At 44.8% G+C, this 57,671-nt stretch carries 53 protein-coding genes and 1 rRNA gene (1 of these 54 running past the window's edge); 35 read left to right on the top strand and 19 right to left on the bottom strand.

The features are described from left to right. The 3 genes from L5M18_RS11060 to pepQ form a co-directional block, all read right to left on the bottom strand. A protein-coding gene (locus L5M18_RS11060) for a TrkH family potassium uptake protein (RefSeq protein WP_105250821.1) crosses the window boundary here: on the bottom strand, positions 1-421 show its 5' end (the start). Its footprint begins 1,037 nt before the window's first position; 421 of the gene's 1,458 nt are visible here — the first part of the coding sequence; it begins with the start codon at positions 419-421; its stop codon lies beyond the left edge, outside the window. Positions 422-498: 77 nt separating this feature from the next. Continuing rightward, the gene (locus L5M18_RS11055; RefSeq protein ID WP_263164804.1) at positions 499-1,113 is read right to left on the bottom strand and encodes a YigZ family protein; all 615 of its coding nucleotides are present in this window, start codon (positions 1,111-1,113) and stop codon (positions 499-501) included. Positions 1,114-1,140: 27 nt separating this feature from the next. Beyond that, complete coding sequence (gene pepQ / locus L5M18_RS11050) at positions 1,141-2,463, bottom strand: Xaa-Pro dipeptidase (RefSeq protein WP_131524504.1); 1,323 nt, start codon at positions 2,461-2,463, stop codon at positions 1,141-1,143. A 490-nt stretch (positions 2,464-2,953) separates the two neighbouring features. Between pepQ and fadB the strand changes: the two genes are divergently transcribed. The 6 genes from fadB (at position 2,954) to L5M18_RS11020 (ending at position 12,047) form a co-directional block, all read left to right on the top strand. After that, positions 2,954-5,104 carry a fatty acid oxidation complex subunit alpha FadB gene (gene fadB / locus L5M18_RS11045; RefSeq protein ID WP_263196939.1) on the top strand — a complete coding sequence of 717 codons (2,151 nt, stop codon included), beginning with the start codon at positions 2,954-2,956 and terminating at the stop codon, positions 5,102-5,104. Positions 5,105-5,126: 22 nt separating this feature from the next. Next, a complete protein-coding gene (gene fadA / locus L5M18_RS11040; protein WP_014609502.1) occupies positions 5,127-6,290 on the top strand; it encodes an acetyl-CoA C-acyltransferase FadA in 1,164 nt (387 codons plus the stop codon). A gap of 243 nt (positions 6,291-6,533) precedes the next feature. Further along, on the top strand, positions 6,534-7,700 hold the full coding sequence (locus tag L5M18_RS11035; RefSeq protein WP_131524506.1) for a diguanylate cyclase domain-containing protein: 1,167 nt from the start codon (positions 6,534-6,536) through the stop codon (positions 7,698-7,700). Between the two features lie 175 nt (positions 7,701-7,875). Next, positions 7,876-8,121, top strand: a complete 246-nt coding sequence (gene tusA / locus L5M18_RS11030; protein WP_105250817.1) for a sulfurtransferase TusA — start codon at positions 7,876-7,878, stop codon at positions 8,119-8,121. Positions 8,122-8,168: 47 nt separating this feature from the next. Next, on the top strand, positions 8,169-8,615 hold the full coding sequence (locus tag L5M18_RS11025) for an MOSC domain-containing protein (RefSeq protein WP_263164807.1): 447 nt from the start codon (positions 8,169-8,171) through the stop codon (positions 8,613-8,615). A gap of 243 nt (positions 8,616-8,858) precedes the next feature. Then, a complete protein-coding gene (locus L5M18_RS11020; RefSeq protein ID WP_263164808.1) occupies positions 8,859-12,047 on the top strand; it encodes an amidohydrolase family protein in 3,189 nt (1,062 codons plus the stop codon). A gap of 170 nt (positions 12,048-12,217) precedes the next feature. Here the strand turns inward: L5M18_RS11020 and L5M18_RS11015 are convergent, their stop codons facing one another. Beyond that, a complete protein-coding gene (locus L5M18_RS11015; protein ID WP_263164809.1) occupies positions 12,218-12,808 on the bottom strand; it encodes a DNA-3-methyladenine glycosylase I in 591 nt (196 codons plus the stop codon). 117 nt (positions 12,809-12,925) lie between these two features. On the opposite strand from L5M18_RS11015, the gene glyQ reads away from it, so the two are divergent. Beyond that, a complete protein-coding gene (glyQ, locus tag L5M18_RS11010) occupies positions 12,926-13,831 on the top strand; it encodes a glycine--tRNA ligase subunit alpha (RefSeq protein ID WP_219235734.1) in 906 nt (301 codons plus the stop codon). A 10-nt stretch (positions 13,832-13,841) separates the two neighbouring features. Next, a complete protein-coding gene (gene glyS / locus L5M18_RS11005; protein ID WP_263196937.1) occupies positions 13,842-15,911 on the top strand; it encodes a glycine--tRNA ligase subunit beta in 2,070 nt (689 codons plus the stop codon). Positions 15,912-16,012: 101 nt separating this feature from the next. Here the strand turns inward: glyS and L5M18_RS11000 are convergent, their stop codons facing one another. Continuing rightward, on the bottom strand, positions 16,013-17,053 hold the full coding sequence (locus L5M18_RS11000) for an HDOD domain-containing protein (RefSeq protein ID WP_263148668.1): 1,041 nt from the start codon (positions 17,051-17,053) through the stop codon (positions 16,013-16,015). A 333-nt stretch (positions 17,054-17,386) separates the two neighbouring features. Here L5M18_RS11000 and L5M18_RS10995 point away from each other — a divergent pair, with 333 nt between their 5' ends. Further along, positions 17,387-18,307 (top strand): biotin-dependent carboxyltransferase family protein, encoded by a 921-nt coding sequence (locus L5M18_RS10995; protein WP_263164813.1) that lies wholly within the window; start codon positions 17,387-17,389, stop codon positions 18,305-18,307. Positions 18,308-18,400: 93 nt separating this feature from the next. Here the strand turns inward: L5M18_RS10995 and L5M18_RS10990 are convergent, their stop codons facing one another. Genes L5M18_RS10990 through L5M18_RS10975 form a run of 4 tightly spaced genes read right to left on the bottom strand, consistent with a single transcriptional unit; the run spans position 18,401 to position 20,649 of the window. Continuing rightward, the gene (locus tag L5M18_RS10990) at positions 18,401-18,736 is read right to left on the bottom strand and encodes a c-type cytochrome (RefSeq protein ID WP_263164815.1); all 336 of its coding nucleotides are present in this window, start codon (positions 18,734-18,736) and stop codon (positions 18,401-18,403) included. After that, entirely contained in the window at positions 18,733-19,116 is a 384-nt protein-coding gene (locus L5M18_RS10985) for a cytochrome C (protein WP_263148671.1), read from the bottom strand. Before L5M18_RS10985 ends, L5M18_RS10990 begins: the two co-directional genes overlap by 4 nt. Next, complete coding sequence (locus L5M18_RS10980) at positions 19,116-20,342, bottom strand: sulfite oxidase (protein WP_263196936.1); 1,227 nt, start codon at positions 20,340-20,342, stop codon at positions 19,116-19,118. Before L5M18_RS10980 ends, L5M18_RS10985 begins: the two co-directional genes overlap by 1 nt. Position 20,343: 1 nt before the next feature. Beyond that, positions 20,344-20,649, bottom strand: a complete 306-nt coding sequence (locus tag L5M18_RS10975) for a c-type cytochrome (RefSeq protein WP_263196934.1) — start codon at positions 20,647-20,649, stop codon at positions 20,344-20,346. Between the two features lie 236 nt (positions 20,650-20,885). On the opposite strand from L5M18_RS10975, the gene L5M18_RS10970 reads away from it, so the two are divergent. Continuing rightward, the gene (locus L5M18_RS10970; RefSeq protein ID WP_105250806.1) at positions 20,886-21,548 is read left to right on the top strand and encodes a glutathione S-transferase family protein; all 663 of its coding nucleotides are present in this window, start codon (positions 20,886-20,888) and stop codon (positions 21,546-21,548) included. Positions 21,549-21,658: 110 nt separating this feature from the next. On the opposite strand, the gene gyrB is transcribed toward L5M18_RS10970, so the two are convergent. The 5 genes from gyrB to dnaA are packed head-to-tail and all read right to left on the bottom strand — an operon-like array spanning position 21,659 to position 27,885. Further along, positions 21,659-24,076: a DNA topoisomerase (ATP-hydrolyzing) subunit B gene (gyrB, locus tag L5M18_RS10965; protein ID WP_105250805.1), complete on the bottom strand. Its 2,418-nt coding sequence runs from the start codon at positions 24,074-24,076 to the stop codon at positions 21,659-21,661. Between the two features lie 16 nt (positions 24,077-24,092). Then, positions 24,093-25,175, bottom strand: a complete 1,083-nt coding sequence (gene recF, locus L5M18_RS10960; RefSeq protein ID WP_219255772.1) for a DNA replication/repair protein RecF — start codon at positions 25,173-25,175, stop codon at positions 24,093-24,095. After that, positions 25,172-25,402, bottom strand: coding sequence for a hypothetical protein (locus tag L5M18_RS10955; protein WP_147250508.1), 231 nt, complete (start codon positions 25,400-25,402; stop codon positions 25,172-25,174). Before L5M18_RS10955 ends, recF begins: the two co-directional genes overlap by 4 nt. Beyond that, entirely contained in the window at positions 25,377-26,477 is a 1,101-nt protein-coding gene (gene dnaN / locus L5M18_RS10950; RefSeq protein WP_105250803.1) for a DNA polymerase III subunit beta, read from the bottom strand. The genes L5M18_RS10955 and dnaN overlap by 26 nt, the downstream gene beginning before the upstream one ends. 19 nt (positions 26,478-26,496) lie before the next feature. Beyond that, entirely contained in the window at positions 26,497-27,885 is a 1,389-nt protein-coding gene (gene dnaA / locus L5M18_RS10945) for a chromosomal replication initiator protein DnaA (protein ID WP_006083826.1), read from the bottom strand. 445 nt (positions 27,886-28,330) lie between these two features. On the opposite strand from dnaA, the gene rpmH reads away from it, so the two are divergent. From rpmH to mnmE, 5 genes are all read left to right on the top strand, one after another. Next, positions 28,331-28,468 (top strand): 50S ribosomal protein L34, encoded by a 138-nt coding sequence (gene rpmH, locus L5M18_RS10940; RefSeq protein ID WP_006083827.1) that lies wholly within the window; start codon positions 28,331-28,333, stop codon positions 28,466-28,468. A gap of 15 nt (positions 28,469-28,483) precedes the next feature. Beyond that, positions 28,484-28,840 carry a ribonuclease P protein component gene (gene rnpA / locus L5M18_RS10935; protein ID WP_105250802.1) on the top strand — a complete coding sequence of 119 codons (357 nt, stop codon included), beginning with the start codon at positions 28,484-28,486 and terminating at the stop codon, positions 28,838-28,840. Beyond that, positions 28,807-29,061: a membrane protein insertion efficiency factor YidD gene (gene yidD / locus L5M18_RS10930; RefSeq protein WP_006083829.1), complete on the top strand. Its 255-nt coding sequence runs from the start codon at positions 28,807-28,809 to the stop codon at positions 29,059-29,061. The genes rnpA and yidD overlap by 34 nt, the downstream gene beginning before the upstream one ends. Before the next feature lie 3 nt (positions 29,062-29,064). Then, complete coding sequence (gene yidC, locus L5M18_RS10925; protein ID WP_105250801.1) at positions 29,065-30,693, top strand: membrane protein insertase YidC; 1,629 nt, start codon at positions 29,065-29,067, stop codon at positions 30,691-30,693. Between the two features lie 106 nt (positions 30,694-30,799). Beyond that, positions 30,800-32,161 carry a tRNA uridine-5-carboxymethylaminomethyl(34) synthesis GTPase MnmE gene (mnmE, locus tag L5M18_RS10920; protein WP_263164821.1) on the top strand — a complete coding sequence of 454 codons (1,362 nt, stop codon included), beginning with the start codon at positions 30,800-30,802 and terminating at the stop codon, positions 32,159-32,161. Between the two features lie 90 nt (positions 32,162-32,251). Here the strand turns inward: mnmE and L5M18_RS10915 are convergent, their stop codons facing one another. Then, positions 32,252-33,805, bottom strand: a complete 1,554-nt coding sequence (locus L5M18_RS10915) for an oligopeptide:H+ symporter (RefSeq protein WP_263164823.1) — start codon at positions 33,803-33,805, stop codon at positions 32,252-32,254. A 250-nt stretch (positions 33,806-34,055) separates the two neighbouring features. Between L5M18_RS10915 and mioC the strand changes: the two genes are divergently transcribed. The 14 genes from mioC (at position 34,056) to L5M18_RS10845 (ending at position 46,461) form a co-directional block, all read left to right on the top strand. Further along, positions 34,056-34,496 carry an FMN-binding protein MioC gene (mioC, locus tag L5M18_RS10910; RefSeq protein WP_263196933.1) on the top strand — a complete coding sequence of 147 codons (441 nt, stop codon included), beginning with the start codon at positions 34,056-34,058 and terminating at the stop codon, positions 34,494-34,496. A 439-nt stretch (positions 34,497-34,935) separates the two neighbouring features. Further along, positions 34,936-36,825, top strand: coding sequence for a tRNA uridine-5-carboxymethylaminomethyl(34) synthesis enzyme MnmG (mnmG, locus tag L5M18_RS10905; protein ID WP_113941417.1), 1,890 nt, complete (start codon positions 34,936-34,938; stop codon positions 36,823-36,825). Between the two features lie 117 nt (positions 36,826-36,942). Next, on the top strand, positions 36,943-37,563 hold the full coding sequence (gene rsmG / locus L5M18_RS10900) for a 16S rRNA (guanine(527)-N(7))-methyltransferase RsmG (protein ID WP_263174232.1): 621 nt from the start codon (positions 36,943-36,945) through the stop codon (positions 37,561-37,563). Between the two features lie 73 nt (positions 37,564-37,636). Further along, on the top strand, positions 37,637-38,425 hold the full coding sequence (locus L5M18_RS10895; protein ID WP_105250796.1) for a ParA family protein: 789 nt from the start codon (positions 37,637-37,639) through the stop codon (positions 38,423-38,425). A gap of 9 nt (positions 38,426-38,434) precedes the next feature. Then, complete coding sequence (locus L5M18_RS10890) at positions 38,435-39,313, top strand: ParB/RepB/Spo0J family partition protein (RefSeq protein ID WP_131524523.1); 879 nt, start codon at positions 38,435-38,437, stop codon at positions 39,311-39,313. Positions 39,314-39,538: 225 nt separating this feature from the next. Next, positions 39,539-39,922 (top strand): ATP synthase subunit I, encoded by a 384-nt coding sequence (locus tag L5M18_RS10885; RefSeq protein ID WP_105250794.1) that lies wholly within the window; start codon positions 39,539-39,541, stop codon positions 39,920-39,922. Positions 39,923-39,934: 12 nt separating this feature from the next. Further along, positions 39,935-40,729 carry a F0F1 ATP synthase subunit A gene (gene atpB / locus L5M18_RS10880; protein ID WP_107950087.1) on the top strand — a complete coding sequence of 265 codons (795 nt, stop codon included), beginning with the start codon at positions 39,935-39,937 and terminating at the stop codon, positions 40,727-40,729. A gap of 64 nt (positions 40,730-40,793) precedes the next feature. After that, positions 40,794-41,045: a F0F1 ATP synthase subunit C gene (gene atpE, locus L5M18_RS10875; RefSeq protein ID WP_006083840.1), complete on the top strand. Its 252-nt coding sequence runs from the start codon at positions 40,794-40,796 to the stop codon at positions 41,043-41,045. A gap of 37 nt (positions 41,046-41,082) precedes the next feature. Beyond that, positions 41,083-41,553 (top strand): F0F1 ATP synthase subunit B, encoded by a 471-nt coding sequence (gene atpF / locus L5M18_RS10870; protein ID WP_006083841.1) that lies wholly within the window; start codon positions 41,083-41,085, stop codon positions 41,551-41,553. 15 nt (positions 41,554-41,568) lie between these two features. Then, positions 41,569-42,102: a F0F1 ATP synthase subunit delta gene (gene atpH, locus L5M18_RS10865; RefSeq protein ID WP_263196932.1), complete on the top strand. Its 534-nt coding sequence runs from the start codon at positions 41,569-41,571 to the stop codon at positions 42,100-42,102. Positions 42,103-42,116: 14 nt separating this feature from the next. Beyond that, on the top strand, positions 42,117-43,658 hold the full coding sequence (atpA, locus tag L5M18_RS10860) for a F0F1 ATP synthase subunit alpha (RefSeq protein ID WP_105250792.1): 1,542 nt from the start codon (positions 42,117-42,119) through the stop codon (positions 43,656-43,658). A gap of 50 nt (positions 43,659-43,708) precedes the next feature. Next, positions 43,709-44,569 (top strand): F0F1 ATP synthase subunit gamma, encoded by an 861-nt coding sequence (atpG, locus tag L5M18_RS10855; protein WP_006084762.1) that lies wholly within the window; start codon positions 43,709-43,711, stop codon positions 44,567-44,569. A gap of 35 nt (positions 44,570-44,604) precedes the next feature. Then, positions 44,605-45,996 carry a F0F1 ATP synthase subunit beta gene (gene atpD / locus L5M18_RS10850; protein WP_105250791.1) on the top strand — a complete coding sequence of 464 codons (1,392 nt, stop codon included), beginning with the start codon at positions 44,605-44,607 and terminating at the stop codon, positions 45,994-45,996. 36 nt (positions 45,997-46,032) lie between these two features. After that, on the top strand, positions 46,033-46,461 hold the full coding sequence (locus tag L5M18_RS10845) for a F0F1 ATP synthase subunit epsilon (protein ID WP_105250790.1): 429 nt from the start codon (positions 46,033-46,035) through the stop codon (positions 46,459-46,461). A gap of 48 nt (positions 46,462-46,509) precedes the next feature. Here the strand turns inward: L5M18_RS10845 and L5M18_RS10840 are convergent, their stop codons facing one another. Then, complete coding sequence (locus tag L5M18_RS10840) at positions 46,510-46,719, bottom strand: hypothetical protein (RefSeq protein ID WP_263164836.1); 210 nt, start codon at positions 46,717-46,719, stop codon at positions 46,510-46,512. A gap of 203 nt (positions 46,720-46,922) precedes the next feature. Between L5M18_RS10840 and glmU the strand changes: the two genes are divergently transcribed. From glmU to glmS, 4 genes are all read left to right on the top strand, one after another. Then, the gene (gene glmU, locus L5M18_RS10835; protein ID WP_263196930.1) at positions 46,923-48,287 is read left to right on the top strand and encodes a bifunctional UDP-N-acetylglucosamine diphosphorylase/glucosamine-1-phosphate N-acetyltransferase GlmU; all 1,365 of its coding nucleotides are present in this window, start codon (positions 46,923-46,925) and stop codon (positions 48,285-48,287) included. A gap of 276 nt (positions 48,288-48,563) precedes the next feature. Continuing rightward, positions 48,564-50,684: a TonB-dependent receptor gene (locus L5M18_RS10830; RefSeq protein WP_263196929.1), complete on the top strand. Its 2,121-nt coding sequence runs from the start codon at positions 48,564-48,566 to the stop codon at positions 50,682-50,684. 201 nt (positions 50,685-50,885) lie between these two features. Further along, on the top strand, positions 50,886-51,656 hold the full coding sequence (locus L5M18_RS10825; RefSeq protein ID WP_011791272.1) for a DeoR/GlpR family DNA-binding transcription regulator: 771 nt from the start codon (positions 50,886-50,888) through the stop codon (positions 51,654-51,656). A 44-nt stretch (positions 51,657-51,700) separates the two neighbouring features. Then, on the top strand, positions 51,701-53,530 hold the full coding sequence (gene glmS / locus L5M18_RS10820; protein WP_105250786.1) for a glutamine--fructose-6-phosphate transaminase (isomerizing): 1,830 nt from the start codon (positions 51,701-51,703) through the stop codon (positions 53,528-53,530). Between the two features lie 108 nt (positions 53,531-53,638). On the opposite strand, the gene L5M18_RS10815 is transcribed toward glmS, so the two are convergent. From L5M18_RS10815 to L5M18_RS10805, 3 genes are all read right to left on the bottom strand, one after another. After that, complete coding sequence (locus L5M18_RS10815) at positions 53,639-53,842, bottom strand: DUF2061 domain-containing protein (RefSeq protein ID WP_006079349.1); 204 nt, start codon at positions 53,840-53,842, stop codon at positions 53,639-53,641. A gap of 183 nt (positions 53,843-54,025) precedes the next feature. Beyond that, positions 54,026-54,931 carry a 1,4-dihydroxy-2-naphthoyl-CoA synthase gene (locus L5M18_RS10810; protein ID WP_198573704.1) on the bottom strand — a complete coding sequence of 302 codons (906 nt, stop codon included), beginning with the start codon at positions 54,929-54,931 and terminating at the stop codon, positions 54,026-54,028. A gap of 124 nt (positions 54,932-55,055) precedes the next feature. Next, positions 55,056-55,406, bottom strand: a complete 351-nt coding sequence (locus tag L5M18_RS10805; RefSeq protein WP_263196925.1) for a hypothetical protein — start codon at positions 55,404-55,406, stop codon at positions 55,056-55,058. Positions 55,407-55,497: 91 nt separating this feature from the next. Between L5M18_RS10805 and ccoG the strand changes: the two genes are divergently transcribed. Both ccoG and L5M18_RS10795 read left to right on the top strand, forming a co-directional pair. Next, positions 55,498-56,925, top strand: coding sequence for a cytochrome c oxidase accessory protein CcoG (ccoG, locus tag L5M18_RS10800; RefSeq protein ID WP_263180487.1), 1,428 nt, complete (start codon positions 55,498-55,500; stop codon positions 56,923-56,925). Positions 56,926-57,523: 598 nt separating this feature from the next. Continuing rightward, positions 57,524-57,671: ribosomal RNA gene (locus L5M18_RS10795) — 16S ribosomal RNA — on the top strand; the annotation flags it as partial.

Raw genomic sequence — 57,671 nt, 5'->3', positions numbered from 1 at the left:
CCATGCCGCCAAGCCATTGCAGCATATGGCGGTAAAACAAAATGGCCTTAGGTAAAAAATCGAGCCCGACAATGACAGTGGCTCCGGTGGTGGTTAACGCAGAAAAAGATTCAAAGAAGCTGTCTGTCCAGCTTAAGTCTGGCTGACTCGAAAAGATAAACGGCAAGGCACCAATAGAACCCAGTACAGTCCAGAACAGCACGACAATCAGGAAGCCCTCTCGCGTACGCAATTCTTCTTTGCAGTGGCGGTTCGGATACCAGAGCCAAAAACCAATAAATAGGCTAACAAAAAATGCCTGCATAAACGCCGTGCCGCCGCCATCGTTATACCAAACAGCGATCAGTGCTGGTGGCAGCATAGTGATTGAAAATAAACCAATCAGCAGGCCTATGATTCTAATTATGGTTTTATATTGCATTACGCGAGTTCAATTATTCCATTGGCTGTAAAGGTATTTTCAGCATTTGGGCTATTTTGGCATAATTTACGCAGGCATCACAGATCAAACTCGGGCCTCAAACTTCCTTGACTCAGTGTCGCCAGCGACTCACAAAGCCATACCTGTTGCTCTCGCCCTATCTCAAACACAATATCGACCGCTGCGGCAAATTGCTTATCGATGATCACGGCATCCACTTGCTGTAATAGATGCTCGACATCGCGCAGCTGCGCATAATCACAATGCAACTTGGCGGGATACCGTAACTGTTTGAGTCGCGTCGGTAATTGAATCAAGCCTTGCCTTAAGCCCGACGTATAAGCCCGAACGAGTCCACCTACGCCTAACTTAGTACCGCCATAGTAACGCACGACAACGGCGCCAACTTCGCCAATATGTGCCCCTTGCAACACAGCTAACATAGGGCGACCTGCACTGCCAGCAGGCTCACCGTCATCACTCGAACCAATCAAGACGCTATCATCCGGTGCGCCAGCAACAAAAGCTGAGCAATAGTGGCTTGCGCCGGGATAGTCACGCTTGATGTCAGTAAGTACTAACTTTAATTTATCGACACTATCGCAATGAAAGAGAAAAGAGATAAAGCGACTATGCTTTATCTCTTCTTCAATGACGATTTCATCACAGGGAACGTTATAACTTTCGAGCACGAATTCGCCCTAATCTATTTTCAAACATCAATCGGCTAAGCCGAGCTCACGGGTCATATTCTCGTTTCTATCTTGATGCACTATGACGTTATCTTCGATACGAATACCGCCAAAAGGCCTTAACTCATCAATCGTTTGCCAGTTAATCTGTTGGCCACGACTATCTTGTTTAAGCTCATTGAGCAAAGTATCTATGATGTATAATCCAGGTTCCATGGTCAGCACTTGGTTTGGCGCTAAAATGCGGGTGCAACGTAGGAATGGATGGGCCTCGGGTGCCGCGATATGGGTACCGCGCTCATCGTGGGAGAAGCCACCCACATCATGTACTTGTAAACCTAACATGTGGCCTAAACCATGGGGGAAGAAAGCACTGGTAATGCCTTGATCAACCAAACCTTGGGCATCACCCGTGGCTAAATCAAAATCCAATAGCATTTGCGCGACTTTAGCGTGAGTCGCTAAGTGTAAATCAGGATAACGAACGCCAGGGCGCATCATGTCGATAAGCTCCAGCTGCGCCTTATTCATCGCAGCGATCAACTCATCGAAACGATTCTTCTCAAATGCATAGGTTCTAGTGATATCAGACGCATAGCCAAAGTAACTCGCGCCCGCATCAATAAGAAAAGACAAACGTTTCGCAGGGCTTTGATGCTCAAGCGCGGTGTAATGCAAAATCGCCGCATTTTGATTAAGAGCGATAATATTGCCGTAGGGCACTTCATTTTCGCTCTGGCCCACGGCAGATAAATAATGCTGTTGGATCTCGAACTCACTCGCACCGTTATAAAACGCATTTTTAGCAGCCAAATGTCCCTGCACCGCAATTTGGTTGGCGCGGCGCATACATTCCAGCTCATATTCAGTTTTAGTGGTTCTGTGGTAATGCAAATAGCTCATCACAGCATCAGGATTGCGACTGGTAAAACCCAGCACTTCGGCTACATCTAAATGCTCGCCCAAATAAGCCCAATTAACAGTGTCTTTGGGCAACAGTTCAGCGACCTTATCGGCCTTAGTTAACAGCTTAATATCAAAATGCTCGGTCCAGAACATATCCGGCACATCGGATACTTTGTGCCAAAAATCCACAGGACGATAAAAAATCAGCTGCGGCTTATCGCGACCATTGACGACTAACCAGCAATTCGGATTATCCAACACTGGCAACCATGCCTTGAAGTGCGGGTTTGCTTTAAAGGGATAATTGATATCATCCAAAAACATCCGATGCGGCTGACCCGAATGGATCACTAAACCAGACAAGGCTTCTCGAGACAAAATCTCTGCGACTCGGCGGTTTAACTCGGCAATATGGGCACGATAGTGATGAGCCAACTGATCCATTTGTCATCTCCTGCAATGAATAAAAGTTAATATTATGAGCCAAATTTGCCCACATAATCTTAATCTGATTATGAACAACAGATTCAATCAAAACGTTAAACTGTCACTCAATCTAAAATACATGGCTGCTCAATAAAGAACATTAAAGCGATAACATCATGATTATTTTTAATAATTCTATTCAACCCTAGCATGGCTGCAGCGTTTAAACGTCTAAGGAAAACAGCCACAAAGACCTATTTATTCGCAAAGTGATTTAACGCACCCTAGGTGTTCTACACTCTGTGCAGTGTATCACAAAGGTGAAAAATCACTCTAGCCGACAAGAAATTAAACAGTCGTTTAAATTGGGTGTTGTAATTTATCGAATTTCGAAGCACACTGGCATACAACTGGTCAAATGATGGCCGAAGCTGCTGTGAGATAGAGAGTCGTACTAGCACCAACACATAATGGTGGGTATCACTTTTAAGCCAAAAGGAAGCAAGCAATGATCTACCAAAGTCCTACAATTCAAGTTGAGTTACTCGAGGATAATATTGCCAAGCTGTGCTTTAACGCACCCGGTTCGGTGAACAAATTCGACAGAGAAACCCTCGCTTCGCTCGATGCCGCATTAGACAGCATCAAGCAAAATTCCAATATCAAAGCGTTAGTGCTGACCTCAAGTAAAGATACCTTTATTGTGGGTGCCGACATTACCGAATTTTTAGGCCTATTCGCACAAGATGACGCCGTACTGCTCTCTTGGGTTGAACAAGCCAACGCTGTCTTCAACAAACTCGAAGACTTACCTTTCCCAACAGCATCTGCAATCAAAGGCTTTGCCTTAGGTGGCGGCTGTGAAACCATTCTGGCAACGGATTTTCGTATCGCAGATACCACAGCCAAAATCGGTTTACCTGAAACTAAACTCGGCATCATCCCAGGCTTTGGCGGCACAGTTCGTCTGCCACGTGTGATTGGTGCAGATAACGCACTTGAATGGATCACCACAGGTAACGACCAACGCGCTGAAGATGCACTGAAAGTCGGTGCTGTGGATGCTGTGGTTGCGCCAGAAGCATTAGAAGCGGCTGCGATTCAAATGCTCAAAGATGCTGTTGCTGAAAAGTTGGATTGGCAAGCGCGTCGTAACCGCAAGCTGTCTGCACTAACACTGCCAAAACTTGAAGCTATGATGTCATTCACCACAGCCAAAGGCATGGTGTTTGCGGTTGCGGGTAAACACTACCCTGCACCAATGGCCGCAGTAAGCGTGATTGAGCAAGCATCGACTAAAGGCCGCACCGAAGCACTGCAAATCGAGCATCAAGCCTTTATCAAACTGGCTAAAACTGACGTTGCTAAAGCGCTTATCGGTATCTTCCTTAATGATCAATTCGTTAAAGGCAAAGCGAAAAAAGCGGGTAAATTAGCCAAAGAAGTGAAAAACGCTGCCGTATTAGGTGCTGGCATTATGGGCGGCGGTATCGCCTACCAAAGCGCCAGCAAAGGCACACCGATTGTCATGAAAGACATTGCCCAGCCAGCATTAGATTTAGGCCTCAATGAAGCCGCCAAACTGCTGTCTGCCCAAGTTGCTCGTGGTCGTTCAACGCCAGAAAAAATGGCCAAAGTGCTGAACAACATCACGCCTTCATTAGATTATGCTGCGATCAAACACAGTGATGTCGTCGTTGAAGCCGTTGTTGAACATCCAAAAATTAAAGCACAGGTTTTAGCCGAAGTTGAAGGCTATGTGAGTGAAGATGCAATTATCGCGTCAAACACCTCAACGATTTCAATCAACTTGCTCGCTAAGAGCATGAAGAAACCTGAGCGTTTCTGCGGTATGCATTTCTTCAACCCAGTGCACAAAATGCCGTTGGTCGAAGTTATCCGTGGTGAGCACAGCTCTGAAGAAACCATCGCCTCTGTTGTGGCTTACGCCAGCAAAATGGGCAAGACCCCAATCGTGGTTAACGATTGCCCAGGCTTCTTCGTTAACCGCGTACTCTTCCCTTACTTTGCAGGCTTTAACGGCTTACTTGCCGAAGGTGGCGACTTTGCTGCAATCGACAAAGTGATGGAAAAACAATTCGGTTGGCCAATGGGCCCTGCTTACCTGCTCGACGTAGTGGGTTTAGACACAGGTCATCACGCCCAAGCCGTTATGGCTGAAGGTTTCCCTGATCGAATGGGTAAATCAGGCACTGATGCGATTGATGTGATGTTTGAGAACAAGCGCCTTGGCCAGAAAAATGGCAAAGGTTTCTATGTCTATTCAGTCGATAGCCGTGGCAAACCGAAGAAAGATGTCGATCCTACGAGCTACGGCCTATTGAAAGCTGCCTTTGGCGACTTAAAAGCCTTTGAAGCCGATGACATTATTGCCCGTACTATGATCCCTATGATCATCGAAACCGTGCGCTGTTTAGAAGAAGGTATTGTCGCATCACCTGCCGAAGCGGATATGGGCCTGGTTTATGGCTTAGGTTTCCCACCATTCAGAGGCGGCGTGTTCCGTTACTTGGATACCATGGGTGTCGCAAACTTTGTGGCCTTAGCAGACAAATATGCTCACTTGGGCGGTCTGTATCAAGTCACAGATGCGATGCGTACATTAGCAGCCAATAACGGTAGCTACTACCAAGCCTAATTAGCGGGAAAGGAATTTAATCATGAAACAAGCTGTTATCGTAGACTGCATCCGTACTCCGATGGGCCGCTCAAAGGCTGGCGTATTTCGTAATGTACGTGCAGAAACTCTGTCTGCCGAATTGATGAAAGGTCTGTTGCTGCGTAATCCGCAACTCGACCCAAACCTAATTGAAGACGTGATTTGGGGTTGTGTGCAACAAACCCTAGAGCAAGGCTTCAACATTGCCCGTAATGCTTCACTATTAGCCGGCATTCCAAAGACCGCTGGCGCTGTGACGGTTAACCGCCTATGTGGTTCGTCAATGGATGCTATCCATCAAGCTGCGCGGGCGATTATGACTGGCATGGGCGACACCTTTATTATTGGTGGCGTAGAACACATGGGCCACGTGCCGATGAGCCATGGTGTCGACTTCCACCCTGGTCTTGCTAACAACGTGGCAAAAGCCTCTGGCATGATGGGGTTAACTGCTGAAATGCTGGGTAAACTGCACGGTATTACCCGTGAACAGCAAGATGCTTTTGCAGTACGTTCTCATCAACGTGCTTATGCTGCGACGATTGAAGGCCGTTTTGCCAAGGAAATCTATGGCATTGAAGGTCACGATGCTAACGGTGCCTTAATTAAAGTACTGCAAGACGAAGTGATCCGCCCAGAAACCACAATGGAATCTCTGGCTGCACTGCGTCCCGTATTTGATCCAGTAAACGGTACTGTCACTGCGGGTACTTCTTCTGCACTGTCTGATGGCGCTTCAGCCATGTTGATCATGGAAGAATCTAAAGCGCGCGCACTTGGCTTACCAATTCGTGCACGCATTCGCTCTATGGCGGTTGCGGGTTGTGATGCGGCTATCATGGGTTACGGCCCAGTGCCAGCCACGCAAAAAGCGCTGGCTCGTGCTGGTATCACAGTTGCCGATTTAGATGTGATTGAACTGAACGAAGCGTTTGCAGCTCAGTCTTTACCTTGTGTAAAAGATTTAGGCTTAGCGGATGTGGTTGACGACAAAATCAACCTCAACGGCGGCGCGATTGCACTAGGTCACCCACTGGGTTGTTCAGGTGCACGTATCTCTACGACGCTGATCAACTTGATGGAAGACAAAGACGCGACCTTAGGTTTAGCGACCATGTGTATAGGTTTAGGCCAAGGTATCGCCACCGTGTTCGAACGCGTTTAATTCGTTAATCAAATAATCATCAAAGCCGGAACTTGTTCCGGCTTTTTTATGCCAAATCTTCTGCCATCGTAAATATTAATATTTCTCATTTTTTCTGCTGTTCATTTGAAAATCAGTCCGTTATCGACTTAACTACAAGGGCATTACTGGCTATTGTGGACGACAACAGGCAAGCAATCATCAGCCAAATCTAGGCATTGTAGTGCAAGGATGCAATTCGTTGTTTTACCAGAGGAATGCCAGATGCTACAAACGGAACAGACCCTTTTCGAACAAATGCGGATCACTGAGCTGGAGATCGAGTCTCGTAAGGCGCTCTTCTCTTTTACAGGGGCAGACGTAAAGGCCCTGCAATCCTTTAAGCCCATCATTGAAGAAAACATCGATAAAATTGTCGATGACTTTTACGGCTTACAAACCAGTGTGTCAGAAATTGCGCTCTTGATTGGAGACTCAGACACCCTTGCCCGCCTACGTACCGCACAGAGAAGATATGTGCTTGATTTATTTAATGGTGTTTATGATCTTGAGTACGTAAACAATCGCCTGCGGATTGGTTTAGTCCATAAACGTATAGGTGTTGAGCCCAAACTTTACCTGTCTGCAGTACACACACTCAAGGAGTTGATCTATGCAGTGATCAACAGTTCAGTACAAGATGTACGTCAAGCCGAACGTATTCGAGCCGCAATTGATAAACTCGTGCTGTTTGATGTCACACTAGTATTCGATACTTATATTCGCAGCTTAGTCTCCGAGATTGAGAACGCTAAGGATAAAGCCGAAAAATATGCCCAAAGCATGGAAAGCAAAGTCAAAGAGCGAACACAGCAGTTAGAAGAACTCTCGCAAACCGATCCCTTAACAGGTTTACTCAACGTAAGGCACTTACAAGAAACCGCAACTCGCATACTCAGAGCAGCCCAAAGACGCGCCGAGCCCGTATGTGTCATCTACTTAGATGTAGATGATTTTAAATTATTTAATGACACTCAAGGCCATAGATCAGGTGATGAAGTACTTTGTGCCGTCGCAAAAGCGATTAAAGAAACCACTCGTGCTGAAGATCATTGCTTTCGATATGGTGGAGATGAATTCTGTATCATCATGCCTAACTGTCGTGAGGAACAAGCTCGAGAGAATTTCATAACTCGGTTTAATCAAAAAATAAAACTCAGTCTAAACAATATTTCCTTAAGCTTTGGCATTACAGATACTGGCCCCTATGAATATGAAGAAGCCAATAGCTTAATTCATAAAGCCGATCAAAAAATGTATAGCTACAAACGGGCGTCCAAATTGCAGCAACAAACTATGGCAGCTGCAAATGATTTAGCACCAGAGAATAGTACAGCTGTTATCCATCCAATCTCTCAATCTCAAAGCGCTGCAGATAAAGCCGTTGAGTAATGTTAATTACCATAAGCCATAAGTTTGTTCCACGTGGAACATTTTATCTCTAGCCTTGCTAACGACAAAAAGCACACCAATCAAACCACATCACAAATTGCGACCGCCAACTTGGTTTATCATGGGGGCTGGAGTAACATTAGCTAATTCTGCTTAACCGTTCAGTAGAGGTAATATGAACGACGCTTTCTCAACCGCACAGCATAGACTCGATGCACTTGGCTTACGTTGCCCTGAACCTGTAATGATGGTGCGTAAAACGGTAAGACAAATGGCTGCAGGCGAGACACTGCTGATCATTGCCGATGACCCTGCAACGACACGCGATATTCCAAGCTTCTGTGAGTTTATGGATCACACGCTTATCGCCAGCGAAACGGCTCAGACGCCATACCAATATTTGATCAAAAAAGGACTTTAAGTCGTATCGTTTTAGCGACTTAATCATTAAAAAGGATGTGAGGAACTATGCCAAAACTGCTGGCAATTGCCTATAAAACTGTAAAGCGCGGCCCAATGAATGAGGTTCTCTGTGCCAATGTCACCCAGTTAAATGGTGTAGAGAAAGATGTATTTGGTCGTCCTGGCAAACGCCAAGTCACTGTGCTTTCCAAACTACAATGGCAACAAGCCTGTCGTGCTATTGAGGCAGAATTGCCTTGGACGACTCGCAGAGTAAATCTGCTCGTTGATGGTCTGGTATTTAGCAGTGCAGATGTTGGTAAACATTTACAAATTGGTGAGTTACTACTTGAAATTACAGGTGAGACCGATCCCTGTAAAAAAATGGAAATTGCACATGTCGGTTTAGAAGCCGCACTCACCCCAGATTGGCGAGGAGGTGTTACATGCAGGGTATTAAATGATGCCATGATCCACCTAGGTGATGAGATAGCAATTTTCTTTCCTCGCTAATCCAATCACTTATCTCAGCTAGTTATCCATATTCCTCTATAAATAGAACCAAATAACTTGGTTCTATTTCTGTTGTCCCAATCCTAATATAAATATCAGCTTTCTAGCTCGAACATCAATTGAAACAGTATTTACGTTTTCCTTCCTATCTATTTATGCGATAACTACACCAAGTATTAACAAAACTTTATCTTGTGATTAATACCGCTCATGTAGCCCATAAGAACGATAACAGGAAGTGACATGTTGAACTCTAAACTTACCCCGCTTTATATTGCCCTCACTCTTGGGATGAATACCCTTGCAGTTAACGCCACAGAAACGAAAGAATCGACTTGGAATGTTAACGCTCCAGCGAATGCTCCCTTAGTGCAAGTCAAAGTTGATGTTAATGAAGGCACTTGGATGAACTTAAGTGTCAGTCCAGATGGCAAGTATATCGTCTTCGACTTACTCGGTGACATCTACCAAATTCCAGTAACAGGCGGTGAAGCTAAGCCATTAGCCCAAGGCATAGCTTGGCAGATGCAGCCCGTCTATAGCCCTGATGGCAAGCACATTGCTTTTACGTCCGATGGTGATGGTGGTGATAACATTTGGATTATGGATGCTGATGGCAACAACCCAAGAACAGTCACCCAAGAAACCTTCAGGCTACTAAACAGTCCAGCTTGGAGCCCAGACTCCCAGTATTTGGTTGCCCGTAAGCACTTTACCGCCAGTCGTAGTTTGGGTGCGGGCGAAGTGTGGCTATACCACGTTGCGGGTGGTGAAGGCGTCAAACTAACCGAACGTCCTAATGATGAGAAAGATTTAGGTGAACCCGCGTATTCACCCGATGGTCGCTATATCTACTTTAGTCAGGATGACACGCCGGGTAAAACATTCCATTACTCAAAGGATTCGGTCAACGGTATCTACAAAATAAAACGCTACGATACTCAAACTGGTGAGATTGAGGTATTAATCGAAGGCACGGGTGGAGCGATTCGGCCAACGCCGAGCCCAGACGGTACTAAGCTCGCCTATATTAAGCGCGATGATTTCCAGTCATCACTCTACCTACTCGACCTTAAGTCGGGAGAAACAACTAAGCTGTTTGGCGAACTTGACCGTGATATGCAGGAGACTTGGGCCATTCATGGCGTCTATCCAACAATGGCATGGACACAAGATAACAAGGATATTTTCTTCTGGGCTAAGGGAAAAATTAATCGTCTGAATGTTGCCAATAAAACACTCACAGATATCCCCTTTAGTGTAAAAACTGAGTTAGCCGTACAGCCCTCGGTGCGCTTTAAGCAAGATATCGATAAAGACGTTTTCGATGTAAAAATGCTACGTATGGCGCAGGTCTCACCGGATGGTAGCAAAGTCGCCTTCGAAGCACTGGGTAAAATTTGGTTAAAATCCTTACCCGATGGCAGAATGTCACGCTTGACTGAGCTAGACAAAAATATTGCAGAACTTTATCCCCAATGGTCGCGCGATGGTAAAAATATTGTTTTCACCACTTGGAATGACCAAGACCAAGGCACAGTGCAAGTGATCAGCGCCAAAGGTAGCAAACCTAAGCAGCTAACATCTGAGCCAGGAAAGTATGTCGAACCCACCTTTTCACCCAATGGTGAACTCGTAGTGTATCGTAAAACTCAAGGCGGTAACCTCACACCAAGAACTTGGTCGCAGGAACCTGGGCTATATAAAGTCGATATTAAAGGTAAACAAAATAGCAAGATCAGTGCCGATGGCTATCAAGCTCAATTCGGTGCTAATGCCGATCGCGTCTTTTTTATGAATAGCAGCGAAGATGAAACGCCGCAGTTATCATCCATCAACTTAGACGGCTTCGATAAACGGGTTCATTACAGCAGCAAACATGCAACTGAATTTAGGGTTTCACCCGATGGTGAGCAACTCGCCTTTGCTGAACGATTCAAGGTTTGGGTAACACCTTTTGCTAAACACAGCGAGACAGTTGAGATTGGCCCCAATGCCAGCAATCTACCCGTAAGCCAATTGAGTGCCCGTGCGGGTGAAAGTATCAGTTGGAACAGTAAAAGCGACCAACTATATTGGACTCTTGGCCCCGAGTTGTACCAAGCCAAGGTTGACACTCAATATCGCAACAAAGATGAAAAGGCACAACCAAGCATTATCGATTTAGGCTTTACCGAAAAGGCCGATGTTCCACGTGGAACAATCGCGTTTGTCGGTGGTAAAGTGATTACGATGGAAAATGACCAAGTGATTGATAATGGTGTGGTCATAGTCAAAGACAATCATATTGTCGCCGTAGGCGATGCCAATGTTGCGATTCCTAAGGATGCGCAGATCATCGACATCAAAGGCAAATCCATTATGCCAGGACTATTCGATGCCCACGCCCATGGACCGCAAGCGGATGATGAAATCGTGCCACAACAGAACTGGGCGCTCTACTCTGGATTATCTTTAGGCGTGACTACGATTCACGATCCATCGAATGACACCACAGAAATCTTTGCCGCATCTGAGCAACAAAAAGCAGGTAATATTGTTGGCCCACGAATATTCTCCACCGGCACCATACTTTATGGTGCCAATGCGCCTGGCTACACATCGCACATAGACTCACTAGATGATGCCAAATTCCATCTTGAACGCCTGAAAAAAGTTGGAGCCTTTAGCGTAAAAAGCTATAACCAACCGCGCCGCAATCAGAGACAGCAAGTCATAGCCGCAGCACGTGAACTCGAAATGATGGTCGTGCCTGAAGGTGGCAGCTTGCTGCAACATAATTTAAGCATGGTCGCCGATGGACATACTACGATTGAGCACTCACTCCCCGTTGGTTCAATCTATAACGATATCAAACAGTTTTGGAGCCAGACTCAAGTTGGTTACACGCCAACCTTAGTGGTTGCCTATGGTGGTATTTCTGGTGAAAACTACTGGTATGATAAAACCGATGTGTGGGCACATCCACGCCTATCCATGTATGTGCCAGCCGATATTTTACAAGCAAGATCAATGCGACGCCCCCATGCACCAGAGAGCCACTACAATCATTTCAATGTTGCTAAGGTTGCTAACGAGCTCAATAAGTTAGGGGTTCACCCAAATATTGGCGCCCACGGTCAACGTGAAGGTTTAGCGGCACATTGGGAAATGTGGATGTTTGCCCAAGGCGGCATGAGCAATATGGAAGTGTTGAAAACGGCCACCATTAATCCAGCGACGACCTTTAGCATGGAGCAGCAACTCGGTTCTATCAAAGAAGGTAAGCTCGCAGACTTGATCGTTATTGATGGTGATCCATTAGCCGACATTCGCGTCACCGACAGAGTCACTCATACTATGGTCAATGGTAAGTTATTTGATGCAGAGACTATGAAGGAACTTAATGGGGATAAAGAACAGCGTAAGCCGTTTTTCTTTGAGAAACTCTAAGGGCAACTTTCAAGTCTAGGAGAATAGCTTTCCTGTTGAGACCGTTTAAGTTTAACAAGATGAGTTCCAGCGAAGCTCAAAAAGCATGTTCCACGTGGAACATGCTTTTTTGTATTTGGATACTCTACAAGAGTTTTCTTTAATATCAGTCAGCCCAACGATTAATGATTCTAGTGGCTATGCTCAGCACAGGAATCGACACAGGCCTGATAAGCAACACACTCGACAAGATGATCGTTCACCATACCCACCGCCTGCATAAAGGCATAACAAATGGTTGGGCCGACAAAATTGAATCCGAGTTTCTTCAACGCTTTTGACATGGCTTCAGATTCTGGTGTTTGTGCCGAAACCTGCGACATTGCCCTAATCTGATTAACTATGGGTTTACCGCCCACAAAACTCCATAAAAATGCAGAGAAATCCTTCCCATCGGCAGTATAGGCTAAATAACCTTTGGCATTCTTGATGATAGAATTCACCTTCAAGCGGTTGCGCACTATACCGGGATTCAACATGAGCTCCTCCACTTTCGCCTCATCAAAAGTCGCAATAATCTCAGGTTCAAAATTAGCAAAGGCCTGTTCATAATTTTGTTGCTTCTTCAGGATAGTTATCCAAGATAATCCGGCCTGTTGACCATCTAAACACAACTTAGCAAACAGCTCCTTTGGATCATAAACAGGTCGCCCCCACACTTTGTCGTGATACTCACGATACAAGGGATCATCACTTACCCAGCCACAGCGGATCTCTTCCATGGTATATAACCTTATTGTTTTAATTAAGAAGGTAAAAAATAACCTACATAAGCAGATATCTACAAGGTATAATCGAACCCATTTTCTATTCAGGCTGACGGCAGTAGACAAGTAGACATGACGACAAAACACGACGTAAAAACATTTCAGGGTTTCATTCTCACCCTGCAGGAATATTGGGCACAGCAAGGCTGTGCAATTGTTCAACCTTTAGATATGGAAGTCGGCGCGGGTACATTCCACCCACAAACTTTCCTACGTTCTTTAGGGCCTGAACCTATGAGCAGTGCCTATGTGCAGCCATCGCGCCGCCCTACGGATGGTCGTTACGGTGAAAACCCTAACCGTCTGCAGCACTACTACCAATTCCAAGTCGTGTTGAAGCCTTCTCCTGACAATATTCAAGAGCTGTATTTAGGCTCACTGCAAGCACTGGGTATTGATACTCAAATCCACGATATCCGCTTTGTGGAAGATAACTGGGAATCACCAACACTAGGTGCTTGGGGCTTAGGCTGGGAAGTTTGGCTTAATGGTATGGAAGTGACTCAGTTTACGTACTTCCAACAGGTTGGCGGCATCGAATGCAGCCCAGTCACAGGTGAAATCACCTATGGCCTAGAGCGTCTGGCCATGTATATCCAAGGCGTAGATAGTGTTTATGATCTCGTATGGACCGATGGTCCACTGGGCCGCATCACCTATGGTGATGTGTTCCATCAAAATGAAGTCGAGCAATCGACCTATAACTTCGAGCACGCCGATGTGGACTTTATGTTCACCCTGTTCGATCAGTGCGAAAAAATGTGTCAGCATTTATTGTCGCTAGAAAAACCTTTACCTCTGCCCGCATACGAGCAAGTGATGAAAGCCTCACACGCCTTCAACCTGCTCGATGCCCGCCATGCCATTTCAGTTACCGAGCGCCAACGCTACATCTTACGCGTTCGTACTATGGCGAAAGCGGTCGCTGAATCTTATTATCAGGCACGCGAAGCGCTTGGCTTCCCAATGTGTAAGTAGAGGTAAAAACATGAATTTTGAAAACTTACTCATAGAGTTAGGCACGGAAGAATTACCACCTAAGTCACTACGTAAACTGGCTGAATCCTTTTTAGCTAACTTTACTGAAGAACTCACCAAAGCCGATTTAGCGTTCAGCTCAGCCGTTTGGTACGCAGCGCCACGTCGTCTGGCAATTAACGTCACTGAACTTGCCCTTGCACAAGCTGACAAAGTGGTTGAAAAACGCGGCCCCGCCGTGAGTTCAGCATTTGATGCTGAAGGCAAACCGACGAAAGCCGCTGAAGGTTGGGCACGTGGTAATGGTATTACTGTTGAACAAGCCGAACGTTTAGTTACAGATAAAGGCGAATGGTTAGTCCATAACGCCAAAGTTGAAGGCGTCGAAACCAAAAGTTTGATCGCTGCTATGGCTCAACGTGCACTCGATAAATTGCCCATTCCTAAGCCAATGCGCTGGGGCAATAATAAAACCCAATTTATTCGCCCTGTGCACACCGCGACTATGTTGTTAGGCAGTGAGTTGATTGAAGGTGAATTGCTGGGTATCAAATCGGCACGCACTGTTCGCGGTCACCGCTTTATGGGACTCAAGCAGTTTGAATTAGCCCATGCAGATCACTACCTTGCCGACCTAAAAGAAAAAGGCAAAGTCATCGCCGATTACGAAAGCCGTAAAGCGTTAATTAAAGCCGATGCCGAAAAAGCTGCCGCTAAGATTGGTGGCACAGCCGATATCGAAGATAGCCTGCTTGAAGAGGTCACCTCTTTGGTTGAATGGCCTGTGGTATTGACCGCTAGCTTCGAAGAAAAATTCTTAAGTGTACCGTCTGAAGCTTTGGTCTATACCATGAAAGGCGACCAAAAATACTTCCCAGTCTTTGATAATGCAGGCAAGTTACTGCCAAACTTTATCTTTGTGGCCAATATAGAATCTAAAGATCCCGCGCAAATTATCTCAGGTAACGAGAAAGTCGTTCGCCCACGTCTTGCCGACGCCGAGTTCTTTTTTAATACCGATAAAAAACACACGCTGGAATCGCGTTTACCTAGCCTAGAAACCGTCCTGTTCCAACAGCAGCTCGGTACCTTAAAAGACAAAGTGAATCGTATTTCTGCCCTAGCCGCCTTTATTGCCGGACAAACTGGCGCGAATGCGGTTGATGCAGCCCGTGCAGGTTTGTTATCTAAAACCGATTTGATGACCAATATGGTGATGGAGTTTACCGACACTCAAGGCACTATGGGCATGCACTACGCCCGCCTCGATGGTGAAACCGAAGCCGTTGCGGTTGCAATGGAAGAGCAATACAAGCCTAAGTTCTCTGGCGATACAGTGCCTAGTGCTGGCGTATCTTGCGCAGTCGCATTAGCAGATAAGCTCGATACTTTAGTCGGTATCTTTGGTATTGGCCAAGCACCAAAAGGCGCAGCCGATCCCTTTGCCCTACGCCGTGCCGCCATTGGTGTGCTGCGTATTATCGTAGAGAACAAACTGCCACTGGACTTAGTAACGCTGATTGCTAAAGCTCAGGAGCTCCACGGTACTAACTTAAGCAACGCCAATGCAAGCGACGAAGTGTTAGAGTTCTTAATGGCTCGCTTCCGCGCTTGGTATCAAGATAAAGGCATTGGTGTTGATGTGATCTTAGCCGTGCTAGCACGTCGCCCAACACGCCCAGCTGATTTTGATAGTCGTATCAATGCGGTATCACACTTTAGAAGCCTAGAAGCTTCTGGCGCACTTGCAGCAGCGAACAAACGGGTATCCAACATTCTGGCTAAGATTGAAGGCGCTTTACCAACAACCATCAATGCAAGTTTGTTGACCGAAGCCGCAGAGCAAGCATTGGCGGCCAAGTTGAACGAGCTGCAACCACAGTTGGCACCTTTGTTTGCCAATGCAGATTACCAACAGGCCTTAACTTTGTTAGCTGCCCTACGTGAAAGCGTGGATCAGTTCTTCGAAGATGTAATGGTTATGGCGGATGATGAAGCTTTGAAAAACAATCGTTTAGCATTGTTGAATAATCTACGCGAGCAGTTCCTGCACGTAGCAGATATATCACTACTGCAATAACGATACTAAGGTTTATAAAATTATCGCTTTATAAAAAACGCGCTTCATAGCGCGTTTTTTATTGTCCTGATTTCTTATACCAAACGTATTAAATTGCCCAATCAAAACTGCGTCAGTTTTTGATGTAAGCCATCAAATTGAGTTTGATCTAAGTTAACTTGCTGCAGTAAATTCGCCAGTATCTCAGGGGACAATTGCCCTGCTTGATGCAGCATAGAAATCTCGCTAATCACATTCGCCCGCCACACCACAGCGGCGAGCCCCGCTTGCGGGCGCGAGTTTACACTGGCGAGCTTGTCTAATTCTGTTTCAAAGGTATTGGGTAACTGCCAATACTTAGCAAGCAATGAACTCAAGGTTAACGATTTCGTCGTCATCACTTGTCTAAATAATCCAGAATTAGGCTGTTCTCCCGGCTCTGCCTGTACAAATGCATCGAGAAGCATTTTAAAAATGGCCAACTTGCCGACATCGTGTAATAAGCCCAATAAAAAAGCCGTATCTTGATCTTCATCGCTTAACTCACTGGCAAGAAAAGCAACCTGCATCGAATGGCGCCAAATTTCAGCCCCAAAACGACGGAAATAGATTGGTTTAATATCCAACATTTCACGCACTAAACAAGTAGTGACAAATTTTCTCAACTGTTCGCGGCCAAGCTGTACCAAAGCCTGCTGTAAACTGGTGATATCCCTATCGCTACGTTTAAACGCGGGAGAATTACACAGCTTAAGCACCTCCACACTCAATAAAGGATCTCGCTCAATAAGCGCTAATAGATCCTTAATATCAAACTGAGGATCGGCCAGCTTACGATCTAATTCCAATACCTTTGACGGCAGCTTTAACACTTTCTCGGCGATCACTTGTGGCGATGCCAAGGCCTGCTCTATCTCCGCCATGACTCTACGTTCAAGATTATTCGCTACACCGCCAGTGTCCTTAACCCGTGTCGGAAATAACAAACTATAAAAGAGTGCAGATAAATCGACAGATACCACGCTAATGTCTTCGAGAGGTTTAGCAGGCTTTCGCGCAGGTTCAAGCGACTTACCTAAGTCCGTCGTTGAAAAACTTTTGGGTCTCTCAACGGTCGCCGTATCGCGAATATTAAAGAGTTTATTAAAAAGTGATTTAATCAAGAAGCATCAACCTGTCATTATAAATAATTGTTAAAAAGTCAGTTAAATATTGCCCATCATAAATCCATTTTGATCAGCTCAAGCCGTGTATTAAGACATTGTAGACAGGCTAATACTTAGCTTAAGTGTAACATATTCAATTCATTTCGGACTTCTTCTATCCCACCATTACTGCTTTTACAAAGACAATCTTGGTTACAAGTTGAAACCTCAAAAAACTTACATTTCAGCATCATTTAACTGACAATACGCCTACCATTCCTAAAGGGATACATATTTTGTCTCCCTTTAATTGATTAACAATCTACTCGCGAGCTAACAACGGAAAATTTGATGATCGAGGTAATAAAAGCGGGTGCACTAACCACAGTTCAAGATATCGGACGCATGGGATATCGACATTTAGGCGTAACCCAAGCTGGTGCCTTAGATAGACCTGCACTGTGTTTAGCAAACCGCCTACTCTCAAATCCAGACAATACACCCGTACTGGAATTGACCTTCGGACAATCGATTTTTTTGTTTAAACGCGATGCTTGGATTGCCTTAACGGGTGCCGATTTCGATGCCCGCATAGACAATAAACCCATAGTTTGCGGCTGGCGCTACTCCATTAAGGCAGGACAAAAACTCAGTCTTAGAGGGGGAAATAAAGGCATGCGTGCCTATGTTGCGGTTGACGGCGGCGTTAAAGTGCCGTTAGTGATGGATTCTGCTGCAACTGATTTAACCTCAGGTATCGGTGGATTTCATGGCCGCGCATTAGAAGCTGGCGATAACCTGACCTTAGGTTCCGCTCATCCACTAAGAAGGCAAGTTGGCGCAATTCAAAAAAGTTGGAATGGGCATATTCGCGCACTCGCAACAAAGCACACCCAAGCCTTCTCGTTGAAATCTCAGCAAATATTCTGGCAAACACAGTGGCAACTTTCAGCTGAAAGTGATCGTGCGAGTGCAATACTCAAAGGTGATACGTTAACATTGGCGAAGCCATTCCCTGTACAATCACACACAGTCACCCCCGGAGTGGTTCAAGTCTCCGCTTCAGGGCAACCACTCGTGTTACTTGCCGATGCGCAGACCACCAGCAGTCATCCGCAAATAGCCGTAATTATTGAAGCCGATCTTTGGAAGCTTGCCCAAACTCGCCCAGGGCAGACAGTTAAATTCGAATTGGTTGACGATGAACAAGCGGCAACGGCGCAAGCGGAATGGCATGACTACTTCTACCGACTACAACGTAGCCTAGGTTAACGAACCACTGCATAATCAAATCTACAAAATATCACCCCGTATTCCCTACTAAACCCTATATCGGTTTAATTCAAATAACACACTATGCTCGTGCTAATTCGCACTTAGGTTCGGTGTAACTTGCTGGCTATAAAACAGCGCCACATCTTGTAATTGCTCAGAGCTTAACGCGCTGACTTGTGATTGCATCAAAGGTTCGAGTCGTAAACCGGTTTTAAAATCGACGAGCTGTTTATTAAGATAAGCTAATTTTTGTCCCTTTAAGTTTGGGAATTGCTTGGCCATAGCGATCACCGCATTGCCATGGCATGACTCACACTGTGCTGTAGCCAATGCCTGACCTCGCTCTATATCTGCTTGATAAACCTCTCCATTAACCTCTGTGGATAAGCCACATAGCGCAATCAAACTTATGATAATCGCTTTCATTTTGGTTCCTTAGGGAAAGGGTTAACTAGCACAGGCTGCAGGTTCGGTTCTAAAGGTAGACGTCTGAAGATCGTCATATCCATTTCAGCCTGCCCATAATGAGTGCTTAGATAACTCAAGGTGGGCTCCCAAGTATCCGACAAGTCCCATAAACCCTGAGTGTCTATCATCCACTGCAAAGTCTCTTTCCAAAAGGCTTTATCGCCGTGGTTTTGCACGACTATCATACTGGTATGGCAGGCATTACATTGATAGTTCACTAACTCCCAGCCAGGAGCCATGATCAAACCCGATTTAGGGTCCACTGGATACTCAGCGGCTAGCGAAATACTGGATGCCACTAGCCCAAGCAATATCAGTTTATTGATATGCGACTTCATCACACCACCCTAACGGCAATACGGTGGCAGTCGTTAAACATATATCCCTTAGGATTCCATTGCGGTTGTACGACAGGCTGACTATCACCTTCACTATCGGTCGCTTTGGCCCAGATTTCATAATAACCCTGCGACGGTAATTGCAATTCAATCTTCCATTGCTGCCATGCTGTTATGTTTTTAGGTTTTTCTAATTCAGCGGCAAACCAACGGGTGCCATAATCGTAACTGACTTCCACCTTAACCACTTCCCGCAATCCCGCCCAAGCATGACCTGCGATAGTCATCTTTTGACCCACAGCTAATTCGGTTCCAGATTGGGGTTGAGTGATCAATGACTTCACTATCATTTCTTCAATGATTTTATAGTCTTTATCATCAACAGACTCACCTGGCGCTATCGGATATTTAGGGAGTTGATACGCTGGTGCTTCCATTTTATGTCCATCATGAACTTTATTACGCACACTGATCCCCGTCGCCGCTTTTTGCGAAACGGAGCCCGGCCGTCCACCAAACACAATACGTAAGGGATATCCATGTAGATAAGGAATGTCCTCACCATTCATCGACCATGCAATAAGCCCAAGCTCTTCAAGCGCCGCCTTTATTGGTACGCCGCGTGAAATCGCCTCACCTTTGCCGCTCAAATGCCGATCAACACCGTGATGGCCTGTGTAAACAGCATCAGATTTAATACCGCAATCCTTAAGCACATCACTCACTAAGACACCTGTCCACTCGGAGCAAAATACGCCGGCATTATTCCACTGATTACCCTTAGTACTAGGAAAAAAGCCAGAGCGACTATTACCGCCACATTCAATCAGCAACTGCAATGTGTAATGCTTAAAGCGACGCTTAAGTTCATCAATTGTGTAGGTTTTTGGGGTGATTACAGACTCACCATCCACTTGAAAAGTCCAAGTTTTAGCATCTAACGCCTTAAAGTCAGGCACTATGCCATTCCAACGGATAAACGAGGCATCTGCAGGCGTCACGGCAGGAGCGAGCTTATGCTCCGGCGGAAACGCATTCAGTGGATGAGTGTTTAACACTTTGAAATAACTCGGTAAGTCATCTGCCTTAGTCCAAGTTAATGCTGATATATCCAGAGGAGTGACGGCTGCGGGAAGCTGTTCGGCAAATACCCACTTAACGGGTAAAGCTGATAACACAGACGTCGCTACCGCACCTTTAATAAAAACCCGACGATTAAGATCCATGTTATTTATCCTTTCCGAGGTAAAAGTAATCCGCCATCAGCTGCATATCAGCCTCAGTCAAGAGTTGGGCGACTTTAGTCATAGTGGGATCTTGGCGATTCCCCGCCTTAAAGGCTCGCAGTTGCTTCAATAGGTATTCTGAGTTTTGCCATCCGATATTAGGAATATGCTCAAAACGACTCACACCGGACTCGCCATGACAGGCCTTACACATATTCAATAACTTATTTGCCTCATCGGCGTTTGCCACCGCCGATAGCATAAAATCAGTGCACTTACGGGGTAAATCACTCGCTGCCACATCCATTTATCTCGCCAATTAGCCTTTATCTCGACAGAATCCATCGAGCAAAGTAATTAAGATATGGTTAAATTATCTCAATGCTGTGGGTCGTTTAAATTCAATAAAAGTGACTCGTAAGCTCAAGAGAAATGACGCGTATTAGCGGATGTAGAAAGGGTAAAATATTCATTAGTCATAGGTGAAATGAGTCCATATAGTAGCTTTGCAGAAACACTCGGCATTTCACTCAAGGACAAACAATGGATCTTTATATTGGCAATAAAAACTACTCTAGCTGGTCACTGCGGGCTTGGTTTATGGCCGCAAAATCTGGCGTGCAGTTCAACGAAGTATTACTGCAACTCGATACCGACAGCTTCTATCAGCAACTCAAAGCCATTTCGCCGACTTTAAAAGTACCGACATTAGTCGATGGTGACATTACGGTATGGGATTCACTTTCGATTTGCGAATATCTCAACGACACCTATCTTGCAGGTAGCGCATGGCCGCAAGATCCTAAACAAAAAGCCAAGGCCAGATCGATTGCCAGTGAAATGCATTCAGGCTTTAATGCCGTGCGTAACGCTCTACCAATGAACATACGCGCGAGGCGCTATGTTGAGCTCACTGATGCGGTCCGCAAAGACATTGAGCGCATCGATGCGATTTGGTCAGCACAAATGGCCGAGTTTGCCCCATCACATGCGGAAGGTACTTGGTTATTTGGCCAATGGTCGATTGCCGACATGATGTTTGCCCCTGTGGTTATGCGTTTTCTTACCTACGATATTGAAGTCTCGCAGGCAAGCCGTGCCTATATGCAGCATGTGATCAGCTGTCCGGAAATGCAGGCGTGGATTAATGCGGCTAAAGCAGAGACTGAAATTGTTGCAGCGGATGAAGCGGGTATTGATCGATAAAGAGATAAATCATAGAGATAAAAAAGGGAAAGCCTTGGCTTTCCCTTAATCATTCAAGTACTAACGCGAGTCTTAACACGCATTACACGTCTAATATTATACATCTAGCATTAAACGTCTAAGTTAGCCACGTTCAATGCGTTCGCTTCGATGAACTCACGACGAGGTTCAACTTGATCACCCATCAAACAAGTGAACAACTGATCGGCACCCACAGCATCATCGATCGTGACTTGCAACATACGGCGTGATTCAGGATCCATTGTAGTTTCCCACAATTGCTCAGGGTTCATCTCACCCAATCCTTTATAACGTTGAATGTATAAGCCGCGTTTGGCTTCAGAAATCGTCCAATCTAGCGCTTCGAGGAAGCTGCCGACTTCTTTAACACGATCGCCGCGTTGTACATAGCCGCCTTCTTCAATCATGCCATCTAACGCCGCACCTAACTTACCGATACGTTGATAATCGCTTGATTGGAAGAAGTCATAAGTAAACAGATAGTTAGTATCGATACCGTGCTTACGAATGGTGATCTTAGGCAGATACACTTTACGCTCAGGATCGAGAATCGGCTCAGCAGAATACAGTACACCGCTGTTTTCCATTTCCACCAGCTCATGGATAAAGGCATCGATCCACTCTTTCATCTTGCCTTCATCGGCCAACATATCGTTGGTGATCATTGGGTGGTAAAGCATACGGTTAGTAATGTGCGTTGGATAGCGCTGCTCTAAACGGGCCACAATGGCTTCCACTTCACGATACTGAGTCACTAAACGCTCTAACGGCTCACCTGACATACCAATCGCACCTTGCGTTGGATACACAACAGTGCCATCCAATGCTTGAGTCGTGAGGTATTGAGTCAATGCTGGCTCATCTTTCAAATACTGTTCTTGCTTGCCCTTTTTCACTTTAAATAAAGGCGGTTGAGCAATATACACATAACCACGTTCAATCAATTCAGGCATTTGACGGAAGAAGAAGGTCAACAGCAAAGTACGAATGTGCGAGCCGTCGACGTCAGCATCCGTCATGATGATGATGTTGTGATAACGGGTTTTATCTGGGTTATATTCGTCGCGACCAATACCACAGCCAAGTGCCGTGATCAGTGTGGCCACTTCTTGAGAAGACAACATCTTATCGAAGCGGGCCTTCTCAACGTTTAGAATTTTACCTTTCAGTGGCAAAATCGCTTGGTTCTTACGGTTACGTCCCTGCTTAGCACTACCGCCAGCAGAGTCACCTTCCACTATGTAAATTTCTGAAAGACCAGGATCTTTTTCTTGGCAATCGGCCAGCTTACCTGGCAAACCACCTAAATCGAGTGCGCCTTTACGACGGGTCATTTCACGAGCTTTACGCGCCGCTTCACGGGCACGGGCAGCATCGACAATCTTACCGACGATCAACTTCGCATCAGCTGGGTTTTCCAGCAGATAATCGTTCAGCTTCTCACCCATGGTTTGTTCAACCGCGGTTTTCACTTCACTAGAAACCAGTTTGTCTTTGGTTTGCGAGCTGAACTTTGGATCTGGCACTTTAACAGAGATAACGGCAGTCAAGCCTTCGCGGGCATCGTCGCCAGTCGCGCTGGTTTTGCCTTTCTTGTTATAACCTTCGTTTTCCATGTAGCTGTTGAGGTTACGTGTCAACGCACTACGGAAACCGACTAAGTGAGTACCACCATCACGCTGTGGGATGTTGTTGGTAAAACAGAAAATATTTTCCTGATAACCGTCATTCCACTGCATAGCCACTTCAACGGTAATGCCATCTTCACGTTCTTGCATAAAGTGGAATACATCTTTGTTGACTGGCGTTTTATTACGGTTCAGGTAATCGACGAATGCGCTAATCCCGCCTTCGTATTTGAAAAATTCATTTTTATTGTCGCGTTCATCAACCAGACGAATACCCACGCCTGAGTTAAGGAAAGACAGTTCACGCACACGCTTTGCCAGAATTTCAAAGTGAAACTCAACATCGCTGAAGGTATCTTCACTTGGCCAAAAACGGATTTCAGTACCGGTTTTGGTTGCATCACCAATCTCTTTGATCGGCGCATCAGGCACACCGTGAGTATAAAACTGCTCGTATACTTTGCCAGCACGACGAATGGTCATTTGCAGCTTTTTAGATAAAGCGTTTACAACCGATACACCCACGCCGTGGAGACCGCCAGACACTTTATAGGAGTTATCGTCGAACTTACCGCCGGCATGCAATACCGTCATAATAACTTCTGCCGCCGATACGCCTTCTTCCTCATGGATAGAGACCGGAATACCACGGCCGTCATCCTTAACAGAAACCGAACCATCTACATGGATAGTAATCGTAATATCGCTACAGTGGCCGGCTAAGGCTTCATCGATAGAGTTATCGACTACTTCGAACACCATATGATGTAGACCCGTACCGTCGTCGGTGTCACCAATATACATCCCAGGTCTCTTACGTACTGCATCAAGGCCCTTAAGGACCTTAATACTCGAAGAATCGTAACTATTCTCTGACATATTATTCTCTCAATGGTTATTCAATTACCGTTACACGTCCCTGTTCCACATGAAACATCCTACTGGGAGGCGTGTGTAACGAATCGACTATTGCAGCAGGATCAATGGCGGTCACAAAAACTTGTGCTCCGGTATCCGTTAACTGCTTAAGCAATAGCTGCCTATGCTGTGCATCCAACTCGGACGGAAGATCGTCCACAAGATAAATACTGTTTTTATCTATTTGTTGTTTGAGCAACTTTCCCTGTGCAATACGCAGTGCACAGACTAATAATTTCAATTGACCACGGGACAGGGCATCCTGCGCCGGCAAAGTGCCTACACGAAGTCTAAGGTCAGCTTTATGGGGACCGCTGACGGTATGACCTGTGGCCAAATCTCTGGAATATTGGTTTTCGAGTAGTTCTGCAAAATCCGTTTTACTATCCCAGCCGCGCGTAAATGAAACCTTCACATCTACACTCGGTAAAAACTCCCCGATTATACCCTTAAGTAGCTCATTTAACGAGTCTACATAATGGTTTCGTATTTCGGTGACCTGCTCGGCATAGCGCACAAACTCTTGATCCCAAAATTGAATATGACTGTAAGCCGAACCGTTTCTAAGCAATTGATTTCTTTGCTTAAGAACGCGACGAACATTCGTCCAAGCGCCATAAAACTGTGGGTCAGCATGAAATGCGCCCCAATCGATAAATTGTCGACGGGATTTTGGGCCTTCAAACAGTAAAGAAAAGCTTTCAGGTGTGATCACTTGAATAGGTAAAGCTTCGGCTAAGGTCGACAGACGTTTGACTTTTTCGCCGTCGATTTTCACTTCCGTCTCACCATTGCGAAATCGGCGTAAACCAATTTTACTGTCACCGCGCGCTAAATTTAAAGTCGCAAAGAGCGTTAATTTATCGTCATCGTGATTAATCACTCGTTGGGATAAATGACTGCGAAACGAGCGCCCCATACCGAGGAAATAAATGGCTTCTAAAATACTGGTTTTTCCGCTGCCATTTTGACCATAAATCACGTTAATCCCAGATGCTGGGATTAACTGTGCGGACTGAATGTTGCGAAACGCTTCGATATTGAGACGGGTCAGGCTCATGCATTACTCATTAAGCCGCGTAAACGGCGTAGGCAAGGATTCATAGCACTTAACGAGCAACTCAATCGCTGCCACAGGCTAAGACTATCGGTAAATGAGTGAAGGAATGGCCAATGCTGTGCATTAAACACTGTGCCGCCGTTAAGCGGCATAGACATCAAAGACAGAGGTACAGACACGGGTAACGTAAAAATCGATGGTTTATAAGCGCATCGGCATAACCACATACATGGAATCTTCTTCCAAATGGTTTTCGATTAGGGCGCTGGAGTTACCATCAATGAGTGTGATACGCACATCATCGGACTTAAGGTTGTTGAGCACGTCCAGTAAGTAACTGACGTTAAAACCAATTTCTAGGGCCTGATTGTTGTATTCCACATCGATGATTTCTTCCGCTTCTTCCTGTTCAGGGTTATTAGCGGTGATCTTGAGCAGACCATTTTCGAGTTGAATACGCACACCACGGAATTTTTCATTGGATAAAATAGAAGCCCGCGTCAGCGCTTGCTTCAGGTGATTACGACTCGCAATCACAATTTTATCACCGCCCTTTGGCAATACACGGCGATAATCAGGGAAGCGACCATCGACTAATTTACTGGTAAATACTGTGTTAGCCGTAGTAGCACGAATAGCATTATCACCAATAGCAATGGTGATATCGAGATCGTCAGACTCCAATAAGCGCGCCATTTCAATTACGCCTTTACGGGGCACAATGACTTGTTTTTCCGGTAATTGTGCTTCAATCGTACGATGACTTAAGGCTAAACGATGACCGTCGGTCGCTATCGCACGCAAAACATTACCTTCTGTTTCAAACAATAATCCGTTGAGGTAATAGCGTACATCTTGGTTAGCCATCGAAAACTGCGTCGAGTCGATAATTGACTTCAACACGCCCTGCTTCAAGCTAAATTCAATCTCAGCTTGGAAGGCTTCAACGTTAGGGTATTCTTCTGCGGGCAAAGTCGCTAAGGAAAAACGGCTACGGCCTGAGCGCAGCAACCATTTATTATCTTGTTGTTCGACTTTCAGTTCGCTTTGTTCTGGCAAAGACTTAACAATATCGAGCAGTTTCTTCGCTGGAACCGTAGTACGACCTTCTTCGATATCACCGTGAACCACAGCTTGGCCCACGAGTTCGACTTCTAAATCTGTACCAGTCAGCTTAAGTGAGTGACCACTTACTTCTACAAGGAGGTTAGACAAAATGGGCAAGTTATGGCGTCTTTCTACCGCACCACACACCAATTGCAACGGCTTTAATAGGGCATCCCTATCAATTGAGAATTTCATCGTGTCCAAATTCCTTGTTTTAAGAAGATAAGGTTCTAATCAAATTAGCATAATCTTCTTTAATGTCGTGGCTCTCTTCCCGTAGCTGAGCAATCTTACGACAGGCATGCAACACTGTGGTGTGATCTCTACCACCAAAAGCATCACCAATTTCCGGCAAGCTTTGGTTAGTTAATTCTTTGGATAACGCCATTGCCACTTGCCTTGGGCGCGCGACACTGCGTGAACGACGCTTAGACAACATATCAGCCATCTTGATCTTGTAGTATTCAGCTACGGTTTTCTGAATATTGTCTATAGTGACTAATTTTTCTTGAAGTGCCAAGAGGTCACGTAAGGCTTCACGAACAAAATCAATAGTAATTGGCCGACCCGTGAAGTTAGCGTTGGCGATAACACGGTTTAATGCCCCTTCTAGCTCGCGTACGTTTGAACGTAAACGCTTAGCAATAAAGAAAGCCACTTCATCGGGCAAGTTAATGCCGCTCTCTTGAGCTTTACGCATCAAGATCGCTACGCGGGTCTCTAACTCTGGTGGCTCAATAGCCACAGTTAAACCCCAACCGAAACGCGATTTCAATCTGTCTTCAACACCGTCGATCTCTTTTGGATAACGATCTGAAGTCAAAATAATTTGGTGATTCCCTTCAAGTAACGCATTGAAGGTATGAAAGAATTCTTCTTGGGATCTGTCTTTATTGGCAAAAAATTGAATATCATCAATAAACAAGGCATCGACGCTACGGTAGTAACGTTTAAATTCTTCGATCGCATTGTTTTGCAGCGCTTTAACCATGTCCTGGACAAAACGCTCGGAATGCATGTAAACCACTTTGGCATTAGGATTATTTTTAATGATCCCGTTACCGACAGCGTGCAACAAGTGAGTCTTACCTAGACCTGTTCCGCCATATAAAAATAGTGGGTTATAAGCACCACCCGGATTTTCAGCCACTTGTAACGCCGCAGCCTTACCTAATTGGTTAGACTTACCTTCTACGAAGTTATCAAACTGGTAGCTCGGATTAATGTTACTGCGGTGATTCGCGTTCGCCATAGGCTCGGCTTGGACATTAAACGTCGTGCCTACCGTCGCTTTAGTTTGGGTATTCGCTACACGAGTTGGCGCAATCGGTGCTGGAACACTAGGCTTTTTCGCCGAAGGACGACTACCTATATCGAAACGCAATTTAGGCGCGTCGCTACCCATTTGCTCAGTAAAGAACTGATTAATGATATTGATGTACTTATCTCTGACCCAATCAAGCACGAAGCGGTTGGGCGCATAAAGCACCAGAGTATCTCCATCCATTTCGGCTTGTAACGGTCTGATCCACATACTGAACTGCTGAGCAGAAAGCTCATCTTGCAGTCGTCCGATACATTGTTGCCAAAGTGAAACAGCCACTTAGTTATCCCCAAAAGATCATCAAAAAAGAGGTGTATTCTATAGCGAGATCTCAAGGATCGCTATCCTTAAAAAATATTTATCCCCAGCGAGATCATTCTATGTGGATATCCTCGATCATCAAAGATCCAAAACGATCCTTTTATTCAGCACTAACCGCAAATCCTGCTTTATTAAGCGATCCACATTGATCTATAATGGCGCCCCTTCGATCGGCTCGAAGATCCCCTGCACTACTACATGTAGTGTCCGTACACAGAGTTATCCACATCTTATGGTGTATTCTGGGGGTTGATCTAAGGATACGCTGGCAGAAATAAAGCACTTACTTACTTTCGTTGTTGACGTGACTAAGTATTGTGATTACAATTCGGCCTCTTTTTTGCCCTTACCTCTATCCTAGAGATAAGGATATGTTCACTAATAACAAAGACGGATTGCCATCATGAGTAAACGTACTTTTCAACCTAGCAACCTGAAGCGCAAGCGTTCTCACGGCTTCCGCGCTCGTATGGCTACTGTAGGCGGCCGTAAGGTGCTTGCACGTCGTCGTGCGAAAGGTCGCGCTCGTTTATCTGCTTAATAAGTGGGTAACTAGTTGACTAGCTATACCTTTTCGCGGGAGTTACGTTTGTTAACTCCCGCGCAATTTAAATCTGTATTTTCCAATCCCATCAAAGCATCTTCTGCTGAAATTACCTTGCTCGCTATTCCTAACACGGAACAACATCCGCGTATGGGCCTTACTGTTGCTAAACGCTATGTAAAACGCGCCAATCAACGTAACCGTATTAAGCGCGTGATCAGAGATAGTTTTCGCTTGAATCAACACGACATTCCTCATCTTGATATTGTTGTGCTTGTCAGAAATGGCGTGATGGAAATGGAAAACGCTGAAATCAACAAATTGATAGAAAAGCTATGGCGCAAACTCAGTCGCCGCTACAATGGCTAGCGACCACGTTAATTCGTGGCTATCAAGTATTCATAAGCCCTATACTGGGCCCTCGATGCCGTTTCAATCCCACCTGCTCTCACTACGCTATTGAAGCAATAAAAGTGCATGGAACCGCGAAAGGTTGTTGGTTTGCATTGAAACGCATATTAAAATGTCACCCTTTACATCCCGGCGGTAGTGATCCCGTCCCCCCTAAAAATGATAGGTGTAATAAATAGGCTATGGAATCTCAACGCAATATATTGCTCATAGGACTACTGTTTGTCAGCTTTTTGCTGTGGCAACAGTGGCAAGCAGACAAAGCTCCTAAACCCGTTGCAACCGAATCGTCCTTAGTGGCGAACGCGGCAAGCTCGCACAGTGCCGATGTTCCAGAAGCTGATACAGGTGTTCCTGCTGCAGCAGTTACTGCAAACAGCAAACTGATTACGGTAAAAACAGATCAGTTAGACATTCAGATCAATCCAGTGGGTGGTGACATCGTTTTTGCTGCGTTAGTTTCGCACAAAAAAGAACTAGAGAAAGATCAACCATTCGTATTGCTTGAGCAAACGAATGATTTCACTTATATCGCTCAAAGTGGCCTAATTGGTCGCGATGGTATTGATAGCAGCGCAAAAGGCCGTGCCGCATTTAGCACAACGGCAACTGAATATACCTTAGCCGAAGGCCAAGATACCTTAGAAGTACCGTTAACTTATATCGCTGACAATGGTGTGACTTACACTAAAGTGTTCGTATTCCATCGCGGTAAGTTCAACATAGATGTTGACTATAAAATCAACAACACTTCAGCAGCACCACTGCAAGTTCAGATGTATGGTCAGATTAAACAAACGATCAAGCCATCTGAAAGCAGCATGATGATGCCTACCTATCGTGGTGGTGCGTTCTCAACGAATGATGTGCGCTATGAAAAATACAACTTTGACGACATGGCCAAAAGTAACCTGAACCAAGCCACTTTAGGCGGTTGGGCAGCCATGTTACAACACTATTTCGTTTCAGCTTGGGTGCCACCCGCAACTGACAGCAACACCATTTTTTCTAGTGTCAGTGCTGGCGGTTTAGCTAATATTGGTTTCCGCGGCGCGGTATACGATATTGCACCTGGTGCCAGCCAAGAAATTAGCTCACAGTTCTATGTTGGTCCTAAGGATCAAGCAGCACTGTCAGCGATTTCTGAAACCTTAAATCTAGTGGTTGATTACGGTTTCTTATGGTGGTTAGCGGTTCCTATTCACTGGCTATTGATGTTCTATCAATCATTCGTCGGTAACTGGGGTGTGGCAATTATTCTGATAACATTAACCGTTCGTGGTTTACTGTTCCCGCTGACAAAGGCGCAGTACACCTCAATGGCGAAGATGCGTAATCTGCAACCTAAGCTAACAGATTTGAAAGAACGCTTTGGTGATGACCGTCAAAAGATGGGTCAAGCCATGATGGAACTGTATAAGAAAGAAAAAGTTAACCCTATGGGTGGCTGTTTACCTATTATTTTACAGATGCCAATCTTCATTGCCTTATACTGGGTATTGCTAGAAAGCTTCGAATTACGTCATGCACCATTTATGCTGTGGATCCACGATTTATCGGTACAAGATCCTTACTACATACTGCCGCTGCTGATGGGCGTCTCTATGTTTGTAATGCAGAAGATGCAACCAATTGCGCCGACAATGGATCCAATGCAAGTGAAAATGATGCAATGGATGCCAGTAATCTTTACCGTATTCTTCCTGTGGTTCCCATCAGGTCTAGTACTGTACTGGTTAGTAGGTAACATAGTTGCCATCACGCAGCAGAAGATTATTTATGCAGGTCTTGAGAAAAAAGGCTTAAAATAAGCCCTACCTTTAGCAAAGCATAAAGTGAAAATAATACTAAAGGCGGCTTAATTAGCCGCCTTTTCCTTTACATGATTTGATAGATATTAGTTTGGTGGGTATTTCCGTGACAACTGACACTATCGTGGCTCAAGCCACCGCGCCCGGACGTGGCGGCGTTGGCATCATCCGAATTTCAGGCAACAAGGCCAGTGATGTCGCTATGGCCGTATTGGGTCATCTTCCTAAAACGAGATATGCCGATTATTGCGACTTTAAAAGTGCAACAGGCCAAGTAATCGACCAAGGCATAGCGCTGTTTTTTAAAGGCCCCAATTCCTTTACTGGCGAAGATGTATTAGAGCTTCAAGGCCACGGCGGCCAAATCGTTCTAGACATGCTGATCAAACGTGTAATGGAAGTCGGTGGTATTCGAATAGCCAAACCCGGTGAGTTCAGCGAACAAGCCTTTATGAACGACAAGCTAGACTTAACCCAAGCCGAAGCGATTGCCGATCTTATCGATGCCACCAGTGAGCAAGCGGCTAAAAGCGCGCTGCAATCACTCCAGGGTGAATTTTCTAAGGAAGTCCATGAGCTGGTGGATCAAGTCACTAACCTACGTTTATATGTAGAAGCTGCGATTGATTTCCCCGATGAAGAAGTCGACTTTTTAAGTGATGGCAAAATTGCCAATGCACTCTACAAAATCATCGACAAACTTGACCTAGTGCAAGCCAGTGCTAAACAAGGTTCTATCATCCGCGAAGGCATGAAAGTCGTGATCGCGGGTCGTCCTAACGCCGGAAAATCCAGCTTATTAAACGCCTTAGCCGGTAAAGAATCGGCTATTGTTACCGAAATTGCTGGTACAACACGGGATGTATTACGTGAGCACATCCACTTAGATGGCATGCCGCTGCACATTATAGATACCGCAGGCCTACGTGATACGACAGATACCGTTGAACAAATTGGTATAGAACGCGCGTGGAATGAAATAAACAGTGCCGATCGGGTGTTATTTATGGTGGATGGCACCACCACTGCCGCCGTTAATCCCCATGATATTTGGCCTGACTTTATCGATCGCCTGCCCTCAAATTTAGGTGTAACAGTGATCCGCAATAAAGCCGATCTTACTGGCGAAGACTTAATGATGACAGAGGAACAAGGTTATAGTGTTTACCGGATCTCGGCTAAAACGGGCTTAGGTGTTGAACAGTTAAAGCAGCATTTAAAATCACTCATGGGCTACCAGAGTAACCTCGAAGGTGGCTTTATCGCCCGGCGTCGTCACTTAGAAGCCCTAGAACTCGCCGCAAGCCATCTGCAATTGGGTAAAGAACAATTAGAAGTTTATCTAGCAGGAGAGCTGCTGGCAGAAGAGTTACGCATGTGCCAATTAGCACTATCAGAAATCACTGGCCGCTTCACCTCAGATGATCTCTTAGGCAAAATTTTTAGCTCTTTCTGTATCGGAAAATAACTAACCTTAATATTATTTCCAGATAAATCAGCCCATACAATATGGGCTAATTTTTTATCTACAACCGAATATTTCCACTCATCGACTAACTCATGATTCGACGTGGCGGTAATGATCTTGCATTTGATAGGATCTTGCATAAAGCGCAAACATCAATGCCGCCAAGATGGCAAAACCAGCAAAGAAAAACATCTGAAATGCGGTAATACTGATCCCCGTCTGGGCAATTTGCTCAGTCACAGCCGGACTTTTCACACTGACGTTCGCCAGTAACACCCATAAGTTACCGACGGTCACCGATAAGGTCCAAAAACTCATGATAGTGCCTTTCATGGCTTTAGGCGCTTGGCTATAAGCAAACTCTAGCCCAGTGGCAGAGACTAATACTTCACCAAAGGTGAGCAAAGCATAAGGCACAATCTGCCAAAATATTGATAATGCCGAGCCGCCATCCATCACCAATTGAATGCTACCAACGACTATCCAACTCACGCCCGTGATGGCAATCCCAGCCCCCATTTTACGCAAGGCAGTTAACTTTATACCCATACGCTCAATCGCCGGATATAACACAAAGTTATTAAATGGGATCAGTAACATAACTAATAATGGGTTTAAAGCTTGCATCATGGCGGGTTCAAACCATTCCGGTTTAGACATGTCATTGGCTTGCAGTATCCAAGTGGACGCTTTCTGATCGAACAAAGACCAAAAGGGAGTCACTAACGCAAATAAGATTAAGATCCGTAGCACCGAACGCACCCCATCAACGGCGATATCCGGATGGATCCCCCTAGCGCGTTCGAGTTGCAATGAAGCCCCTGCGCCAACAAATCCCATTACTAGCACTAACGCACAACACAAACCAGCAACGATACCTAAGGTTGGAATATTCACTAAAGCATACGCTGCAGAAATTATCCCAGCTAAAGCTAACACTAAACCTATGTTGGCTTGACCAGCGATTTTAGTGAGCAATGCGGTACGAATAACGGGTAAAAAACCATGGGGATTTTTCGGTTCAGGTGGCATATGTACATAACGTTTGCGGCCTAACCAGAAGAACACAGTTGCAATAAACATTAAGATACCAGGGATCCCAAATGCGACCGCAGCACCATAATATTTCAATAGTAATGGCATCGATAACGAGGCGAAGAAGGAGCCAAAGTTAATCGTAAAATAAAACAGATCAAACGCTTTCTGCGCCAATGTTTTATTGGTTTGATCAAATTGATCCCCCATAAAGGAAGAAACCAAGGGCTTAATCCCACCCGATCCGAGCGCAATTAAAAATAATCCCGTATAAAACCCTTGAATACTGTGTTCAAAAATAGCGAGAAACGCATGGCCAACACAGTAAATTAAACTTAACCATAAGATAGTATTGTATTTACCGAAAAAACGATCGGCAATCCAACCACCGAGTAACGGGAAAAAGTACACTCCAATGACAAAGGAATGGAACACATCCTTAGCCATAGTTCCGCGCAGTTCTTCTGGAATAGACAACAAAAGTGCTGTCATCAAGAATGGGGTAAGAATATTCCGCATACCGTAAAAGCTAAAACGTTCACAAGCTTCACTGGCTATGATGTAAGGAATTTGCCGTGGCCACTGGGGCGCATTTACGGGTGTTGTCATGGATCATCCTATTATAATTATTTGATTTTAAATGAAATTAACTTTTTAAATATATTAATTATGTATCAAGAAGCTAAAGGTAACATGTAAGCGAAACCAACCTTATATAAAGGATGCAAAAACTGCAAAAATCACATATTGCTTCTGTGGTCCTATCCACATTTCCTTTATGATGAACATAATAATAGCCATTCAGCTATCTATTTAATTGAAATTAGTTTTAAAAACAACAACACACTGAGAAATCATAATGGCAAAGATTGAAGTAATCGTTGGTACAACATTGGGCAGTGCAGAGTATGTTGCCGACGAAATGATGGCCCAATTAACGGAGCAAGGACACCAAGTTCAAGTTCATTTAACCCCAACATTGTGCGAAATAGACACCCATGCACTGTGGATTATCGTGTCATCAACTCATGGAGCTGGTGATCTTCCAGATAATATTCAGCCTTTTTTCAACGAAATTACCGAGCAAAAACCGGATCTCAGCCAAGTAAACTTTGCCTTATGTGCAATTGGTGACTCAAGTTACGATACCTTTTGCCAAGGCCCAGAAAAATTAATTTCGGCCATTCAAGACTGCGATGCAAAAGTCTTTGTGGATAAGATCCAGATCGATGTACAGCTTGATCCTGTGCCGGAAGACCCAGCCCTTGCATGGTTAGCACAATGGCAACAGGACATTTAAGATCGCTTATTGGATAAGGTCCCGATCTATGTACAGTTTAGATCCTATTTATCCACAATTTACTTATTTAAAGTATAAACATGTGGATAAGCTATTATTTAGATCTGATCAACCTCTGTACTATTCACAGTCCGATCTGCTTAATGATCCGCCTTGTGGATAAGTAGGCGATCTATCCCCATGTTTAATGACATTAGATCGCGATCAGATCACAGGATCAAGATCGCGCTAATTAATGATTTATATAATGAATTTGGGTTATGCACAGAAAAACGCGATCCTAATAGTAAACATAATAAGAAGATCTATATAAAGATCTTAAGATCTATTAGTCCGGATCATCTCGATCGAACAGCGTAAAATGATCATTCACCTAAGACGAAGCAAATGCTAAAATGCTCGGCTCGTACTGAGTCTCTTAGCAATTGAAGGTAGTGGCATGCATTTTCATGAACGGTTTGATGTTATTGTTGTTGGTGGTGGTCATGCCGGAACTGAAGCCGCGTTGGCAGCAGCAAGAATGGGATCAAAAACATTATTACTAACGCACAATATCGATACGTTAGGACAAATGTCATGTAATCCAGCGATCGGTGGCATAGGCAAAGGCCATTTAGTGAAAGAAATTGACGCCTTAGGTGGTGCAATGGCAATCGCAACCGATTATGCAGGGATCCAATTTAGAACCTTAAATTCAAGTAAAGGCCCAGCAGTACGAGCAACACGTGCACAAGCTGACCGTGCACTGTATCGTCAAAAAATCCAAAATATATTACAAAACCAACCTAACTTACGTATTTTCCAACAAGCCGTAGATGACTTAATTGTTGAAAATCATCAAGTAGTTGGTGTAGTTACCCAAATGGGTTTAGCCTTTGAATCTCCAGCTGTTGTATTAACAACAGGTACATTCTTAAGCGGCAAAATTCATATAGGCTTAGAAAACTACAGCGGTGGCCGTGCAGGCGATCCACCAGCGATTGCTTTAGCAAATCGATTACGTGAATTACCGATCCGAGTCGGCCGTTTAAAAACAGGTACCCCACCACGTATCGATGCAAACACGATTGATTTTTCTCAAATGGCTGAACAGAAAGGCGATTCTCCATTGCCTGTGATGTCGTTTATGGGCGATGTCAGTCACCATCCAAAGCAAATTTCTTGCTGGATCACTCACACCAATGAAAAAACCCATGAAATTATTCGTGGTGGTTTAGACAGAAGCCCTATGTATTCAGGCGTCATCGAAGGTATTGGTCCACGTTATTGCCCATCGATTGAAGACAAGATCCACCGTTTTGCGGATAAATCTTCGCATCAGATCTTCATCGAACCAGAAGGTTTAAATACCAATGAGATCTATCCTAACGGGATCTCTACTAGCTTACCTTTCGATGTACAGTTGAATTTAGTACGTTCGATCAAAGGCATGGAAAACGCAGAAATCATGCGTCCAGGTTATGCGATCGAATACGATTATTTCGATCCAAGAGATCTGAAAAACTCATTAGAAACCAAAGCGATCAACGGTTTATTCTTCGCTGGCCAAATAAACGGCACTACAGGTTATGAAGAAGCAGGTGCTCAAGGCTTGTTAGCGGGCATGAATGCCTCACTGCAAGTGCAAGGCAAAGAAGCCTGGTGTCCACGCCGTGACGAAGCTTATCTTGGAGTACTAGTTGATGATTTATCGACTCTGGGTACCAAAGAACCGTATCGCATGTTTACTAGCCGTGCCGAATACCGTTTGTTACTCCGTGAAGATAACGCTGATATTCGCTTAACGGCAAAAGGTCGCGAATTAGGTTTAGTTGACGACACTCGCTGGGCGGCATTTAGTGAGAAGTTAGAATCGATCGAACTTGAGTTACAACGTTTGCGCGCTCAATGGGTACATCCAAATTCACCTTTGATCCATGCGTTAAACCCACACTTGAATACGCCGATCTCTCGCGAAGCATCATTTGAAGAATTACTGCGTCGTCCAGAAATGGATTACAGTAAGTTGATGCAGATCGAAGGTTTTGGTCCAGGGCTTGAAGATCCACAGGCGGCTGAGCAAGTTCAGATCCAAGTTAAGTATTCTGGTTATATTCAACGTCAGCAGGAAGAGATCAACAAAGCTGTGCGTAATGAGAACACAGGTTTACCTTTGACGCTCGATTACAAAGAGGTACCGGGCTTGTCGAACGAAGTGATTGCTAAGTTAAATAACCACAAACCAGAAACCATAGGCCAAGCCTCACGGATCTCTGGTATTACGCCTGCGGCTATTTCAATTTTGTTAGTTCACCTCAAAAAGCGTGGCTTATTACGTAAGAGTGCGTAAAAGCTAGCTTAATCGCAGCTTAGGTCATAGAAGGGAAGCATTCAGGCTTCCCTTCATCGTTTTCGGGCTTCATAATAGCCTTCGCGTTCATAATCGTATCTTTGTTGAGGTTGCTCAGTGTTATCTGCCCAGTTAGAGGCTTATTTAGCCGAAATTAATTTGCCCGCAACCGTCGAGCAGAAAAAACAACTAATTGATTTTGTTGGTATGCTCAACAAATGGAATAAAGCCTATAACCTGACATCGGTGAGAGATCCCGAAGCTATGCTGATCCGTCATATCATGGACAGTTTAGTGGTTTCAAAACATCTGCAAGGTGAACGTTTTATCGATGTAGGCACTGGACCGGGTTTACCTGGGATCCCATTAGCGATTATGAATCCTGATAAACAATTTGTGTTATTGGATAGCTTAGGTAAACGTATTCGTTTTCAAAAACAAGTGTCTTTTGAATTAGGCATATATAACATCAGCTCAGTTGAAAGCCGCGTAGAAGCTTATCAACCGGAGGATAAATTCGACGGCGTATTAAGTCGTGCATTTGCCTCAATCCAAGATATGCTGACTTGGTGCCATCATCTCCCCGCCGAACATGGACAGTTTTATGCACTTAAAGGCCAGTTGAATGATGAAGAGATGCAACATATTCCAAGTGGATTTGTGGTGAAAGAAGTTATCGAGCTTAAGGTGCCTAAACTCGATGAAAAAAGACATTTATTGAAGATAATCAAAGAATAACAGGCTTAAAAGTGATAAATAAATCATTTATAAGCAAGGGCAATAAACCAGCATTTACATACAGGGTGATATTGTGGGTAAAGTGATTGCCGTGGCTAACCAGAAAGGTGGCGTAGGAAAAACAACTACTTGCGTTAACCTCGCCGCTTCGTTAGCAGCAACAAAACGTAAAGTATTATTGATCGATCTCGATCCTCAAGGTAATGCCACCATGGGGAGCGGTGTCGATAAGTATGACGTAGCTAATACAGCCTATGAATTATTGGTTGAAGAAAAATCCTTCGACGAGATCGTCATTAAAAACACTGCGGGTAAGTATGATCTGATCGCCAGTAATGGCGATGTCACTGCGGCAGAAATCAAATTGATGGAGTTTTTTGCCCGTGAGATCCGTTTGCGTAACGCACTCGCACCGATCAAAGATCAATATGATTATATCTTTATCGACTGCCCTCCTTCATTGAACATGTTGACCGTAAACGCTATGTCTGCGGCCGACTCTGTACTCGTGCCTATGCAGTGTGAATATTATGCCCTCGAAGGCTTAACTGCACTGATTGATACCATCACTAAGCTTGCTGCTATGGTTAATCCTGGACTTGGCATCGAAGGCATTTTACGTACTATGTATGATCCGCGTAATCGTTTATCTAATGATGTGTCCGATCAGCTAAAACAGCATTTTGGTGACAAAGTCTACCGTACTGTTATCCCACGTAATGTGAGGCTGGCAGAAGCACCAAGTTTTGGAGCGCCTGCTATGTATTACGATAAATCGAGTGCTGGCGCTAAGGCGTATCTAGCGCTTGCGGGTGAAATGATCCGTCGTTCAGAACAACAAACTCAGGCTAAGCAAGCGTAAAGGATCACCATGACGTTAAAGAAAAGAGGATTAGGCAAAGGGTTAGATGCCCTACTGAGTAACAGCCATGCCGCCAGTAAAAAGCACACTGACGAAGCTGATGTTGTCGATAAAAAAGAAGAGCTTATCCATCTCGATTTAGACTTATTACAGCCAGGTAAGTATCAACCTCGTAAAGACATGTCCCCCGAAGCGTTGGAAGAACTGGCACACTCTATCCGCAATCAAGGCATTATTCAGCCTATCGTTGTGAGACAAGTGACGAATAACATGTATGAGATCATTGCGGGTGAACGTCGTTGGCGTGCTGCGCAACTTGCTGGCTTGAATAAAATCCCCTGCATAGTAAAGCAAGTACCTGATGAAGCCGCTGTTGCTATTGCTTTGATTGAAAACATCCAGCGTGAAGACTTAAATGCCATGGAAGAAGCCATTGCATTGCAACGTTTAATGCAAGAGTTTGAACTGACTCACCAACAGGTTGCCGATGTTGTGGGAAAATCCAGAGCGAGTGTATCTAACTTGTTACGTTTAAACGGCCTAAATGAGCCTGTTAAGCGTCTACTCGAGTATGGCGACATTGATATGGGTCATGCTCGCGCTTTGTTGGCAATTGAGGGAGAAGAACAAACAAATCTTGCGAGATTAGTGGCCGCTAAGGAATTAACCGTTCGCGAAACTGAACGATTAATTAATCAAACCTTAAATCCGCCTAAACAAGCCGAAACTACGACTAAAGATCAAGATGTTTGTCGTTTAGAGCAGCAGTTAATTGAAAGATTAGGTGCCAAGGTTTCGATCGCTCATAGCAGTAAGGGCACGGGTAAAATTGTAATTAACTATCAGAATCTGGCTGAATTAGACGGAATTCTTAGTAAAATTCATTAATGTCTGTAGATTAACAGTTTTTAATGTAAATTTGTGACAGATGCTAATCTTACATTTTAACTCGTTTGGCGCGAGATCACGTTAAAAGTGTTGTTTTTCCTTATCTCAAAGTTGCAATGAAGGCGTGAAAAGGTATACTTTCGCAAGCTTTTTGTGCATCGACATAAATACGGGTATTTGTCATCCGGTCATCGAAACAAAAAGTATGAATGCGGAGAGGATGAATTGAGTAAGGTTTTAGCGCGTCGTGGCCGGTGGTCAGCCTATAAATTGGTGATGATGCAGGCGGCGGTCGCTGGGGGTGCTTCAATTCTCTTTTTCGCCGTGTGGGGAGTTCAGTTTGGCTATTCTGCATTAGCAGGTGGTTCAATCGCTGTGCTCCCTAATTTTGTATTCGCAACCCTCGCTTTCTCCCACACGGGAGCAAGTTCAGCTGCAAAAGTCATAAAGACTTTTTACTGGGGGGAAGCGGTAAAGTTGCTGTTAACCATCGCAATGTTTTCGTTTGTGTTTATCAATCTTAAGGTCGCTTTTATGCCGCTTTTTGTTTGTTATGTGCTGACGCTAATCGTGCATTGGACAGCTCCTTTATACTTCAAGCAAAGTTAAGTGGGATGAATCATGGCTGCAACTGGTGAAGCGTTAACACCGCAGGGCTATATCCAACATCACCTTACCAACTTAAGTGTTGGTGAAGGCTTTTGGACATGGCACATTGATTCGTTGTTCTTTTCGGTTGGTCTTGGTGTTCTGTTCCTGTGGATTTTCCGCAGCGTTGGTAAAAAAGCGACTTCCGGTGTTCCTGGCAAACTGCAATGTTTTGTTGAGATGATCGTTGAGTTCGTAAATAACAGCGTGAAAGAAAGTTTTCATGGTCGCAATGCTCTGATCGCACCTTTAGCTCTGACCATTTTTGTATGGGTATTCATGATGAACTTCATGGATATGATCCCTGTAGATTGGCTGCCTCACGCAGCAAGTTTAATGGGTATTCCATATCTTAAAGCGGTTCCGACGACTGACGTTAACATTACCTTTAGCTTAGCTATCGGTGTGTTCGTGCTGATTATTTTCTACAGCATTAAGGTCAAAGGTGTGTCTGGGTTTGTTAAAGAACTGACACTACAGCCCTTTAACCATAAGGCAATGATACCCGTCAACCTCCTATTAGAGACTGTTACTTTGATTGCTAAGCCAATTTCATTGGCATTGCGACTCTTTGGTAACTTGTACGCAGGTGAGTTGATCTTCATCCTTATTGCGCTGATGTATGGTACCAACTTGTTATTATCTACCCTAGGTGTGACTCTGCAACTGGGCTGGTTAATATTCCACATTTTGGTTATCACGCTGCAGGCGTTTATCTTCATGATGTTGACCATTGTTTATTTAAGCATGGCGCATGAAGATCATTAAGGATTGCTGAAGAAATTTTAAACTAAATCATCAACTAATATAGATTTAGATACTGGAGATACAGATGGAAACGATTTTAGGCATGACAGCTATCGCTGTTGCTCTGCTGATTGGTATGGGTGCTCTTGGTACTGCAATCGGTTTCGGCTTATTAGGCGGTAAGTTCTTGGAAGGCGCAGCGCGTCAACCAGAAATGGCTCCTATGCTACAAGTTAAAATGTTCATCGTAGCGGGTCTTCTTGACGCCGTAACTATGATCGGTGTTGGTATCGCATTATTTATGCTATTTACCAACCCACTGGGTGCAATGCTGTAAAAAACGCTTCTGTCTTAACTCTAAATAGGAGGCTGTTGTGAATTTCAACGCTACCCTAATCGGTCAGACGGTCGCCTTTATCATCTTCGTGTGGTTTTGCATGAAGTTTGTATGGCCCCCTTTGATGAATGCCATCGAAGAGCGCCAAAAAAGGATTGCTGACGGTCTAGCTGATGCTGATCGTGCGGTAAAAGACCTGGAGTTGGCACAAGCGAAAGCGACTGACCAACTAAAAGAAGCCAAGGTAACGGCTAATGAAATTATTGAGCAAGCTAACAAGCGTAAAGCTCAAATAGTTGAAGAAGCCAAAACCGAAGCAGACGCTGAGCGTGCTAAAATCATCGCTCAGGGTAAAGCAGAAATTGAAGCTGAACGTAATCGCGTCAAAGAGGATCTGCGTAAGCAGGTTGCTACTCTTGCCATCATGGGTGCTGAGAAGATCCTTGAGCGTTCTATTGATCCAGCCGCCCACAGTGACATAGTTAATAAACTAGTCGCTGAAATTTGATAAGGGAGTTGAGTTATGGCTGAATTAACCACCATCGCTCGCCCTTACGCAAAGGCAGCTTTTGACTTTGCTATTGAACAAGATACAGTGGATTCTTGGGCTGAAATGCTCACGTTTGCCGCATTGGTGAGTGAAAACGAAACCATGCAACCACTGTTAGCTGGCTCTTTAGCCAGCACTAAGCTCGCAGCACTCTTTATTAGTGTGTGTGGTGAGCAAGTCAATGTGCAAGGTCAGAACCTGATAAAGGTAATGGCTGAAAACGGTCGCTTAAAGGTGCTACCTGCTGTATCTCAGTTATTTACTGAATACCGTAATGAGTGGGCAAAAGAAGTAGAAGCCGATGTGGTTTCTGCAACTGAGCTGAGCTCTGAACAACAACAGCAGATTAGTATTTCTTTAGAGAAACGTCTCGCACGCAAAGTTAAGCTGAATTGTAGCACTGACGCCGCGCTCATCGCCGGTGTAATCATTAAGACAGGAGACCTAGTCATCGATGGCTCGGTCCGCGGTAAGTTATCGCGTCTGTCTGATAAGCTGCAGTCGTAATTGGGAGTTTGAGCATGCAACTGAATTCCACTGAAATCAGCGATCTGATTAAGCAGCGGATCGAGCAGTTCGAAGTCGTTAGCGAATCTCGTAACGAAGGTACTATCGTTGCGGTAAGTGACGGCATCATCCGCATCCACGGCCTAGCCGACGTGATGCAAGGTGAGATGATCGAACTGCCTGGTAACCGTTTTGCAATCGCGTTGAACCTTGAACGTGATTCTGTCGGTGCCGTAGTAATGGGTCCTTATGCTGATTTAGCAGAAGGCGTAAAAGTGAAAACGACTGGCCGTATTCTGGAAGTTCCAGTTGGCCGCGGTCTTCTTGGCCGCGTTGTTAACACTCTAGGTGAGCCAATTGACGGTAAAGGACCTATCGATAACGATGGTTTCTCGCCAATTGAAGTTATCGCACCAGGTGTTATTGAACGTCAGTCTGTTGATCAACCAGTTCAAACTGGTTACAAAGCCGTTGATGCCATGATCCCTATCGGTCGTGGTCAACGTGAATTGATCATTGGCGACCGTCAAACTGGTAAAACAGCAATGGCGATCGACGCAATTATCAACCAGAAAAATTCTGGCATTAAATGTGTGTACGTCGCGATTGGCCAAAAGGCTTCTACTATCGCTAACGTAGTGCGCAAGCTAGAAGAACACGGTGCGTTAGCTAACACTATCGTTGTTGTTGCAACTGCTTCTGAAGCCGCTGCTCTACAATACTTAGCGCCATATTCTGGTTGTTCTATGGGTGAATACTTCCGTGACCGCGGTGAAGATTCTTTGATCGTATACGATGATTTGTCTAAGCAAGCAGTTGCTTATCGTCAAATTTCGTTACTGCTCAAGCGTCCACCAGGCCGTGAAGCTTACCCAGGTGACGTATTCTATCTACACTCACGTTTATTAGAGCGTGCATCACGCGTTAACGCGATTTATGTAGAGAAGTTCACTAAAGGTGCAGTAACTGGCAAAACTGGTTCTTTAACCGCGCTGCCGATTATTGAAACGCAAGCGGGTGACGTTTCTGCATTCGTACCGACCAACGTAATTTCTATTACCGATGGTCAGATCTTCCTTGAGACCGATCTGTTTAACTCTGGCCTACGTCCAGCGGTTAACCCAGGTATTTCTGTTTCTCGTGTTGGTGGTGCGGCTCAGACTAAGATCATCAAGAAACTGTCTGGTGGTATTCGTACCGCACTAGCACAGTATCGTGAGCTTGCTGCGTTCTCGCAATTTGCATCTGATCTTGACGATGCAACACGTGCTCAGCTTGAGCATGGTGTGCGTGTTACCGAACTGATGAAGCAAAAGCAATATGCTCCTATGAGCGTAGCCGCTCAAGCTGTGTCTATTTTCTCAGCTGAAAAAGGTTACCTGAAGAGTGTTGAGCTGAATAAGGTCGGTAATTTCGAAGCAGCTCTGCTCTCGTTCATGAACAGCGAGCATGCTCCTTTAATGAAGCTTATCAACGAAACTGGCGATTATAGCGCTGATATCGAAGCTGAATTAAAAGCTGGCCTCGACAAGTTCGTAGCAACCCAAACCTGGTAACAATGATAGAGGTGTCTTAAGACACCTCAGGTCCAGATTGGAGAGTAGAGATGGCCGGCGCTAAAGAGATTAAAACCAAGATCGCGAGTGTGAAAAACACTCAGAAGATCACGTCCGCCATGGAAATGGTGGCAGCCAGCAAAATGCGCAGAGCGCAGGAACGCATGGCTGCGAGCCGTCCATATGCGGAAAGCATGCGTAAGGTGATCGGTCACGTCGCGCAAGGTTCTCTCGAGTATAAACACCCCTATTTGGAGGTGAGAGAGGCTAAGCGGGTTGGTTACATTGTTGTAGCAACCGACCGTGGCCTTTGTGGTGGTCTGAACGTTAACCTTTTCAAAAAGGTTATTGCAGACGTGAAAAGCTGGAAAGCCCAAGGTGCAGAATTTGAATTTTGCCCTATCGGTGCACGTAGTGTGCAGTTTTTCAAAAACTTCGGTGGACAAGTGTCTGCTCACGCTTCAGGTTTAGGCGATGCTCCAAAGCTCGCTGACTTGATCGGGACAGTCGGTGTCATGCTAGAAGCTTACAACGAAGGCAAGCTGGATCGTCTGTACGTGGTATTTAACAAATTTGTGAATACTATGACGCAGACTCCTGTGATCGAGCAGCTGCTACCTTTGCCTAAATCAGAAGATGATGAAACTGCTCATCGTTGGGATTATATCTACGAGCCAGATCCAAAAGCACTTTTGGATACTTTATTGGTCCGTTATGTAGAATCTCAGGTTTACCAAGGTGTTGTTGAAAACATTGCCTCTGAACAAGCTGCCCGTATGGTGGCAATGAAGTCGGCAACAGACAACGCGGGTGAGCTTATCAACGACTTGCAACTGGTCTATAACAAGGCCCGTCAGGCTGCTATTACGCAGGAACTGTCGGAAATTGTTTCTGGTGCCTCTGCGGTTTAGGTTAGGTAACGAATACAAGTTTTAGAGGATTAATCATGAGCACAGGTACTGTTGTCCAAGTGATTGGCGCGGTTGTGGACGTAGAGTTCCCACAAGATGCCGTACCTCAAGTATATGACGCTCTGAAAATCGTAGGTGAAGGCCCGTGTAATGGTTTGGTGCTGGAAGTTCAGCAACAGCTAGGTGGTGGTGTAGTTCGTACCATCGCTATGGGTTCTTCTGACGGTCTGCGTCGTGGTCTTGAAGTAGTAAACTCAGGTTCACCTATTACTGTTCCAGTTGGTACCGCCACTCTTGGCCGTATCATGAACGTATTAGGCGAGCCTATTGATGAAGCGGGTCCAATCGGTGAAGAAGAGCGTTATGTTATTCACCGTACAGCTCCTTCATACGAAGATCAATCAAGCTCTACTGAACTGTTAGAGACTGGCATCAAGGTTATCGACCTTGTTTGTCCATTCGCTAAGGGCGGTAAAGTCGGTTTGTTCGGTGGTGCGGGTGTTGGTAAAACAGTTAACATGATGGAACTGATTAACAACATCGCTAAAGCCCACTCGGGTCTTTCTGTATTCGCCGGTGTAGGTGAACGTACTCGTGAAGGTAACGACTTCTACTACGAGATGAAAGATTCTGGCGTTCTCGACAAAGTGGCCATGGTTTATGGTCAGATGAACGAGCCTCCAGGTAACCGTTTGCGTGTTGCACTGTCTGGTCTGACTATGGCAGAGAAGTTCCGTGACGAAGGTCGTGACGTACTGTTGTTCGTTGACAACATCTATCGTTATACCTTAGCCGGTACTGAAGTATCTGCACTGTTAGGTCGTATGCCTTCTGCGGTAGGTTATCAACCAACATTGGCTGAAGAGATGGGCGTTCTGCAAGAGCGTATCACTTCAACTAAGACGGGTTCTATTACCTCTGTACAAGCGGTATACGTACCTGCGGATGACTTGACCGATCCGTCACCAGCAACAACCTTCGCTCACTTAGATGCGACTGTTGTACTGTCACGTCAAATTGCTTCTCTGGGTATTTACCCTGCGGTTGACCCATTGGATTCGACTTCACGTCAATTAGATCCATTGGTTGTTGGCCAAGAGCATTATGACGTTGCTAACGGCGTGCAAACTGTACTGCAACGTTACAAAGAGCTGAAAGACATTATTGCGATTCTGGGTATGGATGAATTGTCTGATGAAGACAAGACTGTCGTATTCCGTGCTCGTAAGATTGAGCGTTTCTTATCTCAGCCTTTCTTCGTAGCAGAAGTCTTTACTGGATCTCCTGGTAAGTACGTTTCTCTGAAAGACACTATCCGTGGCTTTAAGGGTATTTTGAACGGTGAGTTTGATCACCTGCCAGAACAAGCGTTCTACATGGTTGGCTCAATCGATGAAGTTATCGAGAAAGCGAACAAAAAGAAATAACTAGGTAGTAATACTTAGTTTTTTAAGGAGAACGGGATGGCAGCCATGACAGTACATCTTGATATTGTAAGCGCAGAGAGCAAAATCTTCTCTGGTCGCGTAGCTTCGCTGCAAGTGACTGGTTCTGAAGGTGAGTTGGGCATAATGCATGGCCACGCTCCTTTGCTTAGTTATATCAAACCTGGCATGGCGCGCATCGTCAAGCAAGACGGCAGTGAAGAAGTGTTTTACCTTTCAGGTGGTATTCTGGAAGTGCAGCCTTCTTCTGTCTCCGTATTGGCTGATGTGGTTATGCGTGCCAAAGATATTGATGAGCAAGCGGCATTAGAAGCTAAGCGTCGTGCAGAAGCCCATATGGCAACTGCTGGCGCTGACTTCAATTATGACGCGGCTATGGTTGAGTTAGCTAAGGCTATGGCTCAATTACGTGTTGTTGAAACCATCAAGAAAAACATTGCCAGATAAGGTTATTGTTTGTGAAAAAAGGCGACCATAGGGTCGCCTTTTTTGTGTCTAAAAATGGGATAGATTGGCATTCTTGCATGTCTTTGATTGATTAGCATCGCTATCTACTTCGCTTTTCGATGTGCTTTCCGTTAAAATTGCGCCACTAATACCAATCGTATTAAATATCTGTTCATTCAGCGGGAGTTCAACGCGCTTTAGACAAGGCGAAGGCTTGAAGGCATAGTGGTGCTCTGTCGAAAGCCTTGAACGCAGTATGAAGCGCGTTGAAACCCGCCCTTTGGGAGCCTCACAGGCATCCCACTCCCGTGTTGCATTGACTTAAAAGGGAATAACCATTTCTGCGTCAATGCGCCTTGGATTGAGATGCCTGTGAGGCTCTGAACTGATTAGATATTTAATGTGATTGGTATACGACCGTAATTTTTCACCCTCTTGGGTATTTGTTCAAGGATATGGTAATGGCATTAAATGTAGTGATCTTAGCGGCTGGCAAGGGAACACGGATGCGCTCTGATCTTCCTAAGGTATTACATCCCATCGCCCATAAGAGCATGGTGCAACATGTCATCGATACCGCTAATAAAGTTGGCAGTGACTCTATTCAGTTAGTCTATGGTTATGGCGCTGACAAGCTACAAGCCTGTTTGGGTGAGCAACAACTTAACTGGGTATTGCAAGCCGAGCAATTAGGCACAGGTCATGCGGTTGCACAGGCTAGCCCACATATCGCCGACAGCGATACAGTACTTATTCTTTATGGCGATGTGCCGTTGATCCAGACATCAACTCTCGAAGCCTTACTCGCCGCCCGTCCTGAAAATGGCGTTGCTATTTTAACAGTGAATTTAGCGAATCCTATGGGTTATGGCCGTATTGTCCGTGAGCAAGGAAAAGTCATTGGAATTATTGAGCAAAAAGATGCGACTGCAGAACAGTTGCTGATCAACGAAATTAACACCGGCATCATGGCGGTTCCGGGTAAACAACTTAAAACTTGGTTGAGCCGTTTATCGAACAATAATGCTCAAGGTGAATATTATCTAACGGATATTATTGCTATGGCGCACGCTGATGGCGTTGCTATTGATACTGCTCAGCCACAATCGGCCATTGAAGTGGAAGGCGCCAATAATCGCATGCAATTAGCGCAACTTGAACGTGCTTACCAAGCTCGTGAAGCCGAAAAGCTCATGTTGGCGGGGGCGAACCTTCGCGACCCAAGCCGTATCGATATCCGTGGTGAAGTCACTGTTGGTATGGATGTGATGATCGATATTAATGTGATATTCGAAGGCAAAGTGACCTTGGGTAATAATGTCACTATTGGCGCAGGCGCGATTTTAATTGATTGCGAGATTGCCGATGATGCTGAGATCAAGCCTTACTCTATTATAGAAGGTGCTACGCTTGGCGTTGCTGCCAGTGCCGGCCCATTTGCCCGTTTACGTCCCGGCGCAGAGCTTAAGCAAGATGCACATATAGGCAACTTTGTTGAAGTGAAAAAAGCGGTGATTGGCGTGGGATCAAAAGCAGGGCACTTAGCCTATTTAGGCGATGCCATCATTGGTGATGGCGTCAACATTGGTGCTGGTACTATTACCTGCAACTATGATGGCGCGAATAAGCATCTTACTGTTATCGAAGATAACGTCTTTGTCGGCTCTGACACTCAGTTGGTGGCTCCAGTGACCATAGGTAAAGGGGCAACTTTAGGGGCCGGTTCAACGATTACCCGTGATGTAGGTGAGAATGAGTTAGTGATCACTCGTGTTAAACAAAAACACCTCACTGGTTGGCAACGTCCAGTGAAAATTAAAAAGTAAGTTTTAAAACTCAACTTAATGTCAAAAAAGCGGCCATGTGCCGCTTTTATCTTTATTGTGTTCAATGTGTTGCACTAAAAAGCCATTTTATTAAGTAATGCTTAATAATTAAGATTTTCTTCATGTTTTTGTGGTATGGGCAAATTGTTGGTTTTTAAGTTAATTTGATCACTATCACACTCAATTGTAAATTTTAGTAAAGAAGAGAAAATAAAAACACTTCTCATTTATATTGCCTGCAATTCTAAGACGAAAGGTCTATTTGAGGTGTTGGCAATGGTATTTAAATATTCAGTTATAGGTTTAGCTGTAGGCTCGGCATTAATGGCTATGCCGGTTATTGCAGAAGTGGCGAGCGATAAAAATATTGAGCGCATCAATGTGACTGGCCGTACTTTTAACGACTATAAAGTCGGTAGTGCATCGGGTGCCATGCGTGGCGATATCGACTTAATGGATACTCCACAGTCAGTTAATGTTATCCCTGATTTTGTGACTGATGAACAGTTGGCAACCAATCTAGCGGAAGTATTAGTTAATGATTCGAGTGTGACAGCGGGAACCACACGCTGGAACCGTCAAGTCTTCAGTATCCGCGGCTTCGAGCTCGATTCGGGTAATGGTTATCTTATCAATGGCCATCAACAATGGTCTCACTACGTACAACCAATTGAAACTTTACAGCAAGTCGAAGTATTGAAAGGTCCTTCGAGCATGTTGTACGGCCAATCTGGCCCTGGTGGTTTAGTGAATATGGTCACTAAGAAACCGACCTATGATTCAATGCTCGATTTAGGTTTTGATACTGATGGTTTTGGTTCGACCCGTGCTCAGCTAGATGCGGGCGGCAGCTTAAATGATGCTCAGAGTCTTCGTTACCGCGGCGTGTTAGTGAAGCAAGACACAAAATACTGGCGTGAGTATTCCGCTAACGATGAGAACCAAGAGCGTGACCGTTGGTTGGGCTACTTAAACTTAGAATTTGATGTCAGTGATGATGTTCTGTTATCGGTTAAGTACGATCATACCCAAGATAAAGCGGGCATTGATGCGGGTGGGTGGTTAGATAAACAAGGTAATGTTATCGGCGAACGTAAAACCGTATGGGATGCACCTTGGGCCTTTACCGATAACACAGTCTCTAACTTAGGTGCCGATCTAACTTGGCAGATGAGTGATGATTGGAAAGTCAAAGTTGGTTATAACGATCAGCAGTTTAATCGCCAACGTTTAGACTCTGCGCCAAGCTTAAATAAAGGCTCTGAAGATCCATACAAAGATGGTTACACCATAAACCCGTTTGATCGTTATGACGATTGGCAGCATAAAACGGCCTATGTCGATTTCACGGGTGAATTTTCTTTGGCAGGAATGGAGCATCAATTCCTTATTGGAGCTAACTATTTAGACTATTTCTATCAGCAGCAAATTCAGAAAGGCAAAAGTCAGCCCGTAATTCCTGGGCAACCAATTATTCAGCAAGATCTTGATTATCACCAAGGTAAGCTAAGCAACCCAAGCGAATACAAGTATTACGGTTTCTATTTACAGGATTTGATGACGCTTAATGAGCAATGGAAATTGCTTGCTGGTGTGCGTTACGACGAACAGAAGAAAGACGGAGAAGGTGAAAACAGCTATGCCGTGTCGCCTAAGTTTGGGGTAATTTACTCGCCAATGGCTAATGGTAGCATTTACGTTAATTATTCAAAAAGCTTTACACCACAAGGCTCGGTAACCAGTTCTGAAGATGTCAATCATGGAGATAACCTGAAACCTGAGTACGGTACTCAATATGAACTAGGGACTAAATGGGAGTTATTTAATGATAGCCTACTGCTAACAGCAGCCCTTTTTGATATTACGGTTTCTAATGTCACCACAGTACAAGACATCCCATTAACGAATGAAGGAGATAAAACGATCACTACCCAAGGTGGTGAGCAGCATCATCGCGGCTTTGAAGTTGGCGCCCAAGGCCAGTTAGGTGATAGCTGGTTTATGACTTCTTCTATGATGTATTTAGATGCTGAATATAATACCGGTGCAGGCAAAATCGGTGGCAAGAACTTAGATGGTAAAACTCCTATTGATGCACCTGAATGGTCGGCCAATATCTGGACCCGTTACGAAGTGACAGACAACTTTGCGATGAACTTTGGTGCTATTTATGTGGGTGAACGTTTTGCTGATGCTGATAACACCATCACCAAAGATGGTTACGTACGTTTTGATGTAGGTGCGGCTTACACTATGGATATCATGGGTAAAGATGTCAGCATACGTGCCAACGTCAGAAACCTCTTCGATACTGAATATTTAGACGGTGGCAGCGATAAGATGGTGACTATAGGTCAAGATCGTAACTTCAGTGTTGCTGTTGAAGCTAAGTTCTAAAATTCATAACGTTTTAAATCCATTAAAAGCAGTTCATCCCTAAAGGATAAACTGCTTTTTTATTGGTTGGTTTTTAAGTTCACAATTTTAAATTAATTAAAATGATTCGCGATCATGCGAAAGAGTGCTTCGTATGACTAGCAAAAAAGTTTCGTTTCACTATAATGCACCTTTCGAATCGAAACTTAACTGAAAGGTTTTATGAATAAACGAAACACACAGCAGCGTCGCCACAGCATAATCACCATATTGAACGAACAGGGTGAAGTGAGCGTTGATGAACTGTCGTTACGTTTTGAAACCTCAGAAGTGACGATTCGTAAGGATCTCGCCGCGCTTGAGAAAACGGGTTTATTATTGCGCCGTTACGGTGGCGCCGTGGCGATTCCAGACGAAGTCACTCAACAGTTCTCTGCCAAGATAGCGCCTAATAAACTTTCTATTGCGAAAACCGCCGCGCAGCTGATTAAAGATCACAATCGCATTATTATCGATAGTGGCACTACGACGTCAGGCTTGATTGAACAGCTGAACGATAAACGTGGGCTGGTAGTCATGACGAATGCCCTGCACCTTGCTAATGCCATCCATGAACTCGAAAACGAGCCCACCTTATTGATGACCGGTGGCACTTGGGACCCGCATTCTGAATCCTTTCAAGGTCAAGTCGCCGAGCAAGTGTTGCGTTCATATAATTTCGACCAACTGTTTATCGGTGCCGATGGTATCGATCTTGAACGCGGGACCACCACCTTTAACGAGTTAACAGGTCTAAGCAAAGTGATGGCCGAAGTTTCCCGCGAAGTGATCGTTATGGTCGATTCAGACAAAATTGGCAAGCGGATCCCTAACTTAGAGTTACCGTGGGCCAAGGTCAGTGTGTTGGTCACCGACTCACGTATCGACGAGAGTGCGCTCAAACAAATTTCAGATCAGGGCGTGCGAGTCATGCTAGCGCCCTATGCTCAATAGACAAAATTGCTTAACAACTTCATTTTAATTTATAGGTAAAGACTATGTGTGGAATCGTAGGCGCCGTGGCGCAAAGGGATGTGGCTGAAATTCTGGTAGAAGGCTTACGCCGTTTAGAATATCGCGGATATGACTCTGCAGGCGTTGCCGTTATTCACAATGGTGAACTCAACCGTACGCGCCGCGTTGGCAAAGTACAAGAGTTGTCGGCTGCGCTTGAAACTGACCCATTAGCAGGCGGAACCGGTATCGCGCACACTCGTTGGGCGACTCACGGTGAGCCGAGTGAGCGTAATGCTCATCCGCATTTATCGGAAGGTGATATTGCCGTGGTGCACAACGGTATTATCGAAAACCACAATAAACTGCGCGAAATGCTTAAAGGTTTAGGTTACAACTTTAGTTCAGATACCGATACCGAAGTGATTTGTCACTTAGTGCACCATGAGCTGAAAACCCATAACACTCTACTTGGTGCTGTACAAGCCACAGTTAAACAACTCGAAGGCGCCTATGGCACAGTCGTTATTGACCGTCGTGATAGTGAACGTATGGTTGTTGCTCGCTCTGGTAGTCCATTGGTGATTGGTTTTGGTCTAGGTGAAAACTTTGTCGCTTCAGATCAACTCGCCTTATTACCCGTCACTCGCTCATTTGCTTTCCTAGAAGAAGGTGATGTGGCCGAAGTGACCCGTCGCAGCGTGAGTATTTTCGACTTAAACGGTAATGCCGTTGAGCGTGAAGTCAAAGAATCTGAAATTACCCACGATGCCGGTGACAAAGGCGAATATCGCCACTATATGCTTAAAGAAATTTACGAGCAGCCATTGGCACTGACGCGCACAATTGAAGGTCGTATTGCTAATAAGCAAGTGCTAGACACGGCTTTTGGTGATAACGCTGCTGAGTTTTTAAAAGATATCAAACATGTGCAAATCATCGCCTGTGGTACTAGTTACCATGCGGGCATGGCGGCACGTTACTGGTTAGAAGATTGGGCTGGCGTGTCTTGTAACGTCGAAATTGCCTCTGAATTCCGTTATCGCAAGTCGCACTTATTCCCAAATAGCCTGTTGGTGACGATTTCACAATCGGGTGAAACTGCCGATACTTTAGCGGCCATGCGTTTAGCGAAAGAAATGGGTTACAAAGCCACGTTGACGATTTGTAATGCGCCAGGTTCATCACTGGTTCGCGAATCTGACATGGCTTACATGATGAAAGCGGGCGCCGAGATTGGTGTGGCATCGACTAAAGCTTTCACAGTACAACTTGCTGGCTTGTTAATGTTGACTGCGGTGATCGGTCGCCACAATGGTATGTCTGATCAAATGCAGGCTCAAATTACTCAAAGCCTACAATCTATGCCAGCAAAAGTGGAACAAGCTTTAGGTTTAGATGCTGCGATTGCTGAACTGGCTGAAGATTTTGCCGATAAACACCATGCGTTATTCCTTGGCCGTGGCGATCAATACCCGATTGCGATGGAAGGCGCGTTAAAGCTGAAAGAGATTTCTTATATTCATGCTGAAGCTTATGCCTCTGGCGAATTAAAACACGGCCCACTGGCGCTTATCGATGCCGATATGCCAGTGATTGTCGTTGCGCCAAACAATGAATTGCTCGAAAAACTGAAATCGAATGTTGAAGAAGTGCGTGCCCGTGGCGGCTTAATGTATGTGTTTGCCGATGTGGATGCCGAGTTTGAGTCGGATGACACGATGAAAGTGATCCCTGTGCCACACTGTGACATCTTTATGGCGCCACTGATCTACACTATTCCTTTACAGCTATTGTCGTACCATGTTGCATTAATCAAAGGTACTGATGTGGATCAACCACGTAACTTGGCAAAATCTGTAACAGTAGAATAAATAGAGATATTTAAATGAAAACCGCCTTTATTGGCGGTTTTTTCATTTAGATTCACGACAAAATGACAATTAACTTACAGCAATAGCAAATGCTGGTGGCTTAGCTTTCTATGCTGGAATGGCATCTAGCTCGTGCTGCTTTTTTGCCTCAATGCGTTTCCACACTTTGTCATGGAAGTAAAACACCACAGTGTTAATCGCAGGTTCAACTAAGGCCACTGCGCCACCGACGATCACACTGCCGGTTAATAAATAGGTTACGGTAAAAGCGACGCTAAAATGCAGTACGGCAAAAGTAAGTGTCTTAGTCATGATCTTGTCCTCTAAATGGGCTCCCAGCGGGAATACTTAGATGATAACAATTCTCATTAAAATTAAAAGCTGTGTTTTCAGATTAGTTTAAACGGTTTTATCTATTTATCCGTTGTAAAAAACATAAAGCCCTCACGATGGAGGGCTTTGAGCATTTAAACGTAAATTAATACGATTCTAAAATTAGTAGTGCCAAGGGAAGGCTGAAAAATCTTGATCGCGTTTTTCGAGGAAGGCATCGCGTCCTTCCTGTGCTTCGGCGCTCGCATAGGCTAAACGTGTCGCTTCACCGGCAAATAATTGCTGACCGACCATACCATCATCAGTCATGTTGAAGCCGTATTTAAGCATACGCATAGCCGTAGGTGATTTAGAGTTAATCTCTTTCGCCCACATTAATGCTTCGGTTTCTAGCTCTGCATGGGGAACGGATTTATTAACCATACCCATGTTGAAGGCTTCATCAGCGCTGTAGTTAAATCCGCAGAAGAAGATTTCGCGGGCACGTTTTTGACCTATCATCTTGGCGAGATAAGCACTGCCATAACCTGAGTCGAAGCTCGCAACATCGGGATCGGTTTGTTTAAATATTGCGTGTTCTTTCGAGGCTAAGGTTAAGTCGCACACTACGTGTAAACTATGGCCGCCACCCACCGCCCAGCCCGGCACAACGGCGATGACCACTTTAGGCATAAAGCGGATAAGGCGTTGTACTTCTAATATATGTAAGCGGCCCATTCTGGCTTGATCGGCTTTGCCTTCTTCAGCGCCTTCATATTTATAGCCATCTTTGCCGCGAATACGTTGATCGCCACCCGAACAGAACGCCCAGCCACCATCTTTTGCCGAAGGACCGTTACCCGTAAGCAGTACGCAACCTACATCAGACCATTGGCGTGCATGGTCGAGTGCGATAAATAACTCATCAACGGTTTTAGGTCGGAAGGCGTTGCGGCACTCTGGGCGATTAATGGCAATGCGTACTGTGCCGTGCGCTTTGGCTCTGTGGTAAGTAATATCGTCGAAATGAAATCCACTGACTTCATCCCATAAGGTGGGATCAAAAATATCTGATACTTGTTGGGTCATGATTCATAGGCCTTTATGCTGTAATGCCTCAAAGGCTAGGCGGAATCATATATAAGGTCAATCACCTAAATCTAAACCTTAGCGCTATATAGCAAAATCCCGTTTGCCTATGAGTCTGTAATGATTAAAGGTGATCACATAGATAAAGCTGATTATCTTTGCTAAACACTGGATGTTGAGGTGCCATAGTACCGCAATAGTTAGCCTTAAAGTCGGCAATAGACTCGGGAGTCATTGGAATTTGATTGAAGGCTTCGAGTTCTAATGTGGATAAACGTTCTATGATGTCGGTTCTTACCTTAGTCAGTTTATGGTCGATTTTAATAATTTTTGTTCCTGTCATAGAGTCAACTTTATTCTCTATTTCTTTGATCATAGCCTCAGTCTTTGCAATAGGAACATCTAATTTATCTGTTTCTGTGTATAAGTAATATAAAGCACCCGCGAGTAGCACCAATATGATCCAACCTTTCATCTTTTAGTCCAACATAAGTGAATAACCATTAAGAATATGGGTATAATAAGCTAGTTTTCGTCCAATATTAAAGCAGTAAAAGGCTGTAACGATGAACTCAGAATCTAATAACAAGGACTATTCGAAAACCAATCGAATTAAGATTCACCAGCCAGATGCGAGTAAAGCCGATCGCTTTAATCCTCGTAATCGGATTTATGTCCGAGCCATAGACGGTTTGTGGAGTAGCGTACGTCGCCGCATGGGCTGGATCGCCATGTTATTTTTCCTGCTTTTACCTTGGATCCCTTGGGGCGACCGTCAAGCCGTATGGTTTAACTTGGGCGAACAAAAGTTTCACGTCTTCGGTTTAACGATTTGGCCGCAGGATCTCACCTTGCTTGCAGCGTTGTTTATGATCGCTGCCTTCGCTCTGTTTTTTGTGACCACCTATCTTGGCCGTGTTTGGTGTGGATACACTTGCCCCCAAACAGTATGGACCTTTATGTTCATCTGGTTCGAGGAAAAACTTGAAGGCGCACGCAATAAACGCATTAAGTTAGATCAAATGCCATGGAGCTTTGACAAACTCTGGCGTAAAACGGCAAAACATACGGCCTGGCTATTGCTCTCACTGATGACGGCTATGACCTTTGTGTCCTATTTTGTGCCAAGTCGTGAAGTCTATGTCGACGTATTTACGCTTAATGCTTCTGGCGGTATCTACTTCTGGGTCGTGTTCTTTACACTTGCAACATACGGCAATGCGGGTTGGATGCGTGAAATCATGTGTATCCACATGTGCCCTTATGCTCGTTTCCAAGCGGCCATGTTCGATAAGAATACTTTTATCGTGGGTTACGATACTAAACGTGGTGAGACCCGTGGTCCGCGCTCACGCAAAGATGACCCTAAAGAGCTAGGGCTTGGTGACTGTATCGACTGTGACTTGTGTGTGCAGGTATGTCCTACGGGAATCGACATTCGTAATGGTCTGCAATATGAGTGTATTAACTGCGGCGCTTGTATCGATGCCTGCGATCAAACCATGGATCGTATGGGTTATGAGAAAGGGCTTATCAGTTATACCACCGAGAACAAGTTAGAAGGAATTAAGCAAAAAGTGCTGCGACCTAAACTTGTCGGTTATGGCGTGGTACTGGTAGCGATGATATTAGTCTTTATATACTCCAGTGCGACCATAGCGCCTGTGCGTATGGACATCATTCGTGACCGCAACCAGCTCTATAGAGAGAACAATCAAGGTTTGATTGAAAACACCTTCACCTTGAAGATTCTTAATAAGACAGAGCAATCCCACGAATACACTATGAGTGTCGAAGGATTAGACAACTATAAATGGTACGGTCCAACTTCGGTCACTATTGCGGGTGGTGAAGTGTTAACTCTCCCTATTAGTGTGGGTATCGATCCGGTTGAGCTGTCTCGTTCAGTTACTAATATCGAGATAAAAGTGAAAACTCATATCGACGGTGAAGAAGTCGAAGTTGAGCAAGAATCTCGTTTCTTTAGTCCATAGATAACAGTATTTATGATGATCTAGCTGAGCGTGACTCATATAGATTGCCAGACTTAATCGAGATAAAGGGGCTTTTTAGCCCCTTTTTTATACGTATCGTTTGATAAGTAAACGTCTAAACCATTAATCGTTATTTTCCTACAAAAAGCCCTTGCACAAAATCTCCTGCTCCCTATAATGCGCATCCACTGACACGGCAGACAGCGAAAGCCAGCTGACGAGTTAAGTTGAATTGAGTCGCTTTTAAGCACTTAATTCAAGCGCAGCAAGAAGTTGTAAAATACTCCTTGACGCGAAACGGGAAATGCGTAGAATACGCAGCCCTAGCCAACTGGAAGCGTTCGGCGCTCAGTGTGGTACTCAAGTTCTCTTACGAATATTGAGTTGCTCTTTAACAAGATAAAACAAGAAATCTGTGTGGACACTCACAGGTGTTGAGTTAATCGAAACTGCTTAACCTTCGGGTTGGCAGTCAAAAATTTAAATCAATGTAACAATGAGTGTTCATAGYAATATGTACAGTTTGTTTCTTTAGTTAGAAACAAAAAATCAGAATTCATTGAGCCGCTGAAGTCGCAAGACGGAAGCAACAAAACTTTAATTGAAGAGTTTGATCATGGCTCAGATTGAACGCTGGCGGCAGGCCTAACACATGCAAGTCGAGCGGCAGCGCAAGGGAGTTTACTCCTGAGGCGGCGAGCGGCGGACGGGTGAGTAATGCCTAGGGATCTGCCCAGTCGAGGGGG

It is taken from the genome of Shewanella sp. SM20, assembly GCF_025654545.1.
Lineage (GTDB): Bacteria > Pseudomonadota > Gammaproteobacteria > Enterobacterales > Shewanellaceae > Shewanella > Shewanella oncorhynchi.
The sequence above is the reverse complement of the archived record's forward strand: the minus strand, read 5'-3'. Positions and strand labels throughout refer to the sequence as shown.

What these genes read in the sequence shown, in the direction of transcription:
- L5M18_RS10985 (WP_263148671.1), bottom strand. Translation starts at nt 19,116, where the DNA reads ATGAAGTCGCATATCAATAAACTGATATTGCTTGGGCTAGTGGCATCC.
- glmS (WP_105250786.1), top strand. Translation starts at nt 51,701, where the DNA reads ATGTGTGGAATCGTAGGCGCCGTGGCGCAAAGGGATGTGGCTGAAATT.
- ccoG (WP_263180487.1), top strand. Translation starts at nt 55,498, where the DNA reads ATGAACTCAGAATCTAATAACAAGGACTATTCGAAAACCAATCGAATT.
- dnaN (WP_105250803.1), bottom strand. Translation starts at nt 26,477, where the DNA reads ATGAAATTCTCAATTGATAGGGATGCCCTATTAAAGCCGTTGCAATTG.
- L5M18_RS10915 (WP_263164823.1), bottom strand. Translation starts at nt 33,805, where the DNA reads ATGACAACACCCGTAAATGCGCCCCAGTGGCCACGGCAAATTCCTTAC.
- fadB (WP_263196939.1), top strand. Translation starts at nt 2,954, where the DNA reads ATGATCTACCAAAGTCCTACAATTCAAGTTGAGTTACTCGAGGATAAT.
- mnmG (WP_113941417.1), top strand. Translation starts at nt 34,936, where the DNA reads ATGCATTTTCATGAACGGTTTGATGTTATTGTTGTTGGTGGTGGTCAT.
- L5M18_RS11020 (WP_263164808.1), top strand. Translation starts at nt 8,859, where the DNA reads ATGTTGAACTCTAAACTTACCCCGCTTTATATTGCCCTCACTCTTGGG.
- atpE (WP_006083840.1), top strand. Translation starts at nt 40,794, where the DNA reads ATGGAAACGATTTTAGGCATGACAGCTATCGCTGTTGCTCTGCTGATT.
- L5M18_RS10810 (WP_198573704.1), bottom strand. Translation starts at nt 54,931, where the DNA reads ATGACCCAACAAGTATCAGATATTTTTGATCCCACCTTATGGGATGAA.
- yidD (WP_006083829.1), top strand. Translation starts at nt 28,807, where the DNA reads ATGGCGCAAACTCAGTCGCCGCTACAATGGCTAGCGACCACGTTAATT.
- glmU (WP_263196930.1), top strand. Translation starts at nt 46,923, where the DNA reads ATGGCATTAAATGTAGTGATCTTAGCGGCTGGCAAGGGAACACGGATG.
- mioC (WP_263196933.1), top strand. Translation starts at nt 34,056, where the DNA reads ATGGCAAAGATTGAAGTAATCGTTGGTACAACATTGGGCAGTGCAGAG.
- glyS (WP_263196937.1), top strand. Translation starts at nt 13,842, where the DNA reads ATGAATTTTGAAAACTTACTCATAGAGTTAGGCACGGAAGAATTACCA.
- L5M18_RS10995 (WP_263164813.1), top strand. Translation starts at nt 17,387, where the DNA reads ATGATCGAGGTAATAAAAGCGGGTGCACTAACCACAGTTCAAGATATC.
- atpH (WP_263196932.1), top strand. Translation starts at nt 41,569, where the DNA reads ATGGCTGAATTAACCACCATCGCTCGCCCTTACGCAAAGGCAGCTTTT.
- pepQ (WP_131524504.1), bottom strand. Translation starts at nt 2,463, where the DNA reads ATGGATCAGTTGGCTCATCACTATCGTGCCCATATTGCCGAGTTAAAC.
- L5M18_RS11015 (WP_263164809.1), bottom strand. Translation starts at nt 12,808, where the DNA reads ATGGAAGAGATCCGCTGTGGCTGGGTAAGTGATGATCCCTTGTATCGT.
- L5M18_RS10845 (WP_105250790.1), top strand. Translation starts at nt 46,033, where the DNA reads ATGGCAGCCATGACAGTACATCTTGATATTGTAAGCGCAGAGAGCAAA.
- L5M18_RS10980 (WP_263196936.1), bottom strand. Translation starts at nt 20,342, where the DNA reads ATGGATCTTAATCGTCGGGTTTTTATTAAAGGTGCGGTAGCGACGTCT.
- L5M18_RS10990 (WP_263164815.1), bottom strand. Translation starts at nt 18,736, where the DNA reads ATGAAAGCGATTATCATAAGTTTGATTGCGCTATGTGGCTTATCCACA.
- gyrB (WP_105250805.1), bottom strand. Translation starts at nt 24,076, where the DNA reads ATGTCAGAGAATAGTTACGATTCTTCGAGTATTAAGGTCCTTAAGGGC.
- atpB (WP_107950087.1), top strand. Translation starts at nt 39,935, where the DNA reads ATGGCTGCAACTGGTGAAGCGTTAACACCGCAGGGCTATATCCAACAT.
- tusA (WP_105250817.1), top strand. Translation starts at nt 7,876, where the DNA reads ATGAACGACGCTTTCTCAACCGCACAGCATAGACTCGATGCACTTGGC.
- glyQ (WP_219235734.1), top strand. Translation starts at nt 12,926, where the DNA reads ATGACGACAAAACACGACGTAAAAACATTTCAGGGTTTCATTCTCACC.
- yidC (WP_105250801.1), top strand. Translation starts at nt 29,065, where the DNA reads ATGGAATCTCAACGCAATATATTGCTCATAGGACTACTGTTTGTCAGC.
- atpG (WP_006084762.1), top strand. Translation starts at nt 43,709, where the DNA reads ATGGCCGGCGCTAAAGAGATTAAAACCAAGATCGCGAGTGTGAAAAAC.
- L5M18_RS10825 (WP_011791272.1), top strand. Translation starts at nt 50,886, where the DNA reads ATGAATAAACGAAACACACAGCAGCGTCGCCACAGCATAATCACCATA.
- L5M18_RS11025 (WP_263164807.1), top strand. Translation starts at nt 8,169, where the DNA reads ATGCCAAAACTGCTGGCAATTGCCTATAAAACTGTAAAGCGCGGCCCA.
- L5M18_RS11035 (WP_131524506.1), top strand. Translation starts at nt 6,534, where the DNA reads ATGCTACAAACGGAACAGACCCTTTTCGAACAAATGCGGATCACTGAG.
- L5M18_RS10970 (WP_105250806.1), top strand. Translation starts at nt 20,886, where the DNA reads ATGGATCTTTATATTGGCAATAAAAACTACTCTAGCTGGTCACTGCGG.
- L5M18_RS10830 (WP_263196929.1), top strand. Translation starts at nt 48,564, where the DNA reads ATGGTATTTAAATATTCAGTTATAGGTTTAGCTGTAGGCTCGGCATTA.
- rpmH (WP_006083827.1), top strand. Translation starts at nt 28,331, where the DNA reads ATGAGTAAACGTACTTTTCAACCTAGCAACCTGAAGCGCAAGCGTTCT.
- L5M18_RS10955 (WP_147250508.1), bottom strand. Translation starts at nt 25,402, where the DNA reads ATGTGGTTATGCCGATGCGCTTATAAACCATCGATTTTTACGTTACCC.
- fadA (WP_014609502.1), top strand. Translation starts at nt 5,127, where the DNA reads ATGAAACAAGCTGTTATCGTAGACTGCATCCGTACTCCGATGGGCCGC.
- L5M18_RS10805 (WP_263196925.1), bottom strand. Translation starts at nt 55,406, where the DNA reads ATGAAAGGTTGGATCATATTGGTGCTACTCGCGGGTGCTTTATATTAC.
- recF (WP_219255772.1), bottom strand. Translation starts at nt 25,175, where the DNA reads ATGAGCCTGACCCGTCTCAATATCGAAGCGTTTCGCAACATTCAGTCC.
- atpD (WP_105250791.1), top strand. Translation starts at nt 44,605, where the DNA reads ATGAGCACAGGTACTGTTGTCCAAGTGATTGGCGCGGTTGTGGACGTA.
- L5M18_RS10890 (WP_131524523.1), top strand. Translation starts at nt 38,435, where the DNA reads ATGACGTTAAAGAAAAGAGGATTAGGCAAAGGGTTAGATGCCCTACTG.
- atpA (WP_105250792.1), top strand. Translation starts at nt 42,117, where the DNA reads ATGCAACTGAATTCCACTGAAATCAGCGATCTGATTAAGCAGCGGATC.
- L5M18_RS10815 (WP_006079349.1), bottom strand. Translation starts at nt 53,842, where the DNA reads ATGACTAAGACACTTACTTTTGCCGTACTGCATTTTAGCGTCGCTTTT.
- L5M18_RS10975 (WP_263196934.1), bottom strand. Translation starts at nt 20,649, where the DNA reads ATGGATGTGGCAGCGAGTGATTTACCCCGTAAGTGCACTGATTTTATG.